At 72.4% G+C, this 55,520-nt stretch carries 54 protein-coding genes and 1 pseudogene (1 of these 55 running past the window's edge); 34 read left to right on the forward strand and 21 right to left on the reverse strand.

The features are described 5' to 3' along the window. Positions 1–328: 328 nt before the first annotated feature. The 4 genes from ABD901_RS19900 to ABD901_RS19915 form a co-directional block, all read right to left on the reverse strand. A complete protein-coding gene (locus tag ABD901_RS19900; RefSeq protein ID WP_345128589.1) occupies positions 329–1,729 on the reverse strand; it encodes a TfuA-like protein in 1,401 nt (466 codons plus the stop codon). Between the two features lie 100 nt (positions 1,730–1,829). After that, positions 1,830–3,020 carry a YcaO-like family protein gene (locus ABD901_RS19905; protein WP_345128590.1) on the reverse strand — a complete coding sequence of 397 codons (1,191 nt, stop codon included), beginning with the start codon at positions 3,018–3,020 and terminating at the stop codon, positions 1,830–1,832. A gap of 113 nt (positions 3,021–3,133) precedes the next feature. Next, positions 3,134–3,481: a hypothetical protein gene (locus ABD901_RS19910; protein ID WP_345128591.1), complete on the reverse strand. Its 348-nt coding sequence runs from the start codon at positions 3,479–3,481 to the stop codon at positions 3,134–3,136. A 9-nt stretch (positions 3,482–3,490) separates the two neighbouring features. Then, positions 3,491–5,287 (reverse strand): FAD-dependent oxidoreductase, encoded by a 1,797-nt coding sequence (locus ABD901_RS19915; RefSeq protein ID WP_345128592.1) that lies wholly within the window; start codon positions 5,285–5,287, stop codon positions 3,491–3,493. Positions 5,288–5,770: 483 nt separating this feature from the next. Between ABD901_RS19915 and ABD901_RS19920 the strand changes: the two are divergent. Then, positions 5,771–6,018, forward strand: a pseudogene (locus ABD901_RS19920) (methylmalonyl-CoA mutase family protein); the annotation flags it as partial. Positions 6,019–6,062: 44 nt separating this feature from the next. After that, positions 6,063–6,185 (forward strand): hypothetical protein, encoded by a 123-nt coding sequence (locus ABD901_RS19925; protein WP_345128593.1) that lies wholly within the window; start codon positions 6,063–6,065, stop codon positions 6,183–6,185. Positions 6,186–6,502: 317 nt separating this feature from the next. Here the strand turns inward: ABD901_RS19925 and ABD901_RS19930 are convergent, their stop codons facing one another. Then, positions 6,503–7,351 carry an IS1380 family transposase gene (locus ABD901_RS19930; protein ID WP_345128594.1) on the reverse strand — a complete coding sequence of 283 codons (849 nt, stop codon included), beginning with the start codon at positions 7,349–7,351 and terminating at the stop codon, positions 6,503–6,505. A gap of 63 nt (positions 7,352–7,414) precedes the next feature. Here ABD901_RS19930 and ABD901_RS19935 point away from each other — a divergent pair, with 63 nt between their 5' ends. From ABD901_RS19935 to ABD901_RS19950, 4 genes are all read left to right on the forward strand, one after another. Continuing rightward, positions 7,415–8,011 carry a response regulator gene (locus ABD901_RS19935; RefSeq protein ID WP_345128595.1) on the forward strand — a complete coding sequence of 199 codons (597 nt, stop codon included), beginning with the start codon at positions 7,415–7,417 and terminating at the stop codon, positions 8,009–8,011. Between the two features lie 99 nt (positions 8,012–8,110). Beyond that, complete coding sequence (locus tag ABD901_RS19940) at positions 8,111–8,521, forward strand: hypothetical protein (protein ID WP_345128596.1); 411 nt, start codon at positions 8,111–8,113, stop codon at positions 8,519–8,521. A gap of 115 nt (positions 8,522–8,636) precedes the next feature. Further along, positions 8,637–9,464, forward strand: a complete 828-nt coding sequence (locus ABD901_RS19945; protein ID WP_345128597.1) for a GntR family transcriptional regulator — start codon at positions 8,637–8,639, stop codon at positions 9,462–9,464. A 36-nt stretch (positions 9,465–9,500) separates the two neighbouring features. Beyond that, on the forward strand, positions 9,501–10,283 hold the full coding sequence (locus tag ABD901_RS19950) for a TetR/AcrR family transcriptional regulator C-terminal domain-containing protein (protein WP_345128598.1): 783 nt from the start codon (positions 9,501–9,503) through the stop codon (positions 10,281–10,283). 15 nt (positions 10,284–10,298) lie between these two features. Here ABD901_RS19950 and ABD901_RS19955 read toward each other — a convergent pair whose 3' ends face one another. After that, on the reverse strand, positions 10,299–10,901 hold the full coding sequence (locus ABD901_RS19955; RefSeq protein ID WP_345128599.1) for a TetR/AcrR family transcriptional regulator: 603 nt from the start codon (positions 10,899–10,901) through the stop codon (positions 10,299–10,301). Between the two features lie 75 nt (positions 10,902–10,976). Here ABD901_RS19955 and ABD901_RS19960 point away from each other — a divergent pair, with 75 nt between their 5' ends. Further along, on the forward strand, positions 10,977–11,603 hold the full coding sequence (locus ABD901_RS19960) for an LUD domain-containing protein (protein ID WP_345128600.1): 627 nt from the start codon (positions 10,977–10,979) through the stop codon (positions 11,601–11,603). Here the strand turns inward: ABD901_RS19960 and ABD901_RS19965 are convergent. Next, positions 11,572–12,411, reverse strand: a complete 840-nt coding sequence (locus ABD901_RS19965) for an RNA polymerase sigma-70 factor (RefSeq protein WP_380139974.1) — start codon at positions 12,409–12,411, stop codon at positions 11,572–11,574. The genes ABD901_RS19960 and ABD901_RS19965 overlap by 32 nt on opposite strands. A 207-nt stretch (positions 12,412–12,618) precedes the next feature. Between ABD901_RS19965 and ABD901_RS19970 the strand changes: the two genes are divergently transcribed. Next, entirely contained in the window at positions 12,619–14,094 is a 1,476-nt protein-coding gene (locus ABD901_RS19970) for an MFS transporter (RefSeq protein ID WP_345128602.1), read from the forward strand. Positions 14,095–14,097: 3 nt separating this feature from the next. Here ABD901_RS19970 and ABD901_RS19975 read toward each other — a convergent pair whose 3' ends face one another. Then, positions 14,098–15,540 (reverse strand): hypothetical protein, encoded by a 1,443-nt coding sequence (locus tag ABD901_RS19975; protein ID WP_345128603.1) that lies wholly within the window; start codon positions 15,538–15,540, stop codon positions 14,098–14,100. A 71-nt stretch (positions 15,541–15,611) separates the two neighbouring features. On the opposite strand from ABD901_RS19975, the gene ABD901_RS19980 reads away from it, so the two are divergent. Next, a complete protein-coding gene (locus ABD901_RS19980; protein WP_345128604.1) occupies positions 15,612–16,841 on the forward strand; it encodes an alpha/beta fold hydrolase in 1,230 nt (409 codons plus the stop codon). On the opposite strand, the gene ABD901_RS19985 is transcribed toward ABD901_RS19980, so the two are convergent. Further along, the gene (locus ABD901_RS19985) at positions 16,829–18,664 is read right to left on the reverse strand and encodes an ABC transporter ATP-binding protein (RefSeq protein WP_345128605.1); all 1,836 of its coding nucleotides are present in this window, start codon (positions 18,662–18,664) and stop codon (positions 16,829–16,831) included. The genes ABD901_RS19980 and ABD901_RS19985 overlap by 13 nt on opposite strands. A gap of 211 nt (positions 18,665–18,875) precedes the next feature. On the opposite strand from ABD901_RS19985, the gene ABD901_RS19990 reads away from it, so the two are divergent. Next, positions 18,876–19,262: a VOC family protein gene (locus ABD901_RS19990; protein WP_345128606.1), complete on the forward strand. Its 387-nt coding sequence runs from the start codon at positions 18,876–18,878 to the stop codon at positions 19,260–19,262. Between the two features lie 15 nt (positions 19,263–19,277). Here the strand turns inward: ABD901_RS19990 and ABD901_RS19995 are convergent, their stop codons facing one another. The 3 genes from ABD901_RS19995 to ABD901_RS20005 form a co-directional block, all read right to left on the reverse strand. Further along, positions 19,278–19,595 (reverse strand): winged helix-turn-helix domain-containing protein, encoded by a 318-nt coding sequence (locus tag ABD901_RS19995; RefSeq protein WP_345128607.1) that lies wholly within the window; start codon positions 19,593–19,595, stop codon positions 19,278–19,280. Continuing rightward, entirely contained in the window at positions 19,592–20,038 is a 447-nt protein-coding gene (locus tag ABD901_RS20000; protein ID WP_345128608.1) for a hypothetical protein, read from the reverse strand. Before ABD901_RS20000 ends, ABD901_RS19995 begins: the two co-directional genes overlap by 4 nt. Positions 20,039–20,141: 103 nt before the next feature. Beyond that, positions 20,142–20,882 (reverse strand): helix-turn-helix domain-containing protein, encoded by a 741-nt coding sequence (locus ABD901_RS20005; protein ID WP_345128609.1) that lies wholly within the window; start codon positions 20,880–20,882, stop codon positions 20,142–20,144. Between the two features lie 227 nt (positions 20,883–21,109). Here ABD901_RS20005 and ABD901_RS20010 point away from each other — a divergent pair, with 227 nt between their 5' ends. From ABD901_RS20010 to ABD901_RS20020, 3 genes are read left to right on the forward strand one after another with little or no spacing between them, the layout of a single operon-like run. Then, positions 21,110–21,775, forward strand: coding sequence for a DUF4097 family beta strand repeat-containing protein (locus tag ABD901_RS20010; RefSeq protein ID WP_345128610.1), 666 nt, complete (start codon positions 21,110–21,112; stop codon positions 21,773–21,775). A gap of 9 nt (positions 21,776–21,784) precedes the next feature. Further along, the gene (locus ABD901_RS20015) at positions 21,785–22,723 is read left to right on the forward strand and encodes an ATP-binding cassette domain-containing protein (protein ID WP_345128611.1); all 939 of its coding nucleotides are present in this window, start codon (positions 21,785–21,787) and stop codon (positions 22,721–22,723) included. Continuing rightward, positions 22,720–23,493, forward strand: a complete 774-nt coding sequence (locus ABD901_RS20020; RefSeq protein ID WP_345128612.1) for an ABC transporter permease — start codon at positions 22,720–22,722, stop codon at positions 23,491–23,493. The genes ABD901_RS20015 and ABD901_RS20020 overlap by 4 nt, the downstream gene beginning before the upstream one ends. A gap of 57 nt (positions 23,494–23,550) precedes the next feature. Here ABD901_RS20020 and ABD901_RS20025 read toward each other — a convergent pair whose 3' ends face one another. Further along, entirely contained in the window at positions 23,551–24,228 is a 678-nt protein-coding gene (locus ABD901_RS20025) for a macro domain-containing protein (RefSeq protein WP_345128613.1), read from the reverse strand. A 74-nt stretch (positions 24,229–24,302) separates the two neighbouring features. On the opposite strand from ABD901_RS20025, the gene ABD901_RS20030 reads away from it, so the two are divergent. After that, positions 24,303–25,877, forward strand: coding sequence for an ADP-ribosyltransferase domain-containing protein (locus ABD901_RS20030; RefSeq protein ID WP_345128614.1), 1,575 nt, complete (start codon positions 24,303–24,305; stop codon positions 25,875–25,877). Between the two features lie 12 nt (positions 25,878–25,889). On the opposite strand, the gene ABD901_RS20035 is transcribed toward ABD901_RS20030, so the two are convergent. Next, a complete protein-coding gene (locus tag ABD901_RS20035; RefSeq protein ID WP_345128615.1) occupies positions 25,890–27,125 on the reverse strand; it encodes a beta-ketoacyl-[acyl-carrier-protein] synthase family protein in 1,236 nt (411 codons plus the stop codon). A 57-nt stretch (positions 27,126–27,182) separates the two neighbouring features. On the opposite strand from ABD901_RS20035, the gene ABD901_RS20040 reads away from it, so the two are divergent. After that, positions 27,183–27,764, forward strand: coding sequence for a TetR/AcrR family transcriptional regulator (locus ABD901_RS20040; protein ID WP_345128616.1), 582 nt, complete (start codon positions 27,183–27,185; stop codon positions 27,762–27,764). Here ABD901_RS20040 and ABD901_RS20045 read toward each other — a convergent pair. Further along, positions 27,761–28,666 (reverse strand): MBL fold metallo-hydrolase, encoded by a 906-nt coding sequence (locus ABD901_RS20045; protein ID WP_345128617.1) that lies wholly within the window; start codon positions 28,664–28,666, stop codon positions 27,761–27,763. The two genes, ABD901_RS20040 and ABD901_RS20045, sit on opposite strands and share 4 nt — an antisense overlap. 44 nt (positions 28,667–28,710) lie before the next feature. On the opposite strand from ABD901_RS20045, the gene ABD901_RS20050 reads away from it, so the two are divergent. The 3 genes from ABD901_RS20050 to ABD901_RS20060 are packed head-to-tail and all read left to right on the forward strand — an operon-like array spanning position 28,711 to position 30,082. Further along, a complete protein-coding gene (locus tag ABD901_RS20050) occupies positions 28,711–29,316 on the forward strand; it encodes a GNAT family N-acetyltransferase (RefSeq protein ID WP_345128618.1) in 606 nt (201 codons plus the stop codon). Further along, on the forward strand, positions 29,313–29,735 hold the full coding sequence (locus tag ABD901_RS20055; protein WP_345128619.1) for a MarR family winged helix-turn-helix transcriptional regulator: 423 nt from the start codon (positions 29,313–29,315) through the stop codon (positions 29,733–29,735). Before ABD901_RS20050 ends, ABD901_RS20055 begins: the two co-directional genes overlap by 4 nt. Further along, positions 29,732–30,082: a hypothetical protein gene (locus ABD901_RS20060; protein WP_345128620.1), complete on the forward strand. Its 351-nt coding sequence runs from the start codon at positions 29,732–29,734 to the stop codon at positions 30,080–30,082. Before ABD901_RS20055 ends, ABD901_RS20060 begins: the two co-directional genes overlap by 4 nt. On the opposite strand, the gene ABD901_RS20065 is transcribed toward ABD901_RS20060, so the two are convergent. Beyond that, the gene (locus tag ABD901_RS20065; RefSeq protein ID WP_345128621.1) at positions 30,075–30,650 is read right to left on the reverse strand and encodes a TetR/AcrR family transcriptional regulator; all 576 of its coding nucleotides are present in this window, start codon (positions 30,648–30,650) and stop codon (positions 30,075–30,077) included. The genes ABD901_RS20060 and ABD901_RS20065 overlap by 8 nt on opposite strands. Positions 30,651–30,818: 168 nt before the next feature. Here ABD901_RS20065 and ABD901_RS20070 point away from each other — a divergent pair, with 168 nt between their 5' ends. The 5 genes from ABD901_RS20070 (at position 30,819) to ABD901_RS20090 (ending at position 34,896) form a co-directional block, all read left to right on the forward strand. Continuing rightward, entirely contained in the window at positions 30,819–31,178 is a 360-nt protein-coding gene (locus tag ABD901_RS20070; RefSeq protein WP_345128622.1) for a hypothetical protein, read from the forward strand. A 1-nt stretch (position 31,179) separates the two neighbouring features. Next, positions 31,180–32,481, forward strand: a complete 1,302-nt coding sequence (locus ABD901_RS20075; RefSeq protein ID WP_345128623.1) for a glutathionylspermidine synthase family protein — start codon at positions 31,180–31,182, stop codon at positions 32,479–32,481. Positions 32,482–32,492: 11 nt separating this feature from the next. After that, on the forward strand, positions 32,493–33,353 hold the full coding sequence (locus ABD901_RS20080) for a DUF350 domain-containing protein (protein WP_345128624.1): 861 nt from the start codon (positions 32,493–32,495) through the stop codon (positions 33,351–33,353). Then, complete coding sequence (locus ABD901_RS20085; protein ID WP_345128625.1) at positions 33,350–33,862, forward strand: GNAT family N-acetyltransferase; 513 nt, start codon at positions 33,350–33,352, stop codon at positions 33,860–33,862. Before ABD901_RS20080 ends, ABD901_RS20085 begins: the two co-directional genes overlap by 4 nt. Positions 33,863–34,116: 254 nt before the next feature. After that, positions 34,117–34,896 carry a tRNA(His) guanylyltransferase Thg1 family protein gene (locus ABD901_RS20090; protein ID WP_345128626.1) on the forward strand — a complete coding sequence of 260 codons (780 nt, stop codon included), beginning with the start codon at positions 34,117–34,119 and terminating at the stop codon, positions 34,894–34,896. Here ABD901_RS20090 and ABD901_RS20095 read toward each other — a convergent pair. Further along, positions 34,887–35,519 (reverse strand): DUF899 domain-containing protein, encoded by a 633-nt coding sequence (locus tag ABD901_RS20095; protein ID WP_345128627.1) that lies wholly within the window; start codon positions 35,517–35,519, stop codon positions 34,887–34,889. The genes ABD901_RS20090 and ABD901_RS20095 overlap by 10 nt on opposite strands. 68 nt (positions 35,520–35,587) lie before the next feature. Between ABD901_RS20095 and ABD901_RS20100 the strand changes: the two genes are divergently transcribed. From ABD901_RS20100 to ABD901_RS20115, 4 genes are all read left to right on the forward strand, one after another. Beyond that, positions 35,588–36,268 carry a class I SAM-dependent methyltransferase gene (locus ABD901_RS20100; RefSeq protein WP_345128628.1) on the forward strand — a complete coding sequence of 227 codons (681 nt, stop codon included), beginning with the start codon at positions 35,588–35,590 and terminating at the stop codon, positions 36,266–36,268. After that, entirely contained in the window at positions 36,265–36,693 is a 429-nt protein-coding gene (locus ABD901_RS20105) for a VOC family protein (RefSeq protein ID WP_345128629.1), read from the forward strand. Before ABD901_RS20100 ends, ABD901_RS20105 begins: the two co-directional genes overlap by 4 nt. Before the next feature lie 88 nt (positions 36,694–36,781). Next, positions 36,782–38,995 carry a helix-turn-helix domain-containing protein gene (locus ABD901_RS20110; RefSeq protein ID WP_345128630.1) on the forward strand — a complete coding sequence of 738 codons (2,214 nt, stop codon included), beginning with the start codon at positions 36,782–36,784 and terminating at the stop codon, positions 38,993–38,995. 82 nt (positions 38,996–39,077) lie between these two features. Then, entirely contained in the window at positions 39,078–39,896 is an 819-nt protein-coding gene (locus tag ABD901_RS20115; RefSeq protein ID WP_345128631.1) for an alpha/beta fold hydrolase, read from the forward strand. 19 nt (positions 39,897–39,915) lie between these two features. On the opposite strand, the gene ABD901_RS20120 is transcribed toward ABD901_RS20115, so the two are convergent. After that, positions 39,916–41,703 (reverse strand): PH domain-containing protein, encoded by a 1,788-nt coding sequence (locus tag ABD901_RS20120; protein WP_345128632.1) that lies wholly within the window; start codon positions 41,701–41,703, stop codon positions 39,916–39,918. Between the two features lie 278 nt (positions 41,704–41,981). Here ABD901_RS20120 and ABD901_RS20125 point away from each other — a divergent pair, with 278 nt between their 5' ends. Continuing rightward, on the forward strand, positions 41,982–43,862 hold the full coding sequence (locus ABD901_RS20125) for an adenylyl cyclase (RefSeq protein WP_345128633.1): 1,881 nt from the start codon (positions 41,982–41,984) through the stop codon (positions 43,860–43,862). A 79-nt stretch (positions 43,863–43,941) separates the two neighbouring features. Here ABD901_RS20125 and ABD901_RS20130 read toward each other — a convergent pair whose 3' ends face one another. Further along, positions 43,942–45,528 (reverse strand): cellulose binding domain-containing protein, encoded by a 1,587-nt coding sequence (locus ABD901_RS20130; protein ID WP_345128634.1) that lies wholly within the window; start codon positions 45,526–45,528, stop codon positions 43,942–43,944. Positions 45,529–45,711: 183 nt separating this feature from the next. Here ABD901_RS20130 and ABD901_RS20135 point away from each other — a divergent pair, with 183 nt between their 5' ends. The 5 genes from ABD901_RS20135 (at position 45,712) to ABD901_RS20155 (ending at position 52,278) form a co-directional block, all read left to right on the forward strand. Continuing rightward, the gene (locus ABD901_RS20135) at positions 45,712–46,479 is read left to right on the forward strand and encodes a hypothetical protein (protein WP_345128635.1); all 768 of its coding nucleotides are present in this window, start codon (positions 45,712–45,714) and stop codon (positions 46,477–46,479) included. A 333-nt stretch (positions 46,480–46,812) separates the two neighbouring features. Beyond that, on the forward strand, positions 46,813–47,523 hold the full coding sequence (locus ABD901_RS20140; protein ID WP_345128636.1) for a hypothetical protein: 711 nt from the start codon (positions 46,813–46,815) through the stop codon (positions 47,521–47,523). A gap of 31 nt (positions 47,524–47,554) precedes the next feature. Then, positions 47,555–50,134, forward strand: a complete 2,580-nt coding sequence (locus tag ABD901_RS20145; protein WP_345128637.1) for an Hsp70 family protein — start codon at positions 47,555–47,557, stop codon at positions 50,132–50,134. Between the two features lie 178 nt (positions 50,135–50,312). Further along, complete coding sequence (locus ABD901_RS20150) at positions 50,313–51,683, forward strand: SPFH domain-containing protein (protein WP_345128638.1); 1,371 nt, start codon at positions 50,313–50,315, stop codon at positions 51,681–51,683. A 70-nt stretch (positions 51,684–51,753) separates the two neighbouring features. After that, positions 51,754–52,278 carry a DUF4142 domain-containing protein gene (locus ABD901_RS20155; protein WP_345128639.1) on the forward strand — a complete coding sequence of 175 codons (525 nt, stop codon included), beginning with the start codon at positions 51,754–51,756 and terminating at the stop codon, positions 52,276–52,278. 46 nt (positions 52,279–52,324) lie between these two features. Here the strand turns inward: ABD901_RS20155 and ABD901_RS20160 are convergent, their stop codons facing one another. After that, the gene (locus tag ABD901_RS20160) at positions 52,325–53,737 is read right to left on the reverse strand and encodes a DUF1996 domain-containing protein (RefSeq protein WP_425556702.1); all 1,413 of its coding nucleotides are present in this window, start codon (positions 53,735–53,737) and stop codon (positions 52,325–52,327) included. A 255-nt stretch (positions 53,738–53,992) separates the two neighbouring features. Between ABD901_RS20160 and ABD901_RS20165 the strand changes: the two genes are divergently transcribed. Then, a complete protein-coding gene (locus ABD901_RS20165) occupies positions 53,993–54,733 on the forward strand; it encodes an SDR family oxidoreductase (RefSeq protein ID WP_345128640.1) in 741 nt (246 codons plus the stop codon). A gap of 19 nt (positions 54,734–54,752) precedes the next feature. Here the strand turns inward: ABD901_RS20165 and ABD901_RS20170 are convergent, their stop codons facing one another. Then, positions 54,753–55,520: the 3' portion of a glycosyltransferase gene (locus ABD901_RS20170; RefSeq protein WP_345128641.1), read on the reverse strand. Its footprint extends 435 nt past the window's final position; the window shows 768 of its 1,203 coding nt (coding positions 436–1,203); its start codon lies beyond the right edge, outside the window; the stop codon is at positions 54,753–54,755.

The raw sequence follows: 55,520 nt of genomic DNA on the forward strand, positions 1-55,520 counted from the left end.
GGACCTCATCACCCGCCGAAAGGCCGGCGGTGACGGCGGCCTCGAAGCCCTGCGCGTACTGAAACGACGCCTCTCCGACGTCATCTACCAAGCCCTACGAGCCAACGCCGCATCGAGCTCTTGACAGCGGAGCTATGTACAGTCCCCCCACCCGCCGGCCAAGGAGCTCATCACCCGACGAAAGGCCGGTGGCGACGGCGGCCTCGAAGCCCTCCGCGTCCTGAAACGACGCCTCTCCGACGTCGTCTACCAAGCCCTGCGGATCGACTGCGCCCTCACCGGTTGACAGAGGAGCTACGTACAGTCCCGGCCCAATGCTTACGAAGAATTAGGGGGTTGATGGAATGCCCATCCGTAGCCTGGCGGCTGTCCGGTTGAACCGCGCAAATAGGTAGAAGGGACGTGCGGCGGTCACGGCTTCTTCGACTGATGTGAAGTTTCTGTCGAGTGCGGCGAGTTCGAGTTCGTCGGGCGGCACATCCCACCGCTCGGCGAGAAGGTCGAGGATCCTCGTTTTGGAGATGGAGTAGAGGTCGACGCCGGGGCGGTCTTTTAGGGCACGGTCGTTGGCCTGCCAGGCGAGCCGGACGAACCGTTGAGCCGCGGTGCGGGTGGACGGTTCCTGCAGTAGCCCCAGGGCAGGCTCGTCCCACGGCAGTCCTGGAGCAGTGCGAAAGGCCCGGACCAGGAAAATAGTGAGCTGTTCGCACGGCGACAGTTCGGTCTGCGCGGTTTTCAACCACTGGTCCAGGAAGGCGAGCCGACTACCGTTGGCGGGCAGCCGGTACAGACCGCGGTGTTCTCCGTGCCGCAGTGCACGCTCCTGCGGGTCTGTACCGCTGGGCTTCTGTTCTCCGCACTCGGAGGCGCACTCGTCTGCGAGGGCCTGCAGGGCTATTCGCCGGTGATGGGCTGGGTAGTCGTCGGCGAAGAGCTGGCAGGCACGCAGCAGGCCGAGTTCGCTGGTCCGGGCGGTGTCTTCGCCAAGGCCAACTCCTCGCGCCGCCAGCTGCCAGGCGTAAAGAAAGGACGTACGGTTCACTGTAGGGCGTTCCCCGTGGGGGCTGAGCTCCGCAGCGGAGACATCGCGCATGCGCTCCAGCAGAAGCAGGGAATCTGCCCGCTTAGGGTCCCGGCGGTGACTGACGCAGAACTGCTGGAGCGCCAGCACAGTCGCTGGGTCCAAGCCGGCCTCGGCGCCGGCCGCAGGAAGGGCTGCATAGGAGCGTCGGCCGAAGGGCCACCGGGCGAGAATGCCGAGGAGCTGGCCCGTCGTTGAGGCGTCGCACACCTCTTGCTCGACGGCGTAGGCAAAGGTGGCCCGTATGCCGACCAGCGGTTCCGACAGCGCGCGATAGCCCTCCTCCGCGGGGCTGTGCAGCAATGTGACCTCGTCATCAGCCTCCAACCGGCCGTCTCGGTAGTCGGCGTATACGCTGCCTACGCCTTTCATGCCGAAGCGGTCCAATTCAGCGGCCCGCAGCGCTCCCATGCTCGCGGCACCTAGCACGTTCACGTCACGGCTGAGGAGGTCCAGGATCTCCTTGTGTCGCACGGAACCCGTCTGGTGGAAGTAGCCGTCAACGATGCCGACCGTATCGCCGCCGCGCACGCCCAAGCGCATAAGGTCGCCGGCGGCAACGGGGGGAAGCACCCGGATGTCGGATCCGGCCGTAAGCTCGGCGGCCTCGGGCAGGCTGGGGCCGACAAAGCAATACTTTCGTGGCATGCGGGGGTCACCTCGGTATGTCGCACTCGGATGCGTCGAAAACAAGCGTCTACAGCGGACCGCCACGGGCCGTGTGTCTTCGATCGGCCCGACTGCCTGCTCAGTGGCCGGCATCGAAGAGCAGTCCCGGACACACCACATGGACGACGGGAACCGCGAACTCGGCGCGCGTCAGATCGACGTATAGCGGTGGACACCCCGTCACCGATTCGATCAGCTGGGCCACGTGGAGCGCCTCCAGATGTACGTCCCGGAGCGGGCGCGAAATGATCGAGCCAAGGGCCTGGACGTCCGCAGCGGGCACGTCAGCGGAACGGCCGGACGGCGATCGGTCCACTCCGAAGGCGCGGGCCTGTCGATACGGCGTTCGCCCGATGTCGTCGCGGGCTCCCGCAATGGCGGTCGCACGGGACTGCGCCGCCTCGCTGAGTGCGCGGCACAGCGCCACGCCGGTGTCTAGATGGGTGCCGACCCCGCCGAACGGCACGGGGAACAGGTCGCTCCAGATCAGCGCGTCGAACGTCGGAACGCCGGTAGGGCTAGGCAGGAACCGGATCGTGACGTCCACGCCGGCCCTTCGCAGGTACTCCAGCAGCATGCCGGCAGTGGGATCGTCGACGGACGCCAGATCGACCGGGCGCGCCCCACCATGACGTCGGGCCCGCGTCGAGGCATCCCGCTCGATCACCTCGTACATACCGTGCAGAAGTGCCTCGTCGAGCACGTTGCCGCTGGCCAGGCCGTTGCTTGTGGCTTGAAACAGAGGAGGTGCCCACCGGCCGGTGACGCGGGCGTCCAGATGCAACAGGGCGGCGGGTACCAAGGACGAACCGTGCCTATCGACCCGAGTGGCCGGGTACCAGACGAGACGGCAGTCCGGGCCCAGGTGGTGGCGTGAAGCCAGAGCCAGCATGTCCACGTGGTAGCCCAATCCCGGTTCGACGGTCTCGACCGTTCCGGCGACCACTGGTATCACCGGATGCTCCGCATGCCACAGCTCGACCCCTTCCATGGCGGCGGAGACCCGGGCGAGCATGGGGCTGATGCCCTTTCCTTGAGACACCGAAAGGGTGCGGGCGTTGGGCCTCACCGCTTGGAAGACCGGAATGCCGATTTCATCGAGCCAGGTGACGTCTGCGACCCGCGTGATGCCGAACTCTGGAAGCAGCGGCCGGATCCAATCCCAGGTCTCCTCGGGAGGACGCACCCGGTGCGTGCCGACGGAGAAGACCTTGTCCGAGTCACTAATGACGGACTGTTGGGGCAAGCCCGAGGATTGTGCAAGCATCATCAGACGCTCCAATGACTCCGGGAAGACGGGACGCGTTGTTGACCGTGGGTAAAGCCCAAAAGAGCCAGCCAACCGGGCGCCCGTTACTAGGCGCCCGGTTGGCGCTCAGCGGCTTAGACGCCGCAGAGCTCGTCGCCCCCTACGCCTTCTTCCCTAAAAAGGACGAAGAGGGAAGCGTGGACCTCTTCGGGTGAGGCATCTACGAAGATGTCGTCCAGTTCCTCTGCGGTGGGGACAACCAGCGTGTCGATCATCTTGCGTTTCCTTTCTTCGGTCTTACTGCGGATGTGAATGGATCCGCCACCGCGCTCGCGGTCGCGAAGGGGCGGTGGACGATGCGGCCCTCTGCCGGCAGAGGAGTACCTGCGTTCCTGTATAAGCAAGTCGGCTTCGCTGCACGCGTCGGCGAGTTCGTTCGGGTTGATTAGGAGCCAGGGGGAACCAGTCACTGGTGCGGTCATCGAAGGGGATCATTGGATAGCTTGAACGTGCCCTGCCGGCGCGGGGCGCAGGCTGTTTTCCCGGGTGGCCAGGTCAATGCGATCGGGGGTGCCTGCCGACTGCAGTCGTTCGAAGGCGAGGCGGACTGCCATCGAGCCCTCACCGATGGCGGCCGCGACGCGCTTCACGGAGCCGCTGCGCACGTCGCCTACAGCGAAGACGCCGGGTCTGCTGGTCTCGAGTAGCAGTGGTGCCGAGTTCTCGTCTTCCCAGCCGCCGGCCGGGATGTCTCTGCCGGTCAGGAGGAAGCCCTGCCTGTCCTCGGCAAGTTGGCCCGACAGCCACCCGGTTCCCGGGTTCGCGCCGATGAAGACGAACAGCCCGGATACCGCCAGCTCTGACGCGTCGGGCCGGCCCCCGCGACTGAGGCGCACGGCCTCGAGCCGGCTTGTCCCGGTCAGGGCGGTCACCTGGGTGGACGGCCAGACCACGATGGCGGGGTTACGCACGATTCGGTCGACGAGGTAGCGCGACATCGAAGCGTCCAGCGCGTCCTGGCGGATGATCATGTGCACTGCAGCGCATGAACGGCTGAGGAAGAGCGCAGCCTGTCCGGCGGAGTTGCCGCCTCCGACGATCGCGACCGGCCCGGCGCCGCAGGCCTGGGCTTCCGCCTGGGTCGCCGCGTAGTACACCCCGACGCCCTCCAATTCGGCCAACCGGTCCACAGGGAGCCGGTTGTACCGCGCGCCCGTTGCGATGATCACTGACTTCGCCTCAATGGCCTCGCCGTCATCGAACGTGACCAGGTGCACGCCGCCCTGCAATGACAACGCAGCAGCTTTCGCGGCCAGCTTGATCCGGACGCCGAACTTCTGCGCCTGCAGCGCCCCCCTAGCGGCGAGTTCCTCCCCGGACAAGCCGGCGGGAAAGCCGAGGTAGTTCTCGATACGTGACGAGGTGCCCGCCTGGCCGCCGAGCGCGGTGTCCTCCGCCAATGTTGTCGCCATGCCCTCCGAGGCGCCGTACACCGCTGCCGCGAGACCGGCCGGACCGCCGCCCACGATGAGCAGGTCACACACGCCGGGCGGATACGAGCCAGCGTCGACGGAGATGGCCAAGGCGTCCAGCAGCACCCGGCCGCCGGGGTTTCTCAGCACCGGTCCGCCGGGCACGATGATGATCGGCAGCTCGGCGACCGGAATGTGAAGGCTCTGGAGGATCTGTTCAGCCTCGGGCGACGCCTCCAGGTCCAGCCAGGTCCAGACCAGCCTGTTGCGCGCCAACACCTCCAGCAGCCGCCGCGTGTCACGGTCGAAGCGCGACCCCACCAGGGTCAGGCCGGTGCCGCGGCTCATCAGGACGGAATGACGCAGCAGGAAGGTTCGCAGGACGAGGTCGCTGAGGCCTGGCTCGTGCGCCATGACGAGCCGCAGCTGCTCCACCGGAACATCCAGGACCCGACCTGGGAAACGGGCGACGGCGCTCAGAAAGGCACGCTGCCCGGTCAGCATGCCGATTTCGCCGAGGAACTCCGACGGACCGTAGCTGGCGACGACACTTGCCTCCGGCCGGCCGTAGCCCTCGATGACGTCAGCCGTACCCGCGAGCACCACGACCAGGTTGTACGTCTCGTCGCCATCGGTGAACAGCACTTCGCCGGCAGCCACGTCTCGTTCGCGGCCGTAGCCTCGCAGCACCGCAACCTGCGCAGCATCGAGGACGGGCGAACGTCCCGGGAGCGAAATCAGTTGACGACCGCCGTCGGCAGGCTCCTCGGAAGCTGCAGGAGCAGTGCCCTGCCGGCCGGACGTGTCGGTGGTCATCGGTACCTCCTGGCGCAACCGGCGCGGCTACGTTTCACCACGGATCGGCCGGCTGCTGGCGATGCTTGACCCGCAACGCCTGCCGGGCTGGTTGCTGCACTGCTGCCACCGTGTCGGCGACGCCGGCGACAGGCTGCTATCACAACGTCCAATCGCCGATATTCGAACTCGTCAATGACGCCGATCACGTGTCCATCGCCGCTCCTCGCGGCCAACGCCTGTCGGGCACATCGGTCCACGTCATGAGTTGACCACAACGGCAAGCGAAGCCGACATCACCCAAATACGTGAGGACGCCGTAATCGCACGGCGTTTCTGGCGTGTCGGCCGGACCGAGCAACAAGGAACAGGGCGTGCCGACTGACATGGTCTCGGCTGCCTGACGCGACTGGAGACCGGGCGACGCCTCGGACCGGATCTCCTTCGCCCCCGGAGCCGGAGCTCGAGGCTGTCGCCGAGGCCTATGACAGCGCGTTCGTGTAGCAGCAGGCGTTGGCGCGGCGCGACAAGCGCGTTGTCGGCGTCAACGTGCACACCGGTTCCTGACCCGCGACCTGGACATCCTGCGGGTCTCGCACGAGGTCGAGGTCGAGCAGAACCGCGTGCTGGCCGCCCGCCGGGCCGGCCGGGACGGCGTCGCGGTCAAGGAGCGGCTGGAGCGGATGATCGCGGCGGCCCGCGCCGGGGAGAACATGATCCCGTCGATGCTGGACGCGGCCAGGGGCGAGGCCCGACGCCGAGCGCTTAATTAATCGTGCCCAAGTACCGCAAGACCATGCTCCAGCAGCGCGCCGATTACATCGCCGCCATTGACGTGAGCAACCGCGCGCACCCCGACCAGCCTGCGAGTTTGGCCGTTGGCTACGACGAGGACCACCAAACTCAGGTCACCATGTAGGGTGATCAAGCCAGCGTGACCCGGTACTGGGAAGCCCACTAGACCCTCACGCTCGACCACATCGGTGGCGCGATCGGGTACGTCAGCGACGCGCTTCCCTGGACTGCCGCAGCCGAACGCCAGTCGGACGGATGGCGCCTTACCTCAGCCCTCCACCGATCGGGCGTCTGTCGATGGCGGTCGGGGTGGTGTGATCTTGGCGGGTTGGGTGACGGCACGCGGGAGCGGCCAGCCGGGCTGCTGGGTGTGCTCTGCTGAAGGTTAGTGGGGTTCGCTGTTGTTGGCCGCCTGACCGCCCGAATGTCTTTTGTGGACATTCAGGCCGGTGGGGCATGGGCGATGGCGAACAGTCGTCGCCAGTTGTGTTGCCAGGGCCAGTTTTCGGGCAGGTGGATCGTGATAGCGCGGGCGTGACGGGTGATCCGGCTGGCGATGTTGATCAGGTGCCGGCGGATGGTGGCAGCCCGGGCGGTCGCGTGGGGTCGGCCGGCGAGGACGCCGGCGGCGCGGGTGAGGTTGTGCGCGATCGCGATGCAGGCCAGCCAGGCGTTGTTGGCGTTGAACCGGCCCGAGGGCAGATGCGCCAGGGGTCCGTCGATGAGTGCAGCGAAGACCTGCTCGATGATCGCGTGGCCGCGGTGCTGGGCCTCGGCCTGCACGAGTATGAACGGGCTGTCGGTGAAGGCGGCGTGATACCGCCAGACAGTGAACAACTCACCCTGGGCGTCGACCGCGGTCTTGTTGAGGTCGGGAACGCGGCGCACGATCAGCCGGGCGGTGGTCTCGTCGCGGCGGCCTTCAAACGCGGTGTAGGCGATCTCAGCGATGTGCGCTCGGGAGATGAAGCGTTGCTGCTCGTCGTCCCAGACCGGTTGCGGGTACTGGATTTCCATCCAGGCGTCGTCCGGGATGGTGGCGATCGCCCGGCGGACTTCGGCGTCGATGCGCACGGTGATCGAGAACCGTACCCGGGCGCGGCGGCAGGCGGCGATGACCGTGCGGGAGTAGAACGCCGAGTCCGCCCGCACCACGATCTCGCCTGCGGCCTCGGCGGCCTCGTGGGCGGCCAGGACGGCCTTCGTGGTGGCGACCGCCTCGGCCACCAGCGAGGCGGCGCCGCGGGCTGAGCCGGCGTTACCTGCCCGCAGCTGGGTCGCGGCGATCACCGGCGCCGCGTCCGGCGTGCTGATCGTGGCGACGACCAGTCGCTGTTCCGCGAGGCGCTCGCCGTGCTGCTCGGGGTCCGCACCGACATCGTCGTCGTGGGCGAGGCCGGCAACGGCGACGAGGCGCTGGCCCGCGCCGCCGAGCTGCGCCCCGACGTCGTGCTGATGGACCTGCGCATGCCCGTCCTCGACGGCATCGCCGCCACCCGCCGGATGCGGGTCGAACAGCCGGGCGTGCGGGTGATCGCGCTCACCACGTTCGACGATGACGACGACCTGTTCGCCGCGCTCCGAGCGGGCGCGGTGGGCTACCTGCTCAAGGACGTGTCGTCGGCCCGCCTGGTCGAGGCCGTGCTGGCCGCGGCCCGCGACGAGGCGGTGCTGCAGCCGTCGGTCGCGGCGATGGTCGTGGCACGCTTCGCGCAGCTGCCCGCCGACGCCGCCGCCCCGCGACCCCAGCCGCTCGTCGTGCCGCTGTCGGACCGGGAGCTGGACGTGCTCCGGCTCCTCGCCGACGGACGGCCCAACCGGGAGATCGCGGGCGAGCTCTTCCTCGCCGAAGGCACGGTCAAGAACCACGTGACGAACGTGCTGGCCAAGCTGAACGCGCGCGACCGAACCCAGGCGGCACTGCGGGCCCGCGCGCTCGGCCTGCTGTGATTCCCGTGCCGTCATGGTGTGCCGTCATGGACGGTCATGACCGCACACCATGACCTCTGGCACGTCACCTCGCCGCCGCAACGCCGCACGATGTCGGACATGACACCGACGCATGCAACGCACGCACCGGCCCGATCGGCCGCCCGCAAGAACCTGCGATTCGCGCTGCACTACGTGGAGATGGTCGTCTCGATGCTGGCCGGGATGGTGCTGCTCGGACCCGTCTGGTCCTGGGCCTGGCCCGGCCTGGCCGAGCGGCCCGCGGCCGGCGCGCTGGTGATGGCCGCGAACATGACCATCGGCATGGGCCTCTGGATGCGCATCCGGCGCCACTCGTGGCGGCTGATCGCCGAGATGTCCGCCGCGATGGTACTGCCGTTCCTGGCACTCCTCGTGCCGTACGCGATGGGCGCGATCTCCGGCGGCGCGCTCATGATGGGCGGTCACCTGCTGATGCTGCCGGCCATGCTCGCGGCGATGCTCTGGCGGCATCGCGACTACCGCCACTGAGCGAGCACCACCACTGAGCGACTATCGCCACTGAGCGGCCGTCGCCGCTGAGCCGCCACCGACCTGCGTGCCACGTGCACCTCGCCACAAGCTATGGTTCGGCTGGGAGGCGGTCGTGGCGCGGGTCGGGGCGAGCATTGTCGCTGAGGTGTGCCGGCGCATCGTCGCGGGCGAGTTGCGGCCGGGCGACCTCCTGCCGTCCGCGAAGGACATCGCCCGCGAGCTGGACGTCACGGTGAGCGCCGCGCACCACGCGCTGGCGAGGATGCGCCAGGACGGTCTCGCCGAGAAGGCGGCCGACGGGCCGGGGCTGGTGGTCACCGAGCGGGCTCCCGAGATCGCATCCGCGTGGGAGGCGCCGACCTGGGGCCGCGATGCCGCACCCGTGGATGCGCAGATCGTGCCGCTGATGGTGCGCACGGCGATCGAGTCGGCGGATGCCGACGGGCTCGAGGTCACGTCCATGCGGCGCATCGCGGGGCGGCTCGAGGTGGAGTCCGCGACGCTGCGCAAGTACGTGCGCGACCGGGCCCACCTGGAGATCCTGATGGCCGACGCGATCTTCGCCGAGCACCCGCCGCCGGAGTCGCCCGCCGGGGACTGGCGGGCGCAGCTGGAAGCGTTGTGCTTGTTGCAGCTGGAGATGTACCGCGGCCATCTCTGGCTCGCCAAAGCCGTTTCGTTCAAGCAACCGCTGCTCAGTCCGCATGTGGTCGCGCACGTCGAGTGGGCGGTGCGCGCGCTCTCGGGTGAGCGGCGTCTCGCCCTGACCGCCGCGAACTTCGTGCGCGGGCATGCGATGAGACTGGCGCAGGAGCCTGCGCTACGGGAGCTCGGCGCGGGGGAGGGCGAGGGCGGGCACAATGCCGCGCTGTTCGACTTCGGCCTGCAGCGGCTGCTGGACGGATTCGGTCGGCTGATTCCAGCCCACGGCAAGAGCTGATTCCGGCCCACGGCAAGAAGTGAGGGGGAGGCACCTGTGGCGCTCATCGCGGCGGACATTGTCGCAGAGCTGCGCCGGCGAATCGCTGCCCGCGAGCTGCGGCCGGGCGAGCTGCTGACGTTCAGGGACCTCATGCGCGAGTGGGACGTCTCGATGCACATCGCGTTCAAGGCGCTGCGATTGATGCGGGACGAGGGTCTCACCGGGAAGGTGCGCCGCGTCCACGGGATGGTGGTGACCGAGGACGCCGCCAGCGTCGCGTCGGCATGGCGGCCCCCGCCGCCGGCGAGCCTGGGGTTCCGCACGCAGGTGGTGGGCATCGCGATCGAGCTGGCCGACACCGAGGGGCTCGCCGCCGTCTCCATGCGGCGCATCGCGGAGCGGCTCGGCGTGGCCACCATGACGCCGTACCGGCACGTGCGCCCGCGGGCCCGCCTGGAGATCCTGATGGCCGACGCGGTCTTCGCCGAGCACCCGCCGCCGAAGCACGTCGGCGTGTGGCGGGCGCAGCTCGAGCAGCTGTGCCGCATGCAGTGGCAGATGTACCGCAGCCGCCCATGGCTCGCCCGAACCGTGTGTTTCCAGAGGTCGGAGCTCAACCCCCATGTGGTCGCGCACGTCGAGTGGGCGATGCGCGCGATGGCGGGCGTGCACCTGCCGGCGCAGACCGTGTCGCAGATCGCCGCGACCGCCGCCGACTTCGTGCGCGGGACCGCGCTGGACCTCGACGGGGCGGACGACGACACCGCGCTGTTCGAGTTCGGCCTCCAGCGCCTCCTGGAGGGATTCGCGCTGCTGGAGAGCGCCGGTCGCCGCTGAGCCCGACCCGCCGGGTCAGGGGCGGCAGACCCGTTGCACGAGGTCGCGCCAGCCGTCGGTGAGCGGTTGCTCGGCGGGGATCAGGTCGGTCGCCGACACGTAGAGCAGGATGGGGCCGTCCAGGGCCGCCGTCAGCTGCATGGCGAGCAGGTCGAGATCGGCCGGGCCGAGGTCGATCCCGGTCAGCAGCATCCGGATGTGGGCCCGCGACATCGGCGTCTGCGATCCGGCGGGGATGGGCTGGCGGCCGTCGACCGCGGCCCGGGCGATCTCGTGGTACTCCACCATGAAATGGATCCTGGCCCGGCCGTAGGCGATCAGGCGCTCCAGCGGCGAGGCGCCCGGGCCCAGCGGCGGCGGGCCGGAGAGCACCCGCTCCTGGAAGACGCGTTCGCCGTCGTCCAGCAGCGCCCCGAAGATGCCGGCGCGGGTGCCGAAACGGCGGAACACGGTGCCCTTGCCCAGGCCGGAGCGTTCGGCGAGCGCGTCCATGGTGAGTTGGTCGGGGCCGAGCTCCGCGAGCATCGCGCGAGCGGTGGCGATGAGGTGTTGCCGGTTGCGTGCCGCGTCGGCGCGCTCCGTGCGTGGTGTTCCCCACGTCACCTCGATCTTCCGCACGAAGGTCACCCTACCGCAGCTATCGTAAGCGGGGTAAAGTCCGCTTATCCCAAATTGCGAACGAGGAGAGTCCCCATGACCACGATCGACGTGTCGGAGCGCTTCACCACGCTGCCCGACGAGGCGACGCTGTCCGCGACGGTCGTCGCGCTCGAGGAGCACGGGTTCAGCGTCGAGGTCGTCGACGACCTCGACGCCGCCCGCCAGGCGGCGCTGCGGCGCATCCCGCACGGTTCGTCGGTGATGACGAACACCTCGGTGACGCTGCAGGAGACCGGCATCGACGACGCGATCAACGGCGGCGGGCCCTACGAGTCGGCGCGGAACAAGATGCTCGCGCTGGACTTCCAGACCCAGGGGCAGGAGATGAAGGCCATCGCCGGCCAGAGCGACTACGCCCTGGGCAGCGTGCACGCGGTCACCCGCGACGGTTCGCTGGTCATCGCGTCGGCCTCCGGCAGCCAGCTCGCCGCCTACGCGTGGGGCGCGCCCAACGTGATCTTCGTGGCCGGCGCGCAGAAGCTGGTCGCCACGCTGGAGGCCGCCCGCGAGCGGGTCCACCAGCACAGCCTGGTGCTCGAGGACGCCCGCGCGCAGGCGGTGTACGGCCAGCACAGCTACATCGGGAAGGTCCTCGAGCTGCACCAGGAGCTGCCGGGGCGCATCCACGTCATCTTGATCCGGCAGGTCGTCGGGTTCTGACCACGGCGGTCTCCCGCTGCACGCGCGACAGCTTCTCCGGGTTGCGCACGTGGTAGAGGCCGGCGATGCGGCCGTCCTCGACCCGCACCGCCAGCACGCCGTCGATCTCGCCGCCGACCCGGACGAGCAGACCCGGTGCGCCGTTGACCTGGACCTGCTCGAACGAACGCGCCGGGCCGCGGCGGTACCAGCCGAAGGCCAGCAGGCGGGCCACCTTGCCGGCACCCACGATGGGGCGCAGGATGGCCCGCCTGACGCCGCCGCCGTCGCTCAGGGAGACGACGTCCGGCGCGAGGATGTCGAGCAGGCTCTGCAGGTCGCCGGTTTCGACCGCTCGCCGGAAGGCCTCGAGCGCGGTCCGGGTCTCGGCCGGCGAGACCGAGCCGCGTGGCCGGCGCGCGGTGACGTGCGCCCGGGCCCGGTAGGCGATCTGGCGCACCGCCGCGGTGGACTTCTCGACGGCCTCGGCAATCTCGTCGTACTCCAGGTCGAACACCTCCCGCAGCACGAACACCGCCCGCTCGACCGGCGCGAGCGTCTCCAGCACCAGCAGCATCGCGATCGAGACGCTGTCGGCCAGCTCGACCTGCTCGGCCACGTCGGGCGCGGTCAGCAGCGGCTCGGGCAGCCACGGCCCGACATAGGACTCCCTGCGCCGGCCCATCGCGCGCAGGCGGTCCAGCGCCTGGCGGGTGACGATCCGCACCAGGTAGGCGCGCTCGTCCCGCACGGTGCCGAGGTCGACGCCCACCCACCGCAGCCAGGCCTCCTGCAGGACGTCCTCGGCGTCGGTGGCCGAGCCGAGCATCTCGTAGGCGGCGGTGAACAGCAGGTTGCGGTGGGCGACGAACGCGTCGGTGGCGGAGTCCACGTGGTCCACGTGCACGAGACGCCGGCCGGCGTCGCTTTGTGACACCCGGCAGCGGTGCCCCACGTCACACGACCTGGGCTGTTACGGGGAGCGGGTCTCCTTCGTCTCGTGTTCGTCGCAACCGCACGTGACAAGGAGACAGTCGTGGCACCGAACCCGAGACGGTGGCTGATCCTCGCGGTCATCGCCACCGCCCAGATCATGATCGTCCTCGACCTGACCGTGATGAACCTGGCGCTGCCGTCGGCGCAGCGCGCCCTGGGGTTCTCGGCCGCCGACCGGCAGTGGGTCGTGACCGCGTACGCCCTGTCGTTCGGCAGCCTGCTGCTGTTCTGCGGGCGGCTGGCCGACCTGATCGGCCGCAGGACGACCTTCCTCGCCGGCCTCGCCGGTTTCGCGGCCGCCTCCGCCGTCGGCGGCGCCGCGGACAGCTTCTCGATGCTGGTGACGGCGCGCGCAAGCCAGGGCGCCTTCGGTGCGCTGCTCGCGCCGTCCGCCCTGTCGCTGCTGGCCACGACCTTCGGGGACCCGAAGGAGCGGGCCAAGGCGTTCGGCGTCTACGGCGCGGTCTCGGCCGCGGGCGGTGGCACGGGGCTGCTGCTCGGCGGCGCGCTGACCACCTACCTGTCGTGGCGGTGGTGCATGTACATCAACCTGATCCTCGCCGCGGCCGCGATCGCCGGCGGTGTGCTGCTGGTGGGCAGGCAGCAGCGCACGCCGGGCGGCCGGCTGGACGTCCCCGGCGTGGCGGCGGTGTCCGGCGGGATGTTCTGCCTGGTCTACGGCTTCTCCAACGCCGCGTCGCACAGCTGGCACACGCCCTCGGCGTGGGGCTTCCTGACGGCCGGCGTCGCGCTGCTGGTCGTGTTCGCCGTCTGGCAGTCGCGCGCCGCGCAGCCGCTGCTGCCGCCCCGCATCGTGCTCGACCGCAACCGCGCGGGGGCCTACCTCACCATCCTGGTCAGCGGGGCCGCCACCTTCGGGATCTTCCTGTTCCTCGTGTACTACATGCAGGAGAGCCTGGGGTACTCGGCGATCAGGTCGGGCGTGGCCATGCTGCCGCTGGTGGTGCTCAGCGGCGCCATGGCCGTCGTGGGCAACACCAGGCTGGTGCCGCGGTTCGGCCCCAAGCCGATGGTCATCGCCGGCATGCTGCTCAACGCCGCCGGTATGGTCTGGCTGACGCGGATCGGCGCGCATTCCGGCTACGCGTCGGCGCTGCTCGGGCCGCTCGTGGTGACCGGTGCCGGCATGGGCCTCATCTTCGGCATGGTGGCCGCCACCGGGACCTTCGGCGTGGCACCGCGCGACGCCGGCGTGGCCTCGGCGAGCATCAACACCGGGCAGCAGCTCGGCGGCTCGATCGGCACCGCGCTGCTCAACACGATCGCGGCCAGCGCCACCACCGGCTACCTCGCCGACCACGCGCAAGGTCAACCGGCGCCGCAGCTGGTCCAGCTCGCGATCGTGCACGGCTACACCACCGTGTTCTGGTGGTGCGCCGGCATCTTCGTGGCCGGCGCCGTCGTCTGCGGCTCGCTGCTGCGCCGCGGCCCGCTGACCCGGCCCGCCGAGGTCGCAGTCCAGGAGCCGTCCCGGCCCGCCGCCGCGGTGCGGTAGGCGTCAGCCGCGGGCGGAGCCGATGCCCATCAGGACCGCGATGCCGAGGGCGCTGCGGGCGGAGTACGGCTGGCGCCACAGCCCGCCGTGCGCCGCACCGTAGGCCTCGTCCTGCCACGGGTGCTCGTGCACCGGGCGAGCGGCGTTGAGATCGTGGACGAGCAGCGCGGCCATGAGCGTGTTGCTCGTCGCCGGCTCGAAGATCTCGATGCCGAACCGGTGCGCGCCGGCGAACGCGGCGGCGAGGAGGCGGTTCTTCACCACGCTGCGGGTGCGGGTAGCCGGTGCGACGGCGAGCGACACCGGCACGCCCGCGGCCCGGGCCTCGGCCGCGCGCCACCGCTGCAGCCGTTTCGCGAGGGCGTAGTTCGGGCCCTGCTGTGGTACCAGACTGTCGTTGATCCCCGGATAGAGCCCGGGCGGATAGTTGCGGGTGAGCAGCCGGCCGGCGCTGAGCACCCGCAGCGGCCGGCGGACCCGCCCGATGCCGGTCGCCGCCGCGTAGCGCCGGTTCGCCTCGTCGACCGCGTCGTCCGGCACGACGAACACGTCGGTCGGCGTGGCCAGGAACGCGAGCCCGAGGTCGGGCCGGCGCTGCCGCAGGCGCATGGTGAGCGCGTCGACGGCCATCGCGACCCGCACGTTGAGCGCACCGTCGGCGTAGACGTAGTTGCCCAGCACGAGCGAACCGTCGAGGCCCTCGATCCACTCGGCGACCCGGCCGAGGTCGTGCAGCAGGTCGGCGCCCCGCTCCTCGCCGGCGACCGGCAGGTGCAGGCGGCCCGCGTGCCGCTCGGCCAGGGCGGTCAGCCGCTGCCAGATCGCCGGCCGGGGCAGGTCGACGGCGACGACGTCGGCGCCCCAGCGCAGCAGCGCCCACAGCGGGCCCATCTCCGCGCCGGCCCCGAGGACCACGACGGGCCGGCCCGGCAGCGACAGCCAGCCGGGGTTCGCGGCGACGGTGCGCACCGCGTCGGCGCAGGAGCGCTCGATGGTGCCGGCGGCGACCCACTGCTCGAGCTGGCGGTCGAGCTCCTCGCCGGCGAGGTGGCGGCCGCGGTACGGCACGACCAGCTCCCCCTCCGGCTCACCCCGCCCGGTGACGGTCATCGTCGCCAGCGCAGGACCAGCCGGAGTGAAGGCCGCGTCGAGGGGTTCCTCGTCGCCGTCCGGTTTTCCCCGGTACCGCATGTGCTCATGTAGCGACGCCAGCCCGTCACGGGCGATCGTCAGCGCCGCGTCGCGGGACGCCAGCCCCGCCTCGACCAGCCGCCGGAAGTGCACGAGGTAGTCCCGGCGCCAGTCGGTCGACGCCTCCGCGCCCCGGGCCCCGACCGGATCGACGCCGCGCAGCGCGTCGGCCACCACCGCGCGCCCCAGGGCCGAGCTGCTGGCCCGGCCGTCGACGCTCGGGATGACCACACCGGTCGGGTTCACGTTCGCCACGCCGGCCAGTCTGCCAGCAGCGGGCCGCAAATGGATTGACGGTGCCGGCGCCGGGCGCAGAGCATGCTGGCGTGTCGAACCTGAACCCGACCGGTGTGGTCGAGAAGTTCGTGGACGTGCCGGACGGCTTCCTGTACTGCCGCACGCTCGGGCAGGGCCCGGACGTGGTGCTGCTCAACGCCGGCGCAGCGGACCTGCGGATGTGGGACACGACCGTCGGCTGGCTGGGGGAGGTCGCGCGGGTCACGACCTTCGACTACCGCGACACCGGCCTGTCCTCCGCCGGCCTGCGGCCCTACAGCGAGATCGAGGACATCGCCGCCGTGATGGACGCCGCGGGCGTGCGCCGCGCGCTGCTCGTCGGCGTCTCCGACGGGGCGCGGCGGGCGCTCGCGTTCGCGCACCGGTACCCGGACCGGGTCGCCCGGGTCGTCGCGGTTGGCGGCGCGTTCGGCGAGTTCCCCGATCCGACCCCGGAGGAGTCCGCGGCCCGGCGGGAGATGCACGAGCACTTCGCCCGCCTGGAGCGCATCCGCGCCGAGGAGGGCATGCACGCCCGCGCCGCGGCGGACATCGGCGCGTGGGGCGCCGCGCTCGGCGAGGACCAGCGGCGCCGCATGATCGGGCTGCAGATGGCGAACTCCTACTGGGTCGAGCTCGAGGACTACCTCGGCGCCGAGCTCGACCCGCCGGTCAAGGACCGCTTCGGCGAGATCGCCGTCCGGATCCAGGTGGTCGTGGGCGGGCACGACTTCGCCGGCACGCGGCTGTGGGCGCGGCGGCTGGCAGAACAGGCCCGGTCCGCGAGTCTCACGGTCATCCCCGAGGCCGACCACTTCCCGATGCTCTCGGCGCCGCAGGAGTTCGAGCGCGTCGTGCGGGAGTTCGTCGTCCTGCCGGAGGTCATCCCGATCGTGCATGAGCCGGACTTCCGCACGAGCACGATCGGGCGATACGCCGAGGGCCAGTTCTTCGGCAGCATCCACGGGACGCACATCGACGCCCTGGGCGAGATCACCGTGATGCTGCACCTGTTCGAGGACGACGGCCGGCACGCCGGCTCCACCATCCGCGGCCGCGTCGCGCTCGACGACGCCGACGCGCTGCTGGCGCAGATGCTCGCGACGCTGCCGGGCGCGCAGTTCGGCGACATCGCGATCCGCCCGTTCCTGGTGATGCAGGACGGGGTCCGGTTCGGGCTGGTCGACGACACCGACCCTGAGTCCGGCGGCCCCCACGCCGAGCTGTACCCGCAGGGCCTGGGGTTCGCCGCGCCGTTCGACGGGTTCTATGACACATGAGCGGTGCCGAGGAAGCCGCCGGACTGGCGTGACCACAGGTCCGCGTACAGGCCGCCGTGGTGCAGCAGCTCGGCGTGGGTGCCCTGCTCGGCGATCCGGCCGGCGTCCAGGACCACGATCCGATCCAGGTGGGCGATCGTGGACAGGCGGTGCGCGATCGCGATCACCGTCCGGCCGGCCATGACCTCGGCGAGCGTCTCGTGGATGGCGGCCTCCGCCGCCGAGTCGAGCGCGGACGTCGCCTCGTCCAGGATCAGGATCGGCGCGTCCCGGTAGAACGCCCGGGCCAGGGCTATCCGCTGCCGCTGGCCGCCGGACAGGCGCACGCCGCGCTCGCCGACGTGTGCGTCCAGGCCGGTCCGGCCCTCGGCGTCGCGCAGCGCGGCGACGAAACCGCCGGCGGACGCCCGGCGCAGCGCCGCCTCGACCCGGGCGTCGTCGGCTGCGCTCGGCCCGGCGATGTTCTCGCGGACCGAACGGTGCAGCAGGGTCGCCTCCTGGGCGACCATCGCGACCTGGTCGCGCAGGCTCTCCTGCGTCACGTCCGTAATGTCGGTGCCGTCGATCGCGATCGTGCCGGCCTCGGCGTCGTGGAAGCGCAGCAGCAGGCCCACGAGCGTGGACTTGCCCGCGCCGGAGCGGCCCACGAGCCCGATGCGCTCGCCGGCGGCCACGTCGAGGCTCAGCCGGTCCAGCCCGCTGGCGCCGCGGCCGTAGTGGTGACTGACCTGCGAGAAGCGGATCGCGCCGCCGTGCACTCGCAGCCGGGTCGCGCCGGGCCTGTCCGCCACGGCGAGCGGCTGCGCGACGGTTCGCAGGGACCGCTGCAGCACGCCGAGGGAGCCGAACAGCGCCGACACGGCGTCCAGCAGCCACTCCGCCATCGAGGTGATCCGGAAGCTGAGCGCCAGGGCGGCGGCGACCAGCCCCAGGGGCGCGGCATCGGCGCGCCAGAGGACGATGCCGTAGCCGACGAGCCCGACGAGCAGGGCGCTGCCGAGCGCCAGCATGGAGCTGTTGATCGTCACCTCGACCCGCTGGACGCCCAGGTGCGCGCGCCGGGCCGCCGCGAACACGCGCCGGTCGTGCTCGGTGAGCTCGTCCTGGCCGCCGAGCAGCGCGAGGGTGTCGACGTTGGCGTAGGAGTCGACGAGCAGGCCGGTCAGCTCCGACTCGGCGTCCTGCAGGCGTTCCGAGGCCCGCCTGTACCGCGGCACCGCCCAGCGCATGAGCAGCGCGTACCCCACGATCCAGGCGCCGAGCGGGAGCAGCAGGCGCGGGTCGATCGCGGTCATCAGCCAGACCGAGCCGGCGATGTACGCGACCACGAACACGAGCGTGTGGATGACCGAGTAGGCGGCGGTGCTCGCCGCGTCCCCGCCGTCGCGGACCCACGTCGCGATGCGTCCGGCGAGGTCGTCGCGGAACCACCCGACGGACTGCCGGGACACGTGCCGGTGCATCCGCCAGCGCACGAGCGGCCGCGCGTTGACACGGAACGCGATGTCGTCCAGTGCCTCGCTGCCCAGGTTGATCAGCGGCCGCCCCAGCAGCACGAACACGGCGACGGCGAGCAGTTCGGCGCCGTGGCCGGCCCACAGCGCCTGCGGGCTGCTGGCGGCGAGCGTGTCGACGAGGCTCCCGGCGTACCAGATGAGCCAGACCTCGATGGAGGCGCACAGGATCGTGGTCGCAACGGCCGCGGTCACGACGGGACGCAGCGGCCGCAGCTCCTCGAGGAGGAACCGCCGGACGTCCTGCGCCGGGTGACGCCGGTCGTTGCTATCGAAGGGATTGACGGGATTCTCGAACCGACCTAGCACGAAGAGCCTTTCCGGCGGCGGAGATGGACAAGGAACCGGTGCAACCGCCGGAAGTCCTCATGATCGATCTCCTGCTTCGTGTGGGGTCCGCTTTTGCGAGGCTATGCGCGATCGCGCGGCCCCGCCATCCATTTGCGACGGGGCAGTGCCGAGGGCCGCATTGACCTAGGGTGAGCGACGTCAGGGCCGTTCCGGCGAGTGGCGAGGGTGGATGACGAGCAGGCTGCTGCAGGTGACGTTCGACTGCCACGATCCGCATCGGCTGGCCGCGTTCTGGGCGGCGGTGCTGGGTTATCGGGTCATCGAGGACAAGGGCGAGCACGTCGAGATCGCCTCGTGGGAGCCGACCGTGGAGGCGGTGCGCCGCGAGCCGATGCCCTCCACCGTCATGTTCATCAGGGTCCCGGAGGACAAGGTCGTGAAGAACCGGGTCCACATGGAGGTCATGCCGTTCGACGCGAGCCAGGACGACGAGGTCGAGCGCCTGATCGGGCTCGGCGCGCGGCGGATCGACATCGGCCAGGGCGAGCAGAGCTGGGTGGTCATGGCCGACCCGGAGGACAACGAGTTCTGCGTGCTGCGCAGCATCGCGCCGTAGCTCCGCCCGGCGAGATCAGCGTCTGGGGCGGGGGGCGAGGCCGGCGATGGCCTGCAGGGCCTGGATGTGGCGCTCGTATGCCTCGCGGCCGGCGGCGGTGAGGCCGAGCCACGTGCGCGGGCGGCGGCCCACGCGGCCCTTGTCCACGGCGACGTAGCCGGCCTGCTCGAACAGCGCGACCTGCTTGGACAGCATCGGGTCGGTGATCTCGACGGTGTCGCGGACCAGGGCGAACTCGGCGCGCTCCACGGCGGCCAGCGCGGCGGCGATGGACAGCCGGACCGGGTTGGTCAGCAGGTCGTCGAGCTCGTGGCGGGGGTGCGTGCCGGTCACGGGCGGCGCGTCCGGAAGGCCGACACGCTCAGCGGGGCGGCGACGGCCAGGGCGGCGGGTATCCAGTACCACGCCGCGCCGGTCAGGGCGTGGCCGTCGACCTCCACCGCGTCGCCGGCCAGGACCACGACGAGGAACACCAGCGCGGTGAGGTCGAACTCCCACAGGCGGCGTCGCGGGCGTGCGCGGCCGACCGCGCGGTCGGCGCGGGCCCACACGAACGCCCAGGCGACCGCGGCGGCCACGACGGACAGGGTCAGGACCGTGCGCAGGGCGAGCGGCTCCACGAAACCCCAGGTGAGCGTGGCCGAGGCGAAGATCGCGGCCATGACCCACTTGCCCACGCGAATCCACCGCGCGCCGGCCTCGCCGATGCGCTCGGACAGGCGGCTCGCCCGGTCGAGGGCGGCTCTCGCCTGCTCGGGGGACATGTCATCGCCCACGTTTCCAGGTTGGCATCTACTTGCCGAAATGGCAAGTAGCGCACGTGACGGGCGCTAGGTTCAGCGGCTTGCGGCGCGTGGCCGAGAACCCGTTCGACGTCGTCTACGAGGCCCGGCCCTGATCGGGCCCCACTGAAGGGCTCGTGTACAGGATCTCGCGGGCCTGTTCGGCGGCGCGGTAGATGCTCTCGCCGACGAAGTCGAGGAAGCGCGCGATGCCTTCGAGGCGATCGGCGGCGGGGGTGCCGGACCCGAGGACGCCGACCCCCTGCCGCGCGATCTCGGCCAGCTGGGTGTTGTTCCTGGCGGCGGCGACCATCGACTGGTACCAGACGTTGTTGTCGACGTAGTAGCGCTCGCGGCGGCGTTCGTCGCGCTCCCGCAGGATGAGGCCCTGCGTCTCGAGGAAGGCGACCGCCTTGGAGACCGACGCGGGGCTGACCTGGAGGCGCTGGACAAGCTCGGACGCGGTAAGGCTGCCCGCGTCGGTGGTGAAGAGGCAGGTCAGCACCCGGGACATCATCTTGGGCAGGCCCTGCTGCATGAGGAGGGTGGTGAACACCTCCTCGTACTCGTGCACGGCCCCGGGGTCGCGCCCGTGCGCCGCCGCCGGCGCCTGAGGTCCGCGTGGCGTGGCCTGCCGGCGCCGGTGCGCGCGGTGCTCGGTGGCGCGGTGGGCCAGGTCGGCGCGGTAGGCGGTGGGGCCGCCGTTGCGCATGACCTCGCGCGTGATGGTCGAGGTGGGCCGGTCGAGGCGCCTGGCGATCTCCGCGTAGGCGAGCCCGTCGCCCAGCCCCAGCGCGATCTGCTGGCGTTCCTGCTGGTTGAGGCGGCCTCCCGGCATCGCGATCTCCCTCCACGTTGTCCCTGACGCCTCGAGCATAGCGTTCACTCACATCTCAGTGCAACGAAACGGGTGTCTTCGTTGCGTTAGATTCATCGCCGTTGCAACGAAATTGTGCTCTTTACCTGCGTAAATGCTGCTCACGCGCAACGAGTCTGTTGCCTCGATTGCGAACGCAACGTAGCGTTTCGAGCATCAGAAACAACGCGGTCACAGAGGAGAACCCGATGAACACCTTCGACACCACCGCCCCGATCGCCGCCGTCATCGACGTCCCCGCCGGGCGGGTGCAGGTCATCGCCGCCGAGCGGTCGAACGCCACCGTCGAGGTCCGCCCGGCCGACGCCGGCAAGGGCCGCGACGTGAAGGCGGCCGAGCAGACCACCGTCGAGTTCCGCGACGGCGTCCTGCACATCCAGGCGGCGCCGGCCCGGCACCAGATCCTCGGCCCCTCCGGCTCGGTCGAGCTCACCGTCCAGCTGCCGGCCGGCTCCAAGGTCACCGCCAAGGCCGCCGCCGCCGAGTTCCGCGCCGTCGGCCGCCTCGGCGACGTCGCCTTCGACGGCGCACACGGCGCGATCAAGGTCGACGAGGCCGCGAGCCTGAAGCTGACCGCACACGGCGGCGACGTCGTCGTCGGCCGCCTCACCGGCCCCGCCGAGATCAGCACCGCCCAGGGCGACATCCGCATCACCGAGGCCGCCGCCGGCACCGTCGTGCTGACCACCCAGGCCGGCAACATCGAGATCGGCGCCGCCCGCGGCGTGTCCGCCACCCTCGACGCCGGCACCACCCTCGGCCGCATCCGCAACTCCCTGAAGAACGACGGCGCCGCCGAGCTGAACATCCGCGCCACCACCACTCAGGGCGACATCACCGCCCGCAGCCTCTGAGGAGCAGTCATGACCAACCTGGCCATCGCGGCGAACGGGCTGCGCAAGTCGTTCGGCGACAAGGTCGTGCTCGACGGCGTCGACCTGGCCGTCCCGGAGGGGACGATCTTCTCCCTGCTCGGCCCGAACGGCGCCGGCAAGACCACCACGGTGCGGATCCTGTCCACGCTGGTCCCGGCCGACGGGGGCGACGTGCGGGTCGCCGGGCACGACCTGGCCCGCCGTCCGGACGACGTGCGCGGCGCGATCGGCGTCACCGGGCAGTACTCGGCCGTCGACAAGCTGCTCACCGGCGAGGAGAACCTGCTCCTCATGGCCGACCTGTGGCACCTGTCCCGCCGGGACGGCCGCCGCAAGGCCGCCGAGCTGATCGAGCGCTTCGACCTGGTCGAGGCGGCGCGCAAGCCGGTCTCGACCTACTCCGGCGGCATGCAGCGCCGGCTCGACCTGGCGATGACCCTGGTCGGCGACCCGCGGCTGATCTTCCTGGACGAGCCGACCACCGGCCTCGACCCGCGCAGCCGGCGCTCGATGTGGCAGATCGTGCGCGAGCTCGTCGCGGGCGGCGTCACCATCTTCCTCACCACGCAGTACCTCGACGAGGCCGACGAGCTCGCGGACCGCATCGCCGTCCTCGACCACGGGCGGCTGATCGCCGAGGGCACCGCGGAGGAGCTCAAGCGGCGCATCCCCGGCGGCCACATCGAGCTCACCTTCGCCGACACGCACCTGCTCGACGCCGCTCGCAACGTCCTCGGCGGTGGCATCGCCGACCCCGAGGCGCTGACCCTGCAGGTGCCCAGCGAGGGCGGCGTGCGCGCGATCCGCGAACTGCTCGCGGTCCTCGACGAACGCTCGATCGAGGTCGACGAGATGAGCGTCCACATGCCCGACCTCGACGACGTCTTCCTGACCCTCACCGGCCCGCAGAAGGAGGCCATCCGATGAGCACCATCGCCCTTGCCGCCCGCGACTCCTCCACCATGGTCCGCCGCCAGCTCAAGCGCCTGCTGCGCTACCCGTCCATGACGGTGCAGCTGGTCATCACGCCCGTCATCATCCTGCTGCTGTTCGTCTACGTCCTCGGCGGCACCCTGGGCCAGGGCCTCGGCGGCGGCCGCGACGTCTACGTCAACTACGTCGTCCCCGGCATCCTGCTCATGGCGGCCGCCACGGCCGCGACCGGCACCGCCGTCATGGTCGCCACCGACATGACCGAGGGCATCGTCGCCCGCTTCCGCACCATGCGGATCTCCCGGGCCTCGGTCCTCACCGGGCACGTCGTGGGCAGCGTCATCCAGCAGCTGCTCGGCATGGCCGTGCTCATCGGCATCGCGCTGGCGATCGGCTTCCGCCCGAACGCCACCGCCGTCGAGTGGCTGGCCGCCGTCGGGATGCTCACCCTGTTCGTCGTGGCCATCACGTGGCTGTCGGTCGCCCTCGGCATGAAGTCGCCGACGCCCGAGGCCGCGAGCAACGCCCCGATGCCCCTGATCCTGCTGCCCTTCCTCGGCAGCGGCTTCGTACCGACCGACTCGATGCCCACCGTGCTGCGCTGGTTCGCCGAGTACCAGCCCTTCACGCCGATCATGGAGACGCTGCGCGGCCTGCTGCTCGGCACCCCGATCGGCAACAGTGCCGTCATCGCCATCGCCTGGTGCGCCGGCATCGGCGTCGTGTCCTACCTCTGGGCCAAGCGCACCTTCAACCAGGCCTGAGCACGTGACCCGGCCGTACAGGGCCGTCAGACCGACCGGTCTGACGGCCCTGCGCCGTCAGCGGCGCGACGTGCGCGGCGCCGGCGGGGTGATGCGGACGCGCTGCGTCTCCGGGCGGGTCTCGATGTCGCCGAGCTGTGCCACCACCGTCTCGCGCAGCTCGGTGTAGTCGTCGAAGCTGTGGTCCTGGAACAGCGTGTAGCCGGCCCACATCAGGTTGGCGCACACCTGCGGCGGGACCTTGCCCGTCGCCGCGCCCATGCCGACCAGCGCCACCGACGCGATGCTGCCCGGCGCGCGGTCGTTCTGCATGTGGATGGCCTGGAACGCGGCCGCGCACGCCAGGGCCACGTTGAGCGTCTCGCGCACGTTCTGCACGGACTGCTCCATCGTCGGGGTGGAGATGAGGAACTTCGGGTTCGCCGCGCCCGACGGGACGCAGACGGCGCTGCCGATCGGGAGCAGGCCGCCGAAGGTGTCGCGGATCGCGTTCTGGACGCGCAGCTGGATGCCGGCGCCCAGGTGGCGCTTGACGACCGCGTCCACGCCGCCGTTCATCGCGCCGTGCGAGTTGGTCGGGCTGACCCAGGCGTCGACGTGCTGGTTGAGGATCGAGCCCTTCACGATCTCGACCTCGGGGGTGTCGGCGAAGGCCGACATCCACGCCTGGACCACCTTCGCATTGACGTCGCTCAGCACCACGCGCAGTGGCGCCTGCTCACCGTTGAGGGTCATGGCCCAGGAACATACCCGAACGGTGCCAGTGCTACGGTGCGACGTCCATTGTGGAGTGCGCGGGGGAGTACACGATGAGTGACACCAACGACCCGCTGGGTTTGGCCGAGCTGTTCGCCGGCGGCGGGGAGCCGTGGCTGCCGCTGCTCGGGCCCGTCATCGAGGCACAGCCGTCCGCGGCCTCGTTCATCGGCGCGGGGCGCAGCCCGCAGGTGGTTCCGGTGCGGGAGCTGACGTTCCAGGCGCTCAAGCCCAACCCGCCGCACAAGTGGAAGGTCGTGGTCTTCGGGCAGAACCCGTACCCGCGGCCGGAGAGCGCCACCGGCATCGCCATGTTCGACAACACCTTCCACGACTGGGCGGACAGCCAGTTCGGCAAGGTGGTGAGCATCCGCTGCATCATCAAAGCGGCGGCGATGTGGAAGTACGGCATCCCGAAGAAGACGCCGATCGCGGACATCCGGGCGCTGCTCAAGCAGCACGACACCGTGCAGCCGCCGGAGTGGTTCTCCTCGATGCTCACCCAGGGCGTGCTGCTGCTCAACGCCTCGCTGACGGCCAGCGCCGACGGCGCGATGGGCACCGACGCGCACACCGCGTTCTGGCGGCCGGTGGTGGAGCGGCTCGTCGAGGAGATCCTGCGGGCCAAGCAGGACGCCGACGAGGCGGATCGGGGCGTGGTCTTCGCGTGGTGGGGCGCGCACGCGCGCAACCTCAAGAACGTCGTGGTGCGGCTGCAGAAGAAGTACCCGGGCGTCGAGGTCCGCCACATCGACCACCCGAACCCGGCCGCGCAGGGCGACATCTTCTGCGACAACGAGCACTTCGCCGCCGTCAACGACGCGCTGCAGGCGCTCGGCGCGGACCCGATCGACTGGCTGCCCAGCACGGGGTGGAACGCCGACGCGTCGCGCGAGGGCGCAGAGCGCATGGGCGCGTTCATCGCCTCGACGATGGAGCTGCACAAGCTGTACCTCGAGCGCCTGGCGAGCGTGAAGGACGAGGGCCTCGCCCTGCCCGCCATCACCGGCGTCTTCGACACCCCGCTCATGGACTTCCGCGAGGCGGTGGCGCCGGCGGCCGAGCTCATGTCGGGGCTGCACCGGCACATCGAGGTGTCGCACGACTTCGGCTGCAAGCAGGCCGGCGACGCGACCGCGGACCTGTCGGCCGACGAGGTCGCGGCGCTGTACCTGTACACGTGCGAGTCCGCCTTCTACCGCCAGATCAACGCCACCCTGCGCAACCCGGACCGGGCGCGGATCGTGCCCTTCCTGCCGTACCTGCGGCTGCTGTTCTCGGCCGTCTCGCGGCTGCCGGCGCGCACCGAGCCGCTGTGGCGCGGCGTCTCGCTGGACCTGCGCTCGCAGTACCCGATGGGCCAGACCGTCACCTGGTGGGGCGTGTCGTCGTGCACGTCGAAGGTCGGCGTGGCGCGGGCGTTCATGGGCGGCCGGGGCAAGCGCACGCTGTTCGAGGTGACGCCGGTGCGGGCGGTGGGCATCCGGCGCTTCTCCGCGTTCACCGGCGAGGAGGAGTTCATCCTCGCGCCCGGCACGCAGCTGAAGGTGACCTCGGTCGTGGCCGAGCGCGGCGGCCTGTGCACGGTGAAGCTGACCGAGCTCGGCGAGCAGCGAATGGTCGCCTGAGCCCGGACGCTTTCATGCGCGGGTGAACAGCAGCGACGCGTTCTGGCCGCCGAAGCCGAACGAGTTGCAGATGGCCGCGGTGAGCTCGACCTTGCGCGGCTCGCCCGCGACGACGTCGAGCGCGACGTCGGGCTCCTTCGACTCGAGGTTCAGCGTGTGGGGGATGACGCCGCCGGTGACCGACAACAGGGTCAGGATGCTCTCGACCGCGCCCGCCGCGCCGACGAGGTGCCCGAGCCCCGACTTCGGCGCGGTGAGCACGACGTGGTCGCCGAGCGCGCGGCGGATCGCCTGCGCCTCGCCGACGTCGCCGGCGACCGTGGACGTGGCGTGGCAGTTGACGTGCCCGACGTCGGCGGCGGTGAGGCCCGCGTCGCGGACGGCCTTCTGGATCGCTCGCACCTGGCCGTCGCCGGTCGGGTCGGGGCCGGTGATGTGGTAGGCGTCCGAGGTGATGCCGATGCCGGCCAGGCGGGCGTGCGCCCGCGCGCCGCGCGCGGCCGCGTGCTCGGCCCGCTCGAGGACCAGCACGCCCGCGCCCTCGCCGAGCACGAACCCGTCGCGGCCGGTGTCGAACGGCCGGGACGCCCGCTCCGGGTCGTCGTTGTGCTTGGACAGCGTGCGCGCCTGCGCGAACCCGGCGAGGGTCAGCGGCGCGATCGCGGCCTCGGTGCCGCCGGCGATGACGACGTCGGCCTCGCCCAGCCGGATGAGGCGGGCGGCGAGCCCGAGCGCCTCGGCGCCGGACGCGCAGGCCGACACCGGCGTGTAGACGCCCGCGCGGGCGCCGAACTCGATGCTCACCCACGCCGCGGGCCCGTTGGGCATGAGCATCGGCACGGTGAGCGGCGAGACCCGGCCCGGCCCGCGCTCCTCGAGCACGTCGTCCTGGTTGAGCAGCGTGTTGACGCCGCCGATGCCGGTGGCGATCACCACCGCCAGCCGGTCCGGGTCGACCTCCGGTGCGCCGGCGTCGGCCCACGCCTGCCGCGCGGCGACGAGCGCGGCCTGCTCGCAGCGGTCCAGGCGCCGCGCCTGCACCCGCTCCAGCATCGTGTCGGGCGCCACGGCCATCGGCGCGCCGATGCGCACCGGCATCTCCTCCAGCCGGGGGTAGCCCGCCAGCAGGTCGTCGATGCGCCGCACGCCGGAGCGTCCGGCCAGGGCGCCCTCCCACAGCGCGTCGACGTCGGCGCCCAGCGGTGTCAGCGCGCCCATGCCGGTGATGACCACGTCGGGTGTGCCCACCGTGTCCCTCCCCAGGGTCGATTGCTTTCCGATACTTGTATCGCATACAAATATCGCATGTCCATCGCCGAGCCGGCCCGGGCGCGCGGGCGCCGCACCCGCGCGCGGATCCTGCAGACCGCCGCCGAGCTGTTCGCGGCGCACGGGCACGCGGCGGTGAGCGTGGCCGCGATCGCGAAGGCCGCGCGGGTCTACCCGCACCAGATCACCTACTACTTCGGCTCGAAGGACGGCCTCTTCGTGCACGCCTCACTCTCGACGCTGCTGCGCGACGCGGTGCGGCTCGAGCCGATCGGCCTGCGCCAGCGCGGCCCGGGCGCGTTCCGCTCGGCACTGGCCCGCACCGCACTGGCGCTGCCGTCCGTCCCGGCCGCGGTCCAGGCCATGTCGATTTCGCGGGTACGTCCCGAGCTCCAGCCGGTCGCGCAGACGTACCTGGCCGTGTTGTTCCGCCGCGCCGAGCACTATCTCGTCGAGCTGCTGGCCCGGCGCGGCTGGGCCGTCGACCGCCCCGCCGCGGTGGAGGTGCGCACGTTCTGGAGCGCCGTGCTCGGCGCGCGCCTGATCTCGGAGTCCGGCTACGGCGGCCGCTCCGCCGACGTGGACCTCGCCGGCGTGATGACGGTGCGGGAGCGCTAGACCGAGGTCGGCATGGGGCCGCCGCGCCACGCGACGGCGTCGCAGAGCGCGGCGATCAGGTCGATCTCGGCGCCGTCCGCGTCGGCGTAGGCCCGGTGCAGGTTCAGCACGATCCGCTCCGCGTCGGCCCACGCCGCGAACTCGCCGAGGTCGCAGGCCCGGGCGGCCTCGAGCGGGGTGCGGCCCGCCGCCCGACCGGCGGCCGCGGTTTCGAGGACGAACTCGTAGTACCGCCGCAGCATCTCAAAAGCGGGCGCGATCTCGTCGCCGCGCAGCAGCGGCCCGTGCCCCGGCACCACGTGCTGCGGCCCGAGGCCGGCCATCCAGTCCAGCGCCCGCATTGCGCCCGGCACCGAGCCCATGAACACCAGCGGGGTGAGCCCGCTGAAGACCAGGTCGCCGGCGAACAGCACCCGCTCGCCCGGCAGCCAGGCGACGAGGTCGCCGGTCGTGTGCGCGGGCCCGCCCGGGTGCAGCAGCTCGATCGCCGTGCCGCCCGCGTACACCGTGAGCCGGTCGCGCACTGAGATGTCCGGCACGCGCCGGGTGACGTCGCCCCAGTCCGGCACCGGCTGCCAGAACGGCGGGCACCCGTCGATGATCGGGTCGGTGCGCAGCGCCTCCCGCATGTGCTCCTGCCCGATGAGGACGGTGGACTCGGGCAGGAGGCTGTTACCGTACGTGTGGTCTCCGTGCTGATGCGTGTTGACCGCCATCCGGATCGGCGCGCCCGGCGCCGTCTCGGCCACCGCGGCGAGGAACCGGCGGGTGCGCGCCTCGGTCGCGCACGTGTCGACGAGGAACACCTCGCCGCCCCCGGCGACCGCACCGGCGTTGTTGACCCACCAGGTGCCGTCGGGCTGGACCCACGCGTGCACGCCGGGAACTACGGTCTCGAGCATGGCGTCCAATGTAAGTGCGGTCAGGTCCGATGAGATCAGGAAGGATGGAGATTGTGATCTCTGTGGTCCCCGCAAACGAGGCGAGCTGGGACGACCTCTGCGCGATCTTCGGCGAGCGCGGCGAGCCGTTCCGGTGCCGGTGCCAGTACTTCAAGATCCCGAGCGCCGAGTGGGACGCCACGCCGGTCTCGGAGCGCGCTGAGCGGCTGCGCGAGCAGACCCGCGCGCCCTCGACCAGCGGCCTGGTCGCCTATCTCGACGGCGAGCCGGCCGGCTGGTGCGCCGTCGAGCCCCGCACCGCCTACCCGCGCCTGCGCACGGCCCGCGTGCCGTGGGCCGGCCGGGACGAGGACCGCGCCGATCCCGGCGTGTGGGCCGTCACCTGTTTCGTCACGCGCACGGGCTTCCGCCGCCGGGGCGTCAGCCGGGCGCTGGCCGCCGCCGCGGTCGACTTCGCGCGGCGGCGCGGCGCGACGGCGCTGGAGGGGTACCCCATCGTCAAGGAGCCGGGCCAGGAGTTCGCCTGGATCGGCGAGCTGTACGTCGGCACGCCCACCGCCTTCGCCGACGCCGGCTTCGCCGAGGTGAGCCGCCCGACGGCCCGCCGCGCCGTGATGCGGGTCGACTTCGCGCCCGGGGGCCGCTCGTGACGCCGCCGCTGGCCCGCCTGCTGGTCATGGCCGGGCGCCGCCTCGGCGACCAGCTGTCCGAACGCCTCGAGGCGAAGGGCTGGCGGGACGTGCCGCCGCCGGCCGGCTACGTCCTGCTGGCCGCGCGCGGCGGCCCGACCACGGGCGGCGAGATCGCCCAGGCGCTGGGCATGACGAAGCAGTCGGCGTCGAAGGCCCTGGACCAGCTCGAGCGGCGCGGCTTCATCCAGCGCACCTCGATCCCGCAGGACGGCCGCGTCCGCAACGTCGAGCTGACGCCCCGGGGCCGCGAGCTGCTGGCCGTCCTGGAGGAGATCGACCTGGAGCTGGAGCGCGAGTGGGCGGCCGTCATCGGCGCCGAGGCCGTCGAGTCGATGCGGGCCGCGCTGTCCCGCATGCTGCCCGAGGCGCCCCGGTGAGCCGTCCGGCCGCGGTCGCCGTGGCGGCCCTGTCGCTCGCGGTCCTCGCCGCCGCGGACCCCGCCTGGGCCGGCGCCCCGACCGGCACCGTCACCGCGCAGATCGCGTTCTCCGGCGGCCCGGCGCCGGGCCTGCTCCCCGGCATGCCCGGCACGGTGACGCTGTCGCGCGACGGCCGGGTCTTCGCCGCCCGGAACCTGGGCGAGGGCGAGTCGTTGCGCGCCGAGCTGCCCGCCGGCGCCTACCACGCCCGGGCGCACAGCGGCGACGCCCTGTGCATCGACGAGACCGTCCGCGTCACCGCCGGCGGCGCGTCGGCCCTGTGCCTCGTGTGCCAGGTCAAGTGACCCGCGCCCGGCCCGGCCAGGTCGACAGGGCGCGGTCGATGGCGTCCAGGACGAGGGACCAGCTGGTGTCGAGGTTGCGGGCGTGGCTGAAGCCGCCGTCGGTCTCCAGGTGGATGAAGCCGTGCATCGTGCTGTACACGAAGCGCACCGCGTCGACCGCGCGGGTCTCCTCCAGGCCGTAGCCGCGCAGCAGGGCCGCGCAGCCGGCCACGATGCGGGCCTGTGCCGCCGAACCCTCCGGGTCGGTCAGGGGGCGGACCGTGGCGGCGTAGCGGCCGGGGTGCGACAGGACCCAGGAGCGCAGGGCGGTGGCGTAGGCGATCAGCGCGTCGCGGCCCGCGCGGCCCTGCAGCGCCTCGCCGAGGCGGTCGGCGAGCTGCCCCGTCGCCTGGGCGGCGACCGCGTCGAGCAGGTCGGGCACGCCGCGGACGTGCTCGTAGAGGCTGGGCACCGCCACGCCGAGCCGCCGAGCGAGGGCGGTCATCGTCACGTGGTCGATGCCCACCTCGTCGGCCAGCTCGAGCGCGGCGGTGCACACCTGCGCGCGCGACAGGCCGGCTCGTACCATGCGCTACAGCCTAATGCCCTTAGGAAAGAGCCTACGGTGGGCTCGCGGTGCGGCGCTGTGCGGCGGAGCCCCTTGCGGGATACCCGACAGTGTCGCAGACTGGCCCGTCCGGTCGCCTCGGTTGCGAAGGTCATCTACCGTCCATAGGCACACCTGAGGGAGCAGACGATGAGGCGATCCACTTCGGTGCCGCTGGGCCGAAGCTACCTCGCGCTGGCGGCGCTGGCGATGACCGGCGGCCTGTCCGCGTGCGCGCGTGAGAAGCAGACCTACTGCGCCGATGCCAACGGCGTGGTCGTGCCGGACAGCCGCTGCGACGACGGCTCGCCGGGCCACTACTACTACACCGGCAGCTACGGCCGCGGCCGCGCGCCGGGCTACCGGCTCAGCGGCGGCAGCCGGGTCGCCTCGACCGACTCGATCGGCCGCTCCAACGCGGGCCTGCCGTCCACCGGCCATGTGAGCAACGGCCACGTCAGCTCCGGCGGCTTCGGCAGCAGCAGCCACGGCAGCAGCTCGGGCGGCTGACGTGCGACGCATCGCCGACGGCGCCGTCCGCCCGGACTGGCGCCAGCAGCTCGCGACGCAGGGCATCGCCTACAACGACACCCCGACGCCGGACGGCGGCACCATGTCGTACTGGCGCGAGGGGCCGTTCTACGACTTCACGTCGGGCGAGATCGACGCCCTTAGCGCGAGCGCGGCGACGCTGTTCGAGATGTGCGTCGCGGCCGGCGACTTCGTCATCGACCACAACATGTTCCAGCTGCTGGGCATCCCCGAGTTCGCCTGGGACCAGATCAAGCGCACGTGGTGGGACGACGAGACCGAGCCCGGCGGGCGCAGCAAGGGCGACTACTCGCCGAGCGTCTACGGCCGTTTCGACCTGCGCTACTCCGGGGAGTACGCGGGCCGGCCGCAGCTGCTGGAGTTCAACGCCGACACCCCCACGGCGCTGCCCGAGTCGGCGGTCTCGCAGTGGTACTGGCACCAGCAGACCGGCCAGGGCAAGGACCAGTGGAACGCCATCCACGAGATGCTCGTCGAGGCGTGGAAGCGCAACATCACCCGGCTGCGCCAGGCGCGCACCCACCTGTTGAGCCCCCTCACCATCCACTTCGCGTGCGACCGCGCGGAGGACAGCGGCGAGGACCTGTTCAACACCGAGTACCTGATGGAGACGGCGCGGCAGGCGCTGGAGCCCATGGGGTACCGCACGAAGTTCCTCTACATGGACGAGATCGGGGCCGGCGACGTGGCGGCGGGCGACCGCTTCTTCGACCCCGACGGGCAGCACATCGACGTCATCTTCAAGCTGTACCCCTGGGAGTGGATGCTCCAGGAGCAGTTCTCCAAGCAGTGCTTCCGCGACATGGCCGACCCGCGCCGCGACAGCACCGTGTGGATCGAGCCGCCCTACAAGATGCTCTGGAGCAACAAGGGCCTGCTGCCGATCCTGTGGCACCTGTACGGCGACGACCCCGACCGGCGCGAGCTGCTCCTGCCGGCGTACTTCGAGTCCGAGCGCCCCGAGTGGATGACGTCCTACGTGCGTAAGCCCCTATTGGGCCGCGAGGGCGCCAACGTATCGATCGTCGTCGACGGCGTCACCGTGACCAGCGCGCCGGGCGACTACGGCGGCCCGTTCGTGTGCCAGGCCTTCGCGCCGCTGCCGGCCTACCCCGACCCCCGCGGCGGCGAGTGGCACCCGGTCCTCGGCGTATGGATGATCGACGGCGAGCCGGCGGGCCTGGGCATCCGGGAGAGCGCCGGGCTCATCACCGACAACCTGAGCCACTTCGTCCCCCATGTAATTGACTTCTCTCAATAGGATGTGACGGCATGAACGGTACCGCCGCCCTGATCGCGGTGCTCCAGGTGCTCATCGTGATCGTTGCCGTGGGCGGCGGATGGTGGCTGCTCAACGCCGTCACGTCGTTCGACGACCACGACGAGCTGTGGGAACGCGCCAACTGGGGCTACCTGGTCCAGCGGGTCGGCTTCGTCGCCGTGCAGGTCATCGGCGTGTCGAGCCTCATCGGCCAGGACCTCGAGAACTGGAGCTCCCTGGCCTGGGTCGGCGGCGGCATCGTCTGGGCCACGCTGCTGGCGATCGTCGGCTTCTGGATCACCGACTGGATGATCCTGCGCACCCGCGCGACCCAGCTCGCCGCCCTCAACACCGTGTCGCGGTCCGTCGGCCTCGTCCGCCTCGGCTTCTACCTCGGCCTGGCGCTGGTCGTGCGGGCCACGTTCGTCGGGCACGCGCCGAACCTGCGCACCTCGCTGACCTCGATCGGCGTGTTCACCGTCGCCGGCATCGCCGGGCTGGTCATCGCCTTCTACCTGCACAGCCTCGTCGCGCACGGCAACCTGCGCGCCGCGGTCGTGGCCGGCGGCGACACCCAGGGCCTCGAGTCCGCCGCGGTGCTCACCGCCGTCGGGCTCATCCTCTACGGCGCCATGGCCGGCGACTTCACCACCTGGCCGGAGAGCCTGGCCGGCTTCGGCATGGCGCTCGGCGTGGCCTACGTGGGGCTCTACGTGGCGCGGTACCTCATCGACTGGTTCGTCCTCACCGGCGAGTGCACGCTGAAGACGATCCACGCCCAGCAGCAGCGGGGCGCCGCGGCGCTGCTCGCCTTCCTGCTCGTCATGGTGGCCCTGCCGATCAGCGCGGTGGTCAACCTCTACGTCGAGTGACCGAGGTCCTGCGCACGCAGCGCCTGGTGCTGCGCGAGATGGTCGAGGGCGACCTCGACGATCTCGCCGCGCTGCTCGGCGACCCGGACGTCATGCGGTACTACCCGCGCCCGAAGACCAGGGCCGAGACGCTCGAGTGGATCGCCCTCAACCGGCGGCGGTACCGCGCGAACGGCTTCGGCTTCTGGACCATGCTCGGGCGCGAGGACGGCGCGTTCGCCGGCGACTGCGGCCTGACGATCCAGCGCGTCGACGGCGTCGACGAGATCGAGCTCGGCTACCACGTGCACCCGGCCCGCCAGCGCACCGGCCTGGCCACCGAGGCGGCGATCGCGTGCCGCGACCTGGCGCGCGACCGCTTCGGCGCCGGGCGCGTCATCGCGATCATCCACCCGGACAACGTGCCCTCACAGCGAGTGGCCCAGAAGGCGGGCCTGACGCTGGAGAAACGCACGCACGGTTACGGATCGGGCACGCAGGAGGTCCTGATCTTCGCGGCGTCGCTCTGATTGCGTGATTCATCACATCCTGTCCGGTTTGCCGCCACTCGGACGGGGTACTTGATCGCGTATGGAAAGCGCGGTGCTCAGCAGTGACGTCAACGATCAGCCCGTGACGGTCGAGCCAGAGGACGCGCCGGAAGAACTCTTCTGGCTGCCGACCGAGGCCCGCCCCGCATCCGCCGGCCCCCACACCGACGAGCGGTTCATCCTCTGAAAAACTCGGCGGCGCCCAGTGGGCGGCGTCGGGCATCCTGACGGGCATGGATGGCCTCGGGGACCGGATGAAGGCGTACGAGCGGGCGACCCGCGCCGTGCTGCCGCGGCGGACCTACACCGTGGTGCGCGTGGACGGCCGGGCGTTCCACTCCTACCTGCGCGGCGCCGAGCGCCCGTTCGACGCCGGCTTCATGGCGGCCATGGACGGCGTGGCCGAGGCGCTGTGCACCGAGATCAGCGGCGCCGTGCTCGCCTACACGCAGTCCGACGAGGTCAGCGTCCTCGTCACCGACTTCGCCGCGCCCGGCACCGAGCCGTGGTTCGGCGGCGTGGTGCAGAAGTGGTGCTCCGTCGCCGCATCGCTCGCCACCGCCACGCTCAACGCCCGCCGGCCGGGCGCCACCGCGCTGTTCGACGCCCGCGCGTTCACCATCGCCGACCCGGCCGACGTCGCCGCCTACCTGCTGTGGCGCCAGCGCGACGCGGTGCGCAACAGCATCGCGATGGCCGCGCAGTCGGTGTTCCCGCACCGGCGCCTGCAGGGCCTGCACTCCGGCGCGCTGCAGGAGCTGCTGTTCGCCGAGGCCGGCATCAACTGGAACGACTACCCGCCGCAGTGCCGCCGCGGCCGCCTGACGGCGCGCACGCAGGTCGAGCGCGAGGTGCGGTACACCCACCAGCGCACCGGCGAGGAGCACACCGCGGTGATCGCGCGCGGGCGCTGGGAGACCGGCCCGGCGCCGCACTTCACCGCGGCCGGTCTCACCATGCTCATCCCCGGCTATCCCCCACTCGCCCAGGAACAGGCCGCGGCTCAGCCGTAGGTCGGCCGCTGGGGCCAGCCCGCGGGCGAGTCCTCCCAGTCCTCCTGGCGCCCGTACGGCGTCAGGTCGAAGATGCTGTTGACGAAGACCAGCCGGTCGACGCCGCGCTGGGTGGTGTTGTAGGTGCGGTAGACCTCGTCGCCGTCGCGGAGGAAGACGCTGAGCATGAAGCCGCCCCCGGCGCCGCAGTCCTCGGCGAACGCGGTGCCGTGCGACGAGACGAACGGCAGCGTCCAGCCCCGCTGGGCCTTGTACGCCTCGATCTGCGCCAGCGGCATGTTCGACACGGTGACCCAGGAGATCCCGCGCGTGGCCAGCGCCGGCAGGCCCGTAACCGGCACGTTGTCGGTGAACCAGGTGCAGCCCGGGCAGTAGGCGTCCGGGCCGTTGTCCATGAACTGGTACACCACGAGCTGGTCGCGGCCCTCGAACAGCTCCAGCAGCGTGCGCGGGCCGCCCGGTGCGTCGAACACGTAGTCGTTGCGGTATCGCACCATCGGCAGCCGGCGGCGCCGGGCGGCGATCGCGTCGAGCTGGCGGGTCGCCTCCTTCTCGGCCTTCAGCAGCTCGTCGCGCTCCTGCGCGTACTCCTGCGCCGAGACAATTCGTGGCTTGTCGTCCATGATGCGATTCTGCTCCCGGCCACGCCCCGCCGCAGGCCGGTTGGGCCGCACGGGCGAGGATACGGGGCATGGCAGACGAGAAGCGGGCCTTCGCGCGGCGGCTGGCCGCCGAGTCGATCGCGGCGGGGGAGCCGACCGCGTGGTTCGAGACGCTGTACGCCGCCGCCGAGGCCGGCGACGCCGTCGTGCCCTGGGCCGACCTGGAGCCGAACCCGCTGCTGGTGCGGTGGGCCGCCGCGGCGGGGCGGGCGCACGGGGGCGCGGCGCTGGTCGTCGGGTGCGGGCTCGGCGACGACGCGGAGTTCCTCGCCGGCCTCGGCTACCGCACGGTCGCCTTCGACGTCGCGCCGACCGCGGTCGCGGGGGCACGGCGGCGCTTCCCGGGCTCGGCGGTCGAGTACGTGGCCGCGGACCTGCTCGACCCGCCCGCGGGGTGGCTCGGCGCGTTCGACCTGGTCTTCGAGAGCTACACGGTGCAGGTGCTGCAGGGCGCCGCCCGCGCGGCCGCGATCGCCAACTGCGGCGCGCTCGTCGCGCCCGGCGGGGAACTGCTGGTGCTGGCGCGCGCCCGCGAGGACGCCGACGAGCCGGGCGCCATGCCCTGGCCGCTCACCCGCGCCGAGATGGAGGCCTTCGCCACCGGGGATTTCCAGGTGGTACACCTGGAGGCCGTCCACGACCACGAAGAGCCCCCGGTGCGCCGTTGGACGGCCACGCTGCGCCGCCGGGTGGTTGAATCGGCGGCGTGAGGACCAACCGGAGCATCCCGGCGGCCGCGGTCGTGCCGGTGCTGACCTACCCCGACGTCCGCGCCGCCGTCGCGTGGCTGGAGGCCGCCTTCGGGTGCGCCGAGCGGGTGCGCATCGGCGAGGACCACCGCGCGCAGCTGCGCCTCGGCGACGGGGCGGTCATCGTCGCGGACACCGGCAGCGAGCGCGGCGCGCCGGCCGGCGGGCCGGTCACCCACTCGGTGCTCGTGCGCGTCGAGGACGCCCGGGCGCACTGCGAACGGGCCCGGGCGCACGGTGCGCGGATCCTCATGGAGCCGACCGACTTCGAGTACGGCGAGCGGCAGTACCACGCCGAGGACCTCGCCGGGCACCGCTGGACGTTCTCGCAGACGCTCGCCGACGTCGCGCCCGAGGACTGGGGCGGCCAGACGGTCGGCGCCTGAGCGGCGCAGGGGTGCGCCTCCAGGACGTACTGCCATCGGCCCGGCGGCTTCCGGCCGGCCGCGCGGTGGCCGTCGGTAAGCTGCCCCGGTGCCAACGCCGCCGACGCCGCCGGAGCGTCGCCTCGGCGCGCTGCTGCGCGGGCACCGGCGGTCCGCGGGCCTGACGCTGCAGGAGCTCGCCGACGCCGCGGGCGTGACGTCGCGCGCCATCAGCCGCCTGGAGCTCGGTCACAGCCGCCGCCCGCACCGGCGCACCCTCGAGGCGCTGTCCGGCGCGCTCGGCCTGCCCGCGCCCGCGCACGCCGAGCTGCTCGCCGCCGCGGACCACGGTGAGCACGAACCGCTGCCGTTGCCGGGCGCCCTGGAGGACTTCACCGGGCGCGAGGCCGAGCTGGCCCGGATCGCCGAGCTGGCCCGGATCGCCGGCCTCGCCGGCGCACCGCACGGCGGCGTCGTCCTGGTCTGCGGCGCGCCCGGGCTCGGCAAGACCGCCCTGGCCGTGCGGGCCGCGGACGCGCTGGCCGAGCGGTTCCCGGACGGGCGGTACTTCGTCGATCTCCGCGGCGTCGACGACGCGCCGCCGGCCGCGGCCGAGGTGCTCGGCGCGCTGCTGCGGGCGCTCGGGGTGCCCCCCGCCGACGTGCCGGCCGACCCGGCCGAGGCCGGCGGGCACTACCGGGCGCTGCTGCGACGGCGCCGGGTGCTCGTGGTGCTCGACAACGCCGCCGGCGAGGCGCAGGTGCGGCCGCTGCTGCCCGGCGACGGGGCGTCGATGGCCCTCGTGACCAGCCGGCGGGCGCTGAGCGGGCTCGAGGGCGTGCACCGCATCGCCCTGGGCGTGCTGCCGGCGGCCGAGGCGGGGTTGCTGCTGGCGCGGCTGCTCGGCGGTGCGCGGGCCGCGTCCGAGCAGGCGGCGCTCGACGAGCTCGTGGCGCTGTGCGGCGGGCTGCCGCTCGCGCTGCGCATCGCCGGCAACCGCCTCGCGAGCCGGCCCGGCTGGCGGGTGGCCGAGCTGGTCGAGCGGCTCGGCGGGCCGGAGCGGCTGAACCGGCTCACCGCCGGGAGCCTGCAGGTCGCCGGGCCGCTGCTGGTGTCGTACCGGCAGCTGTCCGCACCGGCCCGGCGGCTGCTGCGCCGCCTCGCGCTGGTGCCCGGGCCCGACTTCGGCACCGAGCTGGCCCGGCTGGTGGCGGCCTTCCCGGCGGACGCCGCGGGCGGCGCCGAGGAGGCCGTCGAGGACGCGCTGGACGAGCTGGTGGAGCTCGGGCTGCTGCAGCCGGCGGCCGGCGTGCGGTACCGATTCCACGACCTGATCCGGTTCTTCGCGGGCGACCGGTTGCAGCGGGAGGAGCCGGACGGGCCCGTCGAGGCGGCCCGCGAGCGCATGCACGAGTGGCTGCTGGACGCCGCGATCGCCGCCGGGCGGTGGTTCGAGCCCGACTGGGGGCGCGCGCCCGCCGAGCCGGTGCCGATGGTCGCGCTGGACACCGCCGAGGACGCGCGGCGGTGGCTGCAGGCCGAGCTGCCCAACTGGTTCGGCGCGCTGCGGTCCGCGGCCCGGCAGGGCCGCCACCGGCGGGTCGTCGACGTCGCCGAGGCCATGCACTGGTTCTCCGACCAGCTGCTGTGGTGGCCGCACTGGCTCGAGGTGTACGAGCGCTCGGCCGCCGCCGCCCGCGAGCTCGGCGACCCCGGCCTCGCGCTCACGCACCTCAACTACCACGCCTGGGCGGTCAACACGATCGGGCGGCGCCCGGCCGAGGCGATCGAGCTCGGGCGGCGGGCGCTGCGGATGGCCGAGGAGATCGGCGACGTGCGCGAGCAGGGCTGGGCCTGGACCTACATCGGCTACGCGGCCATCACCACCGGCGACGGCGCGCTGATGCTCGAGGCCGGGCGGGCCGCGGCGGAGCGCTTCGGCACGGTGGAGTACTGGGACGGGTACGTCTCCGGGCTCTCCGTCATCGCCTACGGCCTGCGCCGGCTCGGCCGGGCCGAGGAGGCCCTCGCCGTGCTGCGCGGCATCGTCGACGCGCCGGCGGTGTCGCGCACGCTGGCCGGGCCGATCCTCGCGCACACCCGGCGCCGCTGCGGCGAGATCGAGGCCGAGCTCGGCCGGTGGCCGGAGGCGGCGGCGTCGCTGGCCGCCGCGGCGCCCTACTTCCGGGCGTCCGGGCAGCGCGCCGTCGAGGCCGGCACCCGGGCGCTGCTGGCCCGCGCGCTGGCCGAGCTGGGCCGGGCCGAGGAGGCGGCGGCGGAGCGGGCGCGCAGCGAAGAGTTGCATGCTCAGGGGGCTGGGTGAAATTTTCATGCGGTTCTGCATGGTCTGCCCGGCCCGGGTGCGGTCTGCTGGACGGTGGCGGCCGTACCACGGGGAGACACCTTTGGCATCGATCGACGTCAGCGACGAGCACGGTGTGCCGGTCCGGCTGCGCTACGACGATCACGGCGACGGCCGCCCGGTGGTGTTCGTGCACGACTGGCCGCTGTGCGCGTGCTCGTGGGAGGCGCAGCTGGAGCCGCTGGTCGAGCGCGGCTACCGGGTCATCGCCTACGACCGGCGCGGCTTCGGCGGCTCGGACAAGCCGTGGTCCGGCTACGACTTCGACACGCTCGCCGACGACCTGCACGCGCTGCTCGCCGGCCTCGACCTGACCGGGGCCGCCCTGGTGGGCGCGGGGTCGGGCGGCGGCGAGATCGTGCGGTACCTCAGCCGCCACGGCGACGAGCGCGTCGAGCGCGTCGTGTTCGCCGGCACCGCGCTGCCCTACCTCTACCGCGCCGTCGGCAACCCGCTCGGCACGGCCGGCGACGACCTGGTCGCGCGCATCCGGGCGGAGCTGCGCCAGGACCGGCACACCTACGTCAGCCGGCACCTCACGGGCTACTTCAACGACACGCTCAGCGGCCCGGCGATGGAGTACCACCGCGGCCGCGCGGCCCGCGCCTCCGCCCGCGCCGCCCGCGAGTTCTTCGAGGCGGCGATGCACACCGACTTCCGCCACGACCTGGCGCAGGTGCGCGTGCCGGCGCTGGTCCTGCACGGCGAGCAGGACCGGCTGCTGCCGCGGCACCAGACCGCGGACCGCGTGCACGAGGCGCTGCCGGGCAGCCGCTACGAGCTGATCGCCGGCGCGCCGCACGGCTTCTTCCTGACCCACCCGCGGCAGACGAACCGCATCCTGCTGGACTTCCTGCGCTGAGCCAACTTCCTGCGCTGCGCTACCGCAGCAGCAGTGCGTAGGCGAGGGTCTCGGCGAGCCAGGCGACGTAGAGCAGCAGCGGAGCGGCCGGCGCGACCGGGGCCGGCGGGAGGCTCACCACGTCGCGGACCCGGGCCCGCGCCCGCGCGGCGGCCCGCTCGGCGGCCAGGCGCAGCGCGCCGGCCAGCTGCGCGCCGGTGCGCTCGTCACCGGAGAGCACGCGCGGCAGCAGCGGGTGCTCGCTGCGCGCGGTGACGACGAGGCCGGCGCCGTGATGATCCGTCTCGATGGTGACGGCGCCGTGCCGGTCGGCCCGCACCGCGTGCACGTCGGACCACACCAGCAGCCGGGCGCCGACGCTGCCCACCACGCTGACCCCGGCGCCGTTCCAGCTCACCCGCGGGCGCAGGAACAGCCGCCAGCCCGCCAGGCAGGCGACCGCGGTGACCGGTGCGGTGAGCGCGGCCGCACCCCAGTACGGCAGGTTCGGCAGCAACCGGGCCAGCAGCACCAGAAACGGCCACGAGCAGCCGACGACGACCGCGTAGCCTGAGAAACGGTTGTGCCGGTGCGTGTGCACGGTCTCCGGGTCGGCGGAGACGTCCTCCGGCCGCAGCGCCATGATCTCGACGGGCCGCAGCGGCAGGCGGGCCGCGTCCGGCACCGCGTCGCCCGGCTCGTCCGGGCCGCCGCCCACGCCGCCGTAGGTGGGCGCGAACCGGCCGCTGCGGGCCGGGCCGCGCGGCACGAGCAGCTCGCCGTCGACCGCGACCGCGCACCAGTGCCGCTGCGCGGGCACGCCGAAGAGCACGCCCGGGCGGATGTCGTCGGAGCCGTTGCGGGCCAGGGCGAAGAACTCCAGCAGCGCGGGCTCGCCCGGGCGCGCGTCGGTGGCGTAGACGGCGACGCGGCCGCCGAGCGCCCAGACGTACACCTCGGTCGCCGGCTGCTCGCCGTCGAACAGCGCCCGCGCCGTGGCGCCCCGTGCCCGGGCCCGGGCCAGGCACGCGACGGCGAGGCCGGCGAGCAGCACCGCGAGGCTCAGCCAGCCGCTGGTGTCGTAGGGCTCGCTGACCAGCTGGTAGAGCCCGCCGTCGGCGACCAGCACGGCGACGTGCGAGCCGACCGGGTGCTCGCCCGCCTCCGCCACCGTGACCCGCGCGTCCGCGCCGCCGGGCAGGCGCACCCGCAGCGAGTACTCGTCCGGATGGGCGGTGACCTCGGCCGAGACCCGCTCGGCGCCGTCGAGGCGGGCGTCCGCGCGCGACTGCGCCGCGAGCGCCGTCCCGGTCACGGCGAGGGCAGCCAGCAGCAGCGGTACCGCGAGCAGCCGCCAGCCCAGCCCGTACCGCGGCAGGTTCGAGGGGCGCGGCAGCGTCAGGTGCGACGTGGTGGCCGCCCACATCTCCGCGCCGCTGCCCAGCCCCGGCGGCGCCAGCCGGACGGCGACGAAGGCGAGCACGACGAGCGCCGCGTCCGCGCCGGTCAGCCACGCCGGCGAGGCCAGCGGCGGGTGCGCGACCTGCCACAGCACGTCGGCGGCGAAGAACCCGCCGGCCAGCATCGCGGTGACCGGCAGCGACACGAACGCGACCAGCGGCACGGCCGCGACGAGGCCCAGCAGCACGGCGTTGAGCGGGTCGGGTCCGCAGGGCGCGGCGTCGGTGCACCCGACCGGCGGGTCGTACCACAGGTGCAGCGCGATGACCGCGGTCGCGGCGATCGCCACGAGGAACGCGCGGGCGCGGCGCCGCCGTGCGGGGCGCATGGTCCAGCCGAACACGTCGGCGGTGAGCAACGGGGTCATTTGCGGCCATTCTCCCGACGTTCAGCAACGCCGATGTCCCGGGGGTGGGCCGACACCTCGTGCAGAGAGCGGGTTCCGGGCGGATCCTGGGTGATTTGTACCCGTGGACCAGTCGTGATGTTCCGGGTAACGTCCACCCGTGAAAGCGCTCTCTCGGATTTGTGGCGCATCTTCCCCGACTCGCGATGGCCTCGCCCTGGGCCACGGACCAGGTCAGGCGCGGCATCGTCGCCCCGTGCCGGAGAAGTCGTCACTGTAGGGAAAGTAGGTCGCGTTTCATGGCATTGGTCCCCTCCGGCAAGGCGTCCGCCAGGTCTGCCGGGTCAGCACCGGGCATCCGCCGCCTGGGCCGGTGGTTCGCCCTCGGCGCAGCCGTCCTGCTGACCGCCGCCGCCGTCTCCACCCCGGGCATTGCGGCGGCCGCTCCCTCGAGCAGGTCGGGTGGCCAGCCCGACTTCGGCCCGAACGTCAAGATCTTCGACCCGTCGATGACGGTGGAGCAGATCCAGGCGACCGTCAACGCCATCCACACCGAGCAGGTCGACAACGAGATGGGCACGCAGCGGTACACCCTGCTGTTCAAGCCCGGCACGTACGGCACGCCCGACCACCCGCTGATCTTCCAGGTCGGCTACTACACCGAGGTGGCCGGCCTCGGGCTCAACCCCACCGACACGGTCATCAACGGCCATGTCGACGTCTACAACCGCTGCCTCGCCGCGGACAACTGCATCGCGCTGGTCAACTTCTGGCGCTCGCTGTCCAACCTCACCATCAACGTGGCCGGCGAGTCCGGCTGCCGCGCCTCCGGTGAGTTCTGGGCGGTGTCGCAGGCCGCGCCGCTGCGCCGGGTCAAGGTCAACGGCAACATGACCTTCATGGACTACTGCACCGCCGGCCCGCAGTACGCCAGCGGCGGCTTCATGTCCGACTCGGTGACCGGCTCGCTGGTCAACGGCTCGCAGCAGCAGTTCCTGGTCCGCGACTCCAACATCGGGTCGTGGTCCAACGCGGTGTGGAACCAGGTGTTCAGCGGCACCGTCGGCGCCCCGGCGCAGCAGTTCCCGAACCCGCCGTACACCACCCTTGCCGCGACCCCGGTGAGCAAGGAGCGGCCGTTCCTGTACGTGGACGCGCAGGGCAAGTGGAAGGTCTTCGTACCAACGCTCCGCAAGAACTCGTCGGGCGCGACCTGGCAGAACGGCCCGACCCAGGGCCGCTCGGTGCCGATCTCGGACTTCTACCTGGCCAAGCCGTCCGACTCGATCACCGCCATCAACATCGCGCTCGCCCTGGGCAAGAACCTGATCTTCACGCCCGGGGTGTACAACGTCGACCGCTCGATCCTGGTCTGGCGCCCCGACACCGTCGTGCTCGGCATGGGCATCGCGACGCTGACGGCCGTGGGCGGTTCGGTCCCGATGTGGATCGCCGACAGCAAGGGCATCGACGTCTCCGGCATCATGATCGACGCCGGTACTGTCAACTCGCCGGCGCTGATGCAGGTCGGCACCAAGCTCGGCGGCGCGCTCAACCTGGGCGACGCCGACAACCCGACCGTGCTGCACGACGTGTTCTTCCGCGTCGGCGGCCCGCACGTCGGCAAGGCCGACGTGAGCCTCGAGGTGAACGCCGACCACGTCATCCTGGACGACATCTGGGCGTGGCGCGCCGACCACGGCGTGGCGGGCTCGGTCGGCTGGGACATCAACACCGGCCGCAACGGCGTCATCGTCAACGGCGACGACGTCCTCGCGACGGGCCTGTTCGTCGAGCACTACCAGCAGTACAACGTCATCTGGAACGGCGAGCGGGGCAAGACGATCTTCTTCCAGAACGAGCTGCCCTACGACGCGCCGAACCAGGCGGCGTGGCAGCACGACGGCACGCTGGGCTGGGCCGCGTACAAGGTCAACGACCGGGTGAAGACCCACGAGCTGTGGGGTGGCGGCAGCTACATCTTCACCAACGTCGACCCGACCATCCACGCGGCGCGCGGCTTCGAGGTTCCCAACAAGCCGGGCGTGCAGCTGCACGACATCCTGACCGTCAACCTCAGCGCGGGCACGATCGACCACGTCGTCAACGACACCGGCGCGCCGGTGAACAACGACGCGATCGGCGTGCCGAGCTACGTGACGAGCTACCCGGCCAGCTGATTCGCACATGAAAGCGGCGCCCGGCCGGTCGGCCGGGCGCCGTTTCGTTGCCGTACAGACCAGCTTCGTCGCGTACAGATCAGCCGGTGTAACCCGCGAAGATCTTCGAGAACTCGTACGGGGACTGCGGGACGTTGGTGCACATGTACAGCGCGCCGTTGCAGGCGTTGCGGTCGCGGGTCTCCTCCCAGAACGCGAGCATGCCCAGGTGGTTGGTCTGCGCGAAGGAGACCATCTGGCGGGCGTCGTTCTGGTCGTACGTGCCGCCGTCGTCGTTCTTGCCCAGCATCGGGGTGACGCCGAGCATGCGCCAGACCTGCGCGTCGGTCTTGCTCGGGTACAGGCCCTTGAGCTGAGTGAACGTCGACTGGGCGGCCTGCACGGCGAAGTTGCCGTAGTCGCCGGTGGAGCGCTGGTAGTCCATCGCCATGATGTTGACCAGGTCGAGGTTGACGCCGGCGTCGCGGGCCGAGCGGACCACGTTCACACCGTCGCTGGTGAGGCCCTCGGGCAGCACCGGCAGGGTGAGCGAGATCTTCACGTTCGGCCGGGCGGCCTGCAGCAGGGCCAGGGCCTGCGAGCGGCGGGCGATCGTGGTCGGGTCGGCGACCGCGGCGCCCTCGATGTCCAGGTCGATGTACTTCAGCGCGTAGGCGTCGACGACGGCCTGGTACTCGGCCGCGGTGGCGGCCGCGGTCGAGCAGGCCTGCGCCAGCTCGATGCCGCTCGCGCCGCCGAAGGAGATCTTCACGTCGCCGCCGCGGGCGCGGATGGCGTCGATCTGGTCCTTGGCCCACGCGGCGCGCGGGTCGTAGGCGTTGAACCACGACGCCTTGCAGCCGGCGCTGTTGACGAAGGCGAGCGTGAAGTTCTTGAGGTTGCCGGCCGTGGCCATGTCGGTCAGGGTCGGGGTCGGCCAGGCGCCCATGTCGACGTACGGCGCGACCGCGAGGGTCGTGCCACCGCCGCCACCGCCACCGCCGCCACCCGCCTGGGTGGTCGCGCTGACCTGGTTGCTCGCGCCCGAGGCGTTGCCGGCCGCGTCGCGGGCCTTCACCGTGAAGGTGTAGGCGGTCGAGGCGGAGAGGCCGGACACGGTACCGCTGGTGCCGGTCACCGACGCCGCGACCGACGAGCCCTGGTAGATGTCGTAGCCGGTGACCCCGACGTTGTCGGTGGACGCGTTCCAGGCGAGGCTCACGCTCGACGAGGTCGTGGCGGTGACCCGCAGGCTGGCCGGTGCGGTCGGGGCCTGCGTGTCGGCCACGCCGGCGCAGGAGCCGCCGTTGAGCTTGCAGTTGGCGGGCTTGCCCGAGCCGGACACCAGGAACCCGAAGGTGGTGGCGGCGCCGGGGGCGAGGGTGCCGTTGTAGGTGCGGTTGTTCGCGGTGACGTGGGTGCCGCTCTGGCTCATGAGGGCGTCCCAGTAGCTGCCGAGCGTCGAGCCCGACGGCAGGTCGAACTCGACCTTCCACGACGAGACGGTGGCGGCCGACCCGTTCGTGATCGTGTACTTCGCCTGGTAGCCGGTGCCCCAGTCGGAGTCGTAGCTGAGCGTGGCGGTGAGCGAGCCGGCGGCCTGCGCCGGCGTGGTGATGGCCGCGATACCGCCGGCGGTCGCCAGGACCGCCACGGCGGCCAGGACGAGCCGGAGTCGGGACTTCATGGTCACTGCCTCCCGAGAGAGAACACGACAGGGTCTATTGAGCCACAACGATAAATAAAGTTAACTAAAAGTCAACCGCTGACGGACCGTGAAGATGGCGGTGCCGTGTTCGGAGGTGCAGGGTTCGGGGGTGCGGTGTTCGGAGGTGCCGTGGATGCCATGGCGTGCGGCATCATCTGTGCCGTGGGCAAGCACAACTCCAGGTCGCGCGCGGACGGGGCGGCGACGGCCGTCGGCGCCTTGGTCCTCGATCCCGACGCGCGGGCCACGCGGGTGCTGCTGAGCCGCTGGTGCCTGGCGTTCGCGCTGTCCGGCCTCGTGCTGTGGCCCGCGGCGCCCCTGTCCGCGGTGGCGCTCACCCTGCTGCTGTTCGGGCTCGGCACGGGCGCGCGCTCGCTGGCGCCGATGGTGCTCGCGCCGCGCTGCGGCATCGCGATCGTGCCCGACGCCGCGCTGCCCGCCTGGCGCGAGGCCGAGCAGGCCGACCGGCGCATCCGCGCGGCCTGGCCGGCCCTGGGCGCGATGGCCGAACCGGCCGACATCGGGCCCGCGCTGGACCGGGCGCGCTACCGGCTGGCGGTGCTGTTGTACCGCCGGGCGGAGCTGGACCGGTCCCTGCACGAGCTGCGCGCGGCCATCGACGGGCTGGCGGCCGACGCGCCGCTGCGGGCCGAGGTGCACGAGCGCGGCGCCGAGTTCGCCACCCGGCGGGCCGAGCTCTCCGAGCGCATCGCCGAGCGGATCGGCGCCCTGCGCCGCCTGGCCGAGCTCAGCGGCGAGCACGCGCACGCCGCCGAGCGCGCCGAGCGGGCCCGCGGCGCCCTGCGCCGGGCCCAGCGCGCCGCCGCCGGGCCCGAGCCGGACGCCGACGCGGTCGGCGAGCTGGCCGAGCGGACGACGGCGGTGCTCGGTGCGTACCGCGAGCTGTCCGCCCTCCCGCCGCCGCCGTGAGCGTTGTGGGCTGACCGGGCGGGCGGTGGCGGTGCTCGGCGTGTGCCGCGAGTTGTCCGCCCTCCCGCCGCCGCCGTGAACGTTGTGGGCTGACCGGGCGGGCGGTGGCGGTGTTCGGTGTGTGCCGCGAGCTGTCCAACCTGCTGCCGCCGTGAACGTTGTGGGCGGACGGCGGGGGCGCTCGGTGTGTGCCGCGAGCTGTCCGCCCTGCCGCCGCTGTGGTGAACGTTGTGGGGCGGCCGGGTGGGACGGTGGACTCACCCGGCGGTGTGACTTGCCGGCACTGTGAGCCGTCGATGGGTGGCCGGGCGCGGCGTACGGCATGATGTGCCGATGGGCAGGCACGAGCGGCGGCGGACCGCATGCGTGGTCCGCGACCCGCGGCGGGTCGCCCGGGCGCGCTGGTGGCTGTGGCTGCTCCCGCTGTGCGGCCTGGCGCTGTGGCCGCTCGCGCCGGTCGCCGCGTTCCTCGCCGCCGGCGCGCTGGTGTTCGGGGTGGGTGGGCTCGTGCGGTACCGCGTCGGCGCCGGCATCCGGCTCGAGGGCGACGCGGCCCGCGACTGGGCGCGCGGAGCGGACCTGCTGCGCGAGATCCGCCGCGGCTGGCCCGCGCTCGGCGGCCTCGCCGAGCCGGCCGACATCCGCCCGACGCTGGCCCGCACCGGCTACCACCTGGCCAAGCTCGTCGCCGCGCGGGTGCGCATGGAGGCCTACGCCGCCGAGCTGCGCGCGGCCCGCGACGGCCTGCCCGCGGGCGACCTGCGCGACGAGGCCGACGAGCGCTCCGAGGCGGCGGCCGACCGGGCCCGCGACCTCGACGCCCAGCTCGCCGCGCGGCTCGCGGCGCTGGGCCGCCTCGCCGCCTCCCTGGACGGGCACGAGCGCGACGAGAGGGTGCGCGCGCTGCTCGCCGCCGGGCCGCCGGCGCTGCCAGATCCAGGGCCGGACCCGATCGCGGAGGTCGAGGGGCGCACGGTCGTGGTCCTCGCGGCCTACCGGGAACTGTCCGGGTTGCGACCGTCACCGTCCGAAACGCGATCGTAGGCGGCCGCCGCGCGGCACTACGATTGAGGCCATGTCACCTGGGGGCAAGTCACCGGCCTTCGGGCTCGGGATCGACTTCGGTACCTCGAACACGGTGGCGCTGATGCGCTGGCCCGACGGGCGGGTCAGGCCGCTGCTGTTCGACGCCAACCCGTTGCTCCCGTCCGCCGTCTTCGCACCGTCCAAGCCGGGCCCGGGCTCGCCCGCGGCACCGGCGCCCGGCGCCGCGCCGCAGTCCCCGGCCGCCGCGTTCGGCGACCTCGTCGTGGGCGGCGATGCGCTGCACCACGCCCGGTTCGACCCCGCGGGCCTGGAGCCCAACCCGAAGCAGCACATCGACGAGCAGGCCATCCTGCTCGGCGCCCGCGAGGTGGCGGTCACCGACCTCATCGCGGCGGTGCTGAAGTTCGTGTTCGCCGAGGCGCGCCGCGTCGCCGGCTCCGACGACTTCGCCGTTGCCCTGGCACACCCGGCCGGATGGGGCACCGCCCGGCGCGCGGTTCTCGCCGAGGCCGCCCGCCGCGCCGGGCTCGGCTCGGCACTGCTCGTGCCGGAGCCGGTCGCCGCCGCGCACGCGTTCACCGCGGTCCTCGGCCAGCAGGTCCCCAACGGCAAGGCGCTCGTCGTCTACGACCTCGGCGCCGGCACGTTCGACGCCAGCGTGGTCGTGCGCCGCCCGGCGGGCTTCGAGGCGGTCGCGGTCGACGGCCTCACCGACGTCGGCGGCCTCGACATCGACGCGACGATCGTGCGGTGGCTCGGCGAGCGGTACTCGCCCGCCGACCCCGAGCTGTGGAACCGGCTCGCCGACGCCCAGGACGCAGAGTCGCTGCGGCACCGCCGGATGCTCTGGCACGACGCGCGGGTGGCCAAGGAGATGCTGTCGCGCGCCCCGGCGGTGGTACTGCAGATGCCGCCGCCGCTCAACGTCGACGCCCAGCTGACCCGCGACGAGTTCGAGGCGGCGGCGAAGCCGCTGCTCGAGCGCACCGTGTTCACCACCGCCGCGCTGATCCGCCAGGCGGGCGTCGCGCCCGACGACGTCGCCGGCGTGCTGCTCGTGGGCGGCGGCAGCCGCATCCCGCTGGTGGCGACGATGCTGCACCGGTCGCTCGGCATCGCGCCGACGATCACCGAGCAGCCCGAGATCGTGGTGGCCGAAGGGTGCCTGCTGTCGCTGTCGGCCGCGCCCGCGGACGGCTCGGCCGGGCCGGGCGAGGGGCCGCTGTGGCCGGCGGCGGCCGCGGCGGCGGCGCCGTACGCGTCGATGGCCGGCGCCCAGAGCCCGTCGGCCCCGGTCGCGCCGCCGATCTCACCGATCTCACCGACCCCGCCGGTCTCACCGGTCGCGCCGCCGATCTCACCGATCTCACCGACCCCGCCGGTCTCACCGATCTCGCCGCCGATTTCATCGCTCTCGCCGAATGCGCCGATTTCGCCGATCGCGCCGGTTGCGCCGGTTGCGCCTTCGCCGGACGTCATCGCGGCGTCCGGTGCCGCGCCGATGCCGCCCGGGACTCAGCCCGTGGGTAACGCCGGTCCGCTGTGGCCGGTTGGCGGACAGGCGCCGGGGCCTGTTTCGGCGCCGCCGGTCGCCCCGGTGTCCGGGCAGCCCGGTGCGCCCGTGTCGGGTGTGCCTACGGCGCCAGTTTCGGGGGTGCCCGGGGCGCCTGTGTACGGGGTGCCTACGGCGCCTGTCTCGGGGGTGCCCGGGGCGCCTGTGTCCGCAGTGCCGACGGCGCCGGTTTCGGGGGTGCCTGGTGCGCCGGTTTCCGGGGTGCCCGGTGCGCCCGTTTCGGGGGCGCCGCCGGGGGAGCGGGCGCGGGGGACGTTGTACCAGACGGGACAGTTCCCGACGGTCACGCCGCAGGGGCCGTGGGTGCAGCAGCCGCCGGCGCCGGCGCCGAACCGGTATGTGCCGCCACCGATGGCAGTGCCCTATGCCGCGGCGGTGCCCGTTTCGCCGGGGCCGCAGAGCCGGGTGATTCCGGTGTACGACGACGGGGGCGGGCGGGCCGCTGCGCCGGTGCGGCCCTACAACCCGCCGCCGCCGGAGCCGGGCGGGCGGGGCAAGCGGCCGGAGCGGGGGAACCTGCTCAACGCGCTGCTCGTCGTCGTCGCGCTCATCGCGCTCGCGGGGGCGGGGACGACGATCTATCTCGTGCAGCTCGACGACAAGCCGGCGGCGACGAGCCAGACGCCGACGCCGGACGCCACCACCGGGCCGGGGCAGAGCCAGGGCGGGCAGGCGGCGGCGACCGACGACGCGACCACCGGCGCGGACGAGACGACCACGCGGGCGCAGAACACGACGCAGCGCGTCGACACGATCACGATGCCGGACCTCACGGGGCTCTACATCGACTATGCCAAGCAGCAGCTGCGCGACCACGGGTTCGACGGGACGATCCGCACGCAGCAGCGCACCACCGACGACCCGGACCAGGTCGGGCACGTCCTGGCACAGGATCCGAAGGCGAACAAGCAGGTGGCCAAGAACGGGACGGTCACGCTGTGGGTCGGTGCGACCCAGCCGAGCGCGTCGGCCACGACCCCGAAGTGCACGCCCGGCCCTGGCTGCCCGACGGCGTCGAGCGGTCCCGGAGGCTGACAGGCGCGGGTTCGTCCTTGGCACCGCGGACCTGGCAGCGGAGGGCCGCCAGGCCCGCAGCGGTGTCTGGTGGGAACTACGGTCGTCAGTTGCACGGACCCGAGCCATGGAATGGGTTTGTAACGGGTTGGCAGACTGGGGCCGCACCGTCCACTGCGGACACTGAGGAGGCCGGCGGATGTCGAATACCAACACGTACCTCGATCAGGTGGTCAGGCAGCAGGAGCGGCTCGAGGCCGACCTGCGATCGAAGCGCAGCGCTGCGCCGCCGGCTTCGGCGCCGCCCCCGCCGCAGTCGTCCGGTGGCGGCGGGGCGGGGCGGGCGCGCGGCGGCGGGGGAAGCGGGCAGCCGACGCCGAACGCGGTCGAGGTGCGGGTGACCGGGTTCGGGCGGTGGAAGACGGTGCTGGTGCCGCCGAACGCGTTCGTCGTGCACACGCGGCGGGGGCGGGCGGAGCCGCTGCACGTCGGGCTCGGTGTCTCGTTCCGGTACAACCCGGCGACCGACTCCTACCTGGTCGTGCCAGGCGCGATGCAGACGATCCTCATCAACGCGTACTGCATCTGCCGGGAGCTGCAAGGGGTGCTGGTGCAGGCCTACGTGCAGTGGATCATCCAGGACTTCGCCACGGCGTACCGGCGGCTGGACTTCGGCGACGCGGAGGATCCGATGCGGCTGGTGAACCTGCAGCTCAAGGAGCAGGCGGAGGCGGCCATCAAGGACAAGGTGTCCACGCTGGGGGTCGCCGACGTGCTCAGCGACAAGCAGCCGATCATCGAGGAGCTCACGGCGCGGCTGCGGGGCGTCGCCGAGGGGGCCGGCAACGCCGACCAAGGGCTGGGACTGCGGATCGTGACGGTGCAGATCAAGGAGGCCGTCGTCAGCTCCTCGCGGCTGTGGGAGAACCTGCAGAAGCCCTACCGCTCGGAGCAGGGGCGCATCGCGCGCCTGGCGGAGCTGGCGGCCGAGGAGGCGGTGGCCGAGCGGGAGCTCACCGCGGGACGGCAGCGCGAGACACAGCGCATCGAGAGCGAGCGGGAGCTGGCCGACCTGCGGGCGCGCAACGCGGCGCTGGAGTTCGACCGGGAGGCCGCGGAGGCGCTGCGGCGCTCGCAGCGGGAGCAGGCCGACGCCCGGGCGCTCGCGGACCTGCAGGACGCGACGAACCGCCACGCGCTGGCGCTGGAGCGGGAGCTGGCGGCGGAGGAGGCCGAGATCGGGCGGCTGCGCATCGAGCGGGAGACGGAGCTGACCCGGCTCACCGCCGAGGCGGAGCTGGCGCTCGCGGCCGCGCGGGCGCGGGGCGCGCACGAGCAGGCGCTGCTGGAGCTGGAGCGGGCGCGGGTGCGTGCCGGGCTCGACAACGAGCAGACGGCCGAGGCGCTGCAGGCGAAGCTCATCGACCGGCTGCCGGCGATCGTGGAGAAGCTGCCGAAGCCGGCCGAGCTGCGCGCGGTGAACATCGGCGGCAACGACGGGACCACGGTGGCGGGGCTCGTCGCGGAGCTGACCGCCGTCGTGGGGGCGTTGCGGCGCGCGGGCGGCTGATTTCCGTCACCGGCGCGCGGGTTTCCCGGCGGCCTCCGCGGCAATCAGACCCTGCGGAGGAGGGGTTGTCATGCGATTGCCGATGCTCGCGGTGGTGGCGTTGAGCTCCATGGCCGTCGGGGGCGTGCCCGCCGCGGCGGCGCCGGCGCAGCTCTCGGCGCGGGACGCCGCGTTCGTGGCCGCAGCCGGATACGGGGGCAGCTTCGAGGTCGCCGGCGGCGAGCTGGCGCGGACGCGGGCCGAGTCGCCCGACGTGCGGGAGTTCGGGGGCCGGATGGTCAGCGACCACACCAAGGCCGGCGCCCGGCTCGCCGCGCTCGTCAAGCCGCTCGGCGTGAGCGTGCCGGACCGGCCGAACGCGGCGCAGCAGAACATCATCATGAACTGGTCGCGGCTGGACGGGCGGGCGTTCGACTGCTCGTACGTGCCGGCGGAGTACCTCGACCACGTCGGCGCGGTCGGCCTGTTCGCGAACGAGGCCGCGCACGGCGACAACGCCGACCTGGTGCGCTTCGCCCGGGAGACGCTGCCGACGCTCGAGGACCACGAGGAGATGATCACGGCGGCGCTGGCCGTCCTGGACTGCAGCCAGTAAGCGAAAGGCCCGCCCGGGTGCCGGGCGGGCCTGTTCATCGGGTCGGTTACGGAAGGACGTAGTTCTCGTTGAGTGCCGCGCCGCGGTCCGGCTTGTACTGGTCGAAGCCGCGCGGGTCGCACTGCAGGCCACCGTTGATGCAGTGGTCGGACAGCGCCTTCAGGGTCGGTGCGTCCCACGCGTTGTAGAAGTCGTAGTGGAACGAGTAGCCGCGGCCGCTGGAGAAGTGCACGTTGGCCATGTTGCCGCTGACCGGCCAGGCCATCTTGAACTCGATCATCGGCACGGCCACCGGGTGGTCCGGCGGGCAGACGCCGACGACCGGGTAGGCCATGTGCGCCTTGTGGTCGGGCGAGTCCAGGTGCGTGCCGTCCCAGCAGCTGGGGGCCTGGAAGCGGACGTTGAGCTGGCTGCCGGCGACGCAATTGGCCGGGATGTCCCACTGCTTGGTGATGTCGCCGCACTCGAAGCCCTCGACGTGGCCCGGGTGGTTCTGGAACTCGGACAGCGTCGAGGACGGGCTGCCGACGACGAAGCGCAGGCCGGCCGGGAACGGGCGGACGCTGCGGTAGTCGATCACGCCGCTCTTGTAGTAGATGACCTGGCGGCCGACCGGCTGCACGGCCTGGTCGCCGTTGAGCAGCGTGGGCATCCAGTACGCGCTCTTGTCACCCGGCGTGATGCACGCGGTGCCGCCGGCCTGCAGCGAGGAGAGCGTGGTGTTGGCGTTGGTGGTGGTGTTGCCCATGAACGTGTGCGAGTGCGACGCGCCCGGCAGGCCGAAGAAGACGATCGGGTCGTCGGGCAGGTTGCTGCGGCTCACCGAGCAGTTCGCCTGGAACTCGTGGTGGGTCGTCGGCGGGTTGGTCGGCGGCGGGGTCGCCGTCGACGGGGTCACGCCGGTGACCGGCGGGTTGGCCGGCACCCAGCCGGGGCCGTCCGTCGCCGGCGGGGTGCCGTTGACGGTGCCGTACACCTTGAACTCGTACAGCGAGTAGCCGTAGCCGGTGCCGCGCTGCGTGCCGTACATGCGCACGTAGCGGCCGCTGCCGTTGACGTTGAGCGTCTGCGTGCCGCCGGTGGAGGTGGTGGTGCTGTAGATGTCGGTCCAGGCGTTGCCGTCGGGCGAGGTCTGGATCTGGAAGGCCTTGGCGTATGCGGCCTCCCACTGCAGCACGACCTGGGAGATCGTGGCGGTGGATCCCAGGTCGACCCGCAGCCACTGCGGGTCGCTCCACTGGCTGCTCCAGCGGGTGGCGTCGTTGCCGTCGAAGGCGGCGGCGGCCGGGGACTCGCCGAGCTCCGTCGAGGACGCGAGGGCCGGGCGGCCCTGCGACAGCAGCGGGGCGGTGGCGGCGTTGGCGGACGTGAGCTGGATCGCGCCGACGAGCATCGACGCGACGACCGCGGTGGTGACCCCGACCGGGATCACGATTCTTCTGAGCCGTCTCTTACTCAATGCAGCTCCCAGGGGTGTGTGCGGGTGCCGTTCGCCGGTGGCGGTCCGGCGGGAACGCGCTCGGAGAGCGCTCTCCAAAGGATGCGCCCGGTCGCCCGGTCCGTCAATACGTACCGCGTGCCGGATGCCATGTAACCGGACTAATCGGACCGAGAACAGCGGAATTTAAGGCGGCAGTGGAGAGCGCTCTCCGCTCGAATGAGAGGTCCGATCGCCGCCAGACCGGGGCCGGGTGCCTGCGCCAGGCTGGTGGTCATGAACGAACTGCATGGCAGGGTCGCCCTCGTCACCGGCGGGAGCCGGGGCATCGGCGCGGCCATCGCCCGGGCGCTCGCGGACCGCGGCGCGGATGTGGCCATCACCTATGTGAACAGCAAGGACCGGGCGGCGGAGGTCGCCTGCGACATCAAGGAGCGGGGCCGGCGGGCGCTGGCCCTGGAGGCCGACGCGGCCGACCCGCGGGCCCTCGCGGCGGCCGTCGAGGAGACCGTGGAACTGCTCGGGCGGCTCGACATCCTGGTCAACAACGCCGGCATCTTCCCTGTGGGAGCGCTCTCCGAGCTCGGCATGGACGCGTTCGACCGCACGGTCGCGGTCAACGTGCGCGGGCCCTACGCGGCGGCGCGGGCCGCGGCGGCGCACCTCGGCGAGGGCGGGCGGATCATCAGCATCGGCAGCAATGTCGCCGAGCGGGTGCCGTTCGGGGGAATGGCGCTGTATGCGCTGACGAAGACGGCGCTGACCGGGCTGACCCGCGGGTTGGCGCGCGAGCTCGGGCCGCGGGGCATCACCGTCAACCTGGTCCACCCGGGCCCGACGGACACCGACGCCAACCCGGCGGACCGGCCGGAGGCGGCGGGGATCGCGGCCATGACGGCGCTCGGGCGCTACGCGGGTGCGGACGAGGTCGCCTCGGTGGTCGCGTTCCTGGCCGGGCCGCAGGCGGCGTACGTGACGGGGGCGAGCATCAACGCCGACGGCGGCTGGGCGGCCTGAGCCTGCACCGCCTGCGGCGCTAGCGAAGTCCGACGCGCAGGCCGGCGCCGCGGTGTGCGGACTCGATGATCCTCGCGTACGAGGCGATCATCCGGGTGTGGCTGAAGCGCTCGCGGCTGGCCAGCAAGCGCGGCGCGAACTCGTCTCGGCGGGCGACCGCCTCCGACCAGGCGGCGCTGATCGCCTTCGGGTCGGGGGCGGTGATCAGGCCGTGGCCCGCGACGATGACCGGGGTGTCGCCGACGTCCGTCGACACCGGCACCGCGCCGCACATCGCGCCCTCGATCAGGCACAGCGGTGCGGCCTCGCCGCTGGCCGAGGTGAGCGCCACGACGTCGGTGGCGGCGTAGACCGCCTCCATGTCGCGGCGGATGCCCAGCAGGTGCAGGCGGGCGAGGTGGCGCGGCTCGTCGTCGAACAGGTCGTTGAGCAGCCCGCACAGCTCCTGGTTGGCGGTGGTCATTCCGGCGCCGCACATCAGCACGTGGCCGTGCGGGTTGCGCTCCAGGTAGCGGCGGGCGGAGGCGAGGAACAGCGGCACGTTCTTCATCGGGTCGTAGCGGGCGGCGAGGGTGACCACCTCGGCGCGGGCCGGCACGCCCAGCGCGCGGCGCAGCGCCGCCCGGCGGCGGGCCGCCACCGGCTGGAAGCGGGACAGGTCCACGCCGTTGGGGACGACCTTGAGCAGGCCGGACGGGATGCCGGCGGCCGCGTAGGCGTCCCGGGTCGACTCGGCGCAGCAGATCGCCGCGGCGACCCGGCCGTCGGCGACCGCGGTACGGAAGTC

Origin of the sequence: Dactylosporangium darangshiense (assembly GCF_039537565.1) — a bacterium.
In the GTDB taxonomy this organism is placed as follows: Bacteria; Actinomycetota; Actinomycetes; order Mycobacteriales; family Micromonosporaceae; genus Dactylosporangium; species Dactylosporangium darangshiense.

Excerpts from the sequence above, each read along its gene's own strand:
- ABD901_RS20125 (WP_345128633.1), top strand. The coding sequence starts at position 41,982 with ATGGCATTGGTCCCCTCCGGCAAGGCGTCCGCCAGGTCTGCCGGGTCA.
- ABD901_RS20165 (WP_345128640.1), top strand. The coding sequence starts at position 53,993 with ATGAACGAACTGCATGGCAGGGTCGCCCTCGTCACCGGCGGGAGCCGG.
- ABD901_RS20005 (WP_345128609.1), bottom strand. The coding sequence starts at position 20,882 with ATGCCGGGAGGCCGCCTCAACCAGCAGGAACGCCAGCAGATCGCGCTG.
- ABD901_RS20150 (WP_345128638.1), top strand. The coding sequence starts at position 50,313 with ATGTCGAATACCAACACGTACCTCGATCAGGTGGTCAGGCAGCAGGAG.
- ABD901_RS20065 (WP_345128621.1), bottom strand. The coding sequence starts at position 30,650 with ATGGTACGAGCCGGCCTGTCGCGCGCGCAGGTGTGCACCGCCGCGCTC.
- ABD901_RS19905 (WP_345128590.1), bottom strand. The coding sequence starts at position 3,020 with ATGATGCTTGCACAATCCTCGGGCTTGCCCCAACAGTCCGTCATTAGT.
- ABD901_RS20045 (WP_345128617.1), bottom strand. The coding sequence starts at position 28,666 with ATGCTCGAGACCGTAGTTCCCGGCGTGCACGCGTGGGTCCAGCCCGAC.
- ABD901_RS19900 (WP_345128589.1), bottom strand. The coding sequence starts at position 1,729 with ATGCCACGAAAGTATTGCTTTGTCGGCCCCAGCCTGCCCGAGGCCGCC.
- ABD901_RS19910 (WP_345128591.1), bottom strand. The coding sequence starts at position 3,481 with ATGACCGCACCAGTGACTGGTTCCCCCTGGCTCCTAATCAACCCGAAC.
- ABD901_RS20100 (WP_345128628.1), top strand. The coding sequence starts at position 35,588 with ATGGCAGACGAGAAGCGGGCCTTCGCGCGGCGGCTGGCCGCCGAGTCG.
- ABD901_RS20080 (WP_345128624.1), top strand. The coding sequence starts at position 32,493 with ATGAACGGTACCGCCGCCCTGATCGCGGTGCTCCAGGTGCTCATCGTG.
- ABD901_RS20145 (WP_345128637.1), top strand. The coding sequence starts at position 47,555 with ATGTCACCTGGGGGCAAGTCACCGGCCTTCGGGCTCGGGATCGACTTC.
- ABD901_RS20015 (WP_345128611.1), top strand. The coding sequence starts at position 21,785 with ATGACCAACCTGGCCATCGCGGCGAACGGGCTGCGCAAGTCGTTCGGC.
- ABD901_RS19965 (WP_380139974.1), bottom strand. The coding sequence starts at position 12,411 with ATGCTCGGCTCGGCCACCGACGCCGAGGACGTCCTGCAGGAGGCCTGG.
- ABD901_RS19915 (WP_345128592.1), bottom strand. The coding sequence starts at position 5,287 with ATGACCACCGACACGTCCGGCCGGCAGGGCACTGCTCCTGCAGCTTCC.
- ABD901_RS20025 (WP_345128613.1), bottom strand. The coding sequence starts at position 24,228 with ATGACCCTCAACGGTGAGCAGGCGCCACTGCGCGTGGTGCTGAGCGAC.
- ABD901_RS20040 (WP_345128616.1), top strand. The coding sequence starts at position 27,183 with ATGTCCATCGCCGAGCCGGCCCGGGCGCGCGGGCGCCGCACCCGCGCG.
- ABD901_RS20050 (WP_345128618.1), top strand. The coding sequence starts at position 28,711 with ATGGAGATTGTGATCTCTGTGGTCCCCGCAAACGAGGCGAGCTGGGAC.
- ABD901_RS20070 (WP_345128622.1), top strand. The coding sequence starts at position 30,819 with ATGAGGCGATCCACTTCGGTGCCGCTGGGCCGAAGCTACCTCGCGCTG.
- ABD901_RS19940 (WP_345128596.1), top strand. The coding sequence starts at position 8,111 with ATGACACCGACGCATGCAACGCACGCACCGGCCCGATCGGCCGCCCGC.
- ABD901_RS19990 (WP_345128606.1), top strand. The coding sequence starts at position 18,876 with ATGACGAGCAGGCTGCTGCAGGTGACGTTCGACTGCCACGATCCGCAT.
- ABD901_RS20030 (WP_345128614.1), top strand. The coding sequence starts at position 24,303 with ATGAGTGACACCAACGACCCGCTGGGTTTGGCCGAGCTGTTCGCCGGC.
- ABD901_RS20095 (WP_345128627.1), bottom strand. The coding sequence starts at position 35,519 with ATGGACGACAAGCCACGAATTGTCTCGGCGCAGGAGTACGCGCAGGAG.
- ABD901_RS20120 (WP_345128632.1), bottom strand. The coding sequence starts at position 41,703 with ATGACCCCGTTGCTCACCGCCGACGTGTTCGGCTGGACCATGCGCCCC.
- ABD901_RS20140 (WP_345128636.1), top strand. The coding sequence starts at position 46,813 with ATGGGCAGGCACGAGCGGCGGCGGACCGCATGCGTGGTCCGCGACCCG.
- ABD901_RS19960 (WP_345128600.1), top strand. The coding sequence starts at position 10,977 with ATGACCACGATCGACGTGTCGGAGCGCTTCACCACGCTGCCCGACGAG.
- ABD901_RS19925 (WP_345128593.1), top strand. The coding sequence starts at position 6,063 with ATGCTCCAGCAGCGCGCCGATTACATCGCCGCCATTGACGTGAGCAAC.
- ABD901_RS20090 (WP_345128626.1), top strand. The coding sequence starts at position 34,117 with ATGGATGGCCTCGGGGACCGGATGAAGGCGTACGAGCGGGCGACCCGC.
- ABD901_RS20020 (WP_345128612.1), top strand. The coding sequence starts at position 22,720 with ATGAGCACCATCGCCCTTGCCGCCCGCGACTCCTCCACCATGGTCCGC.
- ABD901_RS20155 (WP_345128639.1), top strand. The coding sequence starts at position 51,754 with ATGCGATTGCCGATGCTCGCGGTGGTGGCGTTGAGCTCCATGGCCGTC.
- ABD901_RS20010 (WP_345128610.1), top strand. The coding sequence starts at position 21,110 with ATGAACACCTTCGACACCACCGCCCCGATCGCCGCCGTCATCGACGTC.
- ABD901_RS20130 (WP_345128634.1), bottom strand. The coding sequence starts at position 45,528 with ATGAAGTCCCGACTCCGGCTCGTCCTGGCCGCCGTGGCGGTCCTGGCG.